Annotated in this window: 55 protein-coding genes, 2 tRNA genes, 2 pseudogenes and 1 riboswitch (2 of these 60 running past the window's edge); of the genes and pseudogenes, 37 read left to right on the plus strand and 22 right to left on the minus strand. The window is 68.8% G+C overall.

Going from position 1 to position 56064, the window contains the following annotated elements; genetic code table 11:
- On the plus strand, positions 1–851 hold the 3' portion of the coding sequence (locus RM423_RS03140) for a DegV family protein (protein WP_311421538.1). It extends 16 nt beyond the left edge of the window; only the last 851 of its 867 coding nucleotides appear in the window; the start codon falls outside the window, past its left edge; the stop codon is at positions 849–851.
- A 26-nt stretch (positions 852–877) separates the two neighbouring features.
- On the opposite strand, the gene RM423_RS03145 is transcribed toward RM423_RS03140, so the two are convergent.
- Positions 878–2524, minus strand: coding sequence for a hypothetical protein (locus RM423_RS03145; RefSeq protein ID WP_311421539.1), 1647 nt, complete (start codon positions 2522–2524; stop codon positions 878–880).
- Between the two features lie 382 nt (positions 2525–2906).
- On the opposite strand from RM423_RS03145, the gene RM423_RS03150 reads away from it, so the two are divergent.
- From RM423_RS03150 to holA, 3 genes are all read left to right on the plus strand, one after another.
- On the plus strand, positions 2907–3581 hold the full coding sequence (locus tag RM423_RS03150) for a ComEA family DNA-binding protein (RefSeq protein WP_311421540.1): 675 nt from the start codon (positions 2907–2909) through the stop codon (positions 3579–3581).
- Positions 3578–6016, plus strand: a complete 2439-nt coding sequence (locus RM423_RS03155) for a ComEC/Rec2 family competence protein (RefSeq protein WP_311421541.1) — start codon at positions 3578–3580, stop codon at positions 6014–6016. The genes RM423_RS03150 and RM423_RS03155 overlap by 4 nt, the downstream gene beginning before the upstream one ends.
- Before the next feature lie 204 nt (positions 6017–6220).
- Complete coding sequence (gene holA, locus RM423_RS03160; RefSeq protein ID WP_311421542.1) at positions 6221–7225, plus strand: DNA polymerase III subunit delta; 1005 nt, start codon at positions 6221–6223, stop codon at positions 7223–7225.
- A 266-nt stretch (positions 7226–7491) separates the two neighbouring features.
- Here holA and rpsT read toward each other — a convergent pair whose 3' ends face one another.
- Together rpsT and RM423_RS03170 are read right to left on the minus strand one after the other, a co-directional pair.
- Entirely contained in the window at positions 7492–7752 is a 261-nt protein-coding gene (rpsT, locus tag RM423_RS03165) for a 30S ribosomal protein S20 (RefSeq protein WP_311421543.1), read from the minus strand.
- 118 nt (positions 7753–7870) lie between these two features.
- A complete protein-coding gene (locus RM423_RS03170; protein WP_311421544.1) occupies positions 7871–8251 on the minus strand; it encodes a hypothetical protein in 381 nt (126 codons plus the stop codon).
- 194 nt (positions 8252–8445) lie between these two features.
- Between RM423_RS03170 and lepA the strand changes: the two genes are divergently transcribed.
- Both lepA and RM423_RS03180 read left to right on the plus strand, forming a co-directional pair.
- Positions 8446–10383 carry a translation elongation factor 4 gene (gene lepA / locus RM423_RS03175; RefSeq protein WP_396327574.1) on the plus strand — a complete coding sequence of 646 codons (1938 nt, stop codon included), beginning with the start codon at positions 8446–8448 and terminating at the stop codon, positions 10381–10383.
- A gap of 6 nt (positions 10384–10389) precedes the next feature.
- A complete protein-coding gene (locus RM423_RS03180) occupies positions 10390–10938 on the plus strand; it encodes a 2'-5' RNA ligase family protein (RefSeq protein WP_311421545.1) in 549 nt (182 codons plus the stop codon).
- A 109-nt stretch (positions 10939–11047) separates the two neighbouring features.
- On the opposite strand, the gene RM423_RS03185 is transcribed toward RM423_RS03180, so the two are convergent.
- From RM423_RS03185 to RM423_RS03200, 4 genes are all read right to left on the minus strand, one after another.
- On the minus strand, positions 11048–11875 hold the full coding sequence (locus tag RM423_RS03185) for a PIG-L family deacetylase (RefSeq protein WP_311421546.1): 828 nt from the start codon (positions 11873–11875) through the stop codon (positions 11048–11050).
- Positions 11876–11950: 75 nt separating this feature from the next.
- Positions 11951–13120 (minus strand): acyl-CoA dehydrogenase family protein, encoded by a 1170-nt coding sequence (locus RM423_RS03190; protein WP_311421547.1) that lies wholly within the window; start codon positions 13118–13120, stop codon positions 11951–11953.
- A 69-nt stretch (positions 13121–13189) separates the two neighbouring features.
- Positions 13190–14158, minus strand: coding sequence for a zinc-binding dehydrogenase (locus RM423_RS03195; protein ID WP_311421548.1), 969 nt, complete (start codon positions 14156–14158; stop codon positions 13190–13192).
- 315 nt (positions 14159–14473) lie between these two features.
- Positions 14474–15232: an enoyl-CoA hydratase-related protein gene (locus RM423_RS03200; RefSeq protein ID WP_311421549.1), complete on the minus strand. Its 759-nt coding sequence runs from the start codon at positions 15230–15232 to the stop codon at positions 14474–14476.
- 102 nt (positions 15233–15334) lie between these two features.
- Here RM423_RS03200 and hemW point away from each other — a divergent pair, with 102 nt between their 5' ends.
- Positions 15335–16564, plus strand: a complete 1230-nt coding sequence (hemW, locus tag RM423_RS03205) for a radical SAM family heme chaperone HemW (protein WP_311421550.1) — start codon at positions 15335–15337, stop codon at positions 16562–16564.
- Positions 16565–16577: 13 nt separating this feature from the next.
- On the opposite strand, the gene RM423_RS03210 is transcribed toward hemW, so the two are convergent.
- Positions 16578–16889, minus strand: coding sequence for a type II toxin-antitoxin system VapB family antitoxin (locus tag RM423_RS03210; RefSeq protein WP_311421726.1), 312 nt, complete (start codon positions 16887–16889; stop codon positions 16578–16580).
- 207 nt (positions 16890–17096) lie between these two features.
- Between RM423_RS03210 and hrcA the strand changes: the two genes are divergently transcribed.
- From hrcA to RM423_RS03250, 8 genes are all read left to right on the plus strand, one after another.
- The gene (gene hrcA, locus RM423_RS03215) at positions 17097–18119 is read left to right on the plus strand and encodes a heat-inducible transcriptional repressor HrcA (protein WP_311421551.1); all 1023 of its coding nucleotides are present in this window, start codon (positions 17097–17099) and stop codon (positions 18117–18119) included.
- Between the two features lie 75 nt (positions 18120–18194).
- Entirely contained in the window at positions 18195–19340 is a 1146-nt protein-coding gene (gene dnaJ, locus RM423_RS03220; protein WP_311421552.1) for a molecular chaperone DnaJ, read from the plus strand.
- Between the two features lie 15 nt (positions 19341–19355).
- Positions 19356–20087, plus strand: coding sequence for a 16S rRNA (uracil(1498)-N(3))-methyltransferase (locus RM423_RS03225; RefSeq protein WP_311421553.1), 732 nt, complete (start codon positions 19356–19358; stop codon positions 20085–20087).
- Between the two features lie 10 nt (positions 20088–20097).
- Entirely contained in the window at positions 20098–20436 is a 339-nt protein-coding gene (locus tag RM423_RS03230; protein ID WP_311421554.1) for an HIT domain-containing protein, read from the plus strand.
- 178 nt (positions 20437–20614) lie between these two features.
- Positions 20615–21547: a PhoH family protein gene (locus tag RM423_RS03235; protein ID WP_396327581.1), complete on the plus strand. Its 933-nt coding sequence runs from the start codon at positions 20615–20617 to the stop codon at positions 21545–21547.
- A 77-nt stretch (positions 21548–21624) separates the two neighbouring features.
- Positions 21625–22134 carry an rRNA maturation RNase YbeY gene (ybeY, locus tag RM423_RS03240; RefSeq protein ID WP_311421556.1) on the plus strand — a complete coding sequence of 170 codons (510 nt, stop codon included), beginning with the start codon at positions 21625–21627 and terminating at the stop codon, positions 22132–22134.
- Positions 22135–22144: 10 nt separating this feature from the next.
- Entirely contained in the window at positions 22145–23440 is a 1296-nt protein-coding gene (locus tag RM423_RS03245; protein ID WP_311421557.1) for a hemolysin family protein, read from the plus strand.
- Entirely contained in the window at positions 23433–23804 is a 372-nt protein-coding gene (locus RM423_RS03250; RefSeq protein ID WP_311421558.1) for a cytidine deaminase, read from the plus strand. The genes RM423_RS03245 and RM423_RS03250 overlap by 8 nt, the downstream gene beginning before the upstream one ends.
- A 64-nt stretch (positions 23805–23868) precedes the next feature.
- On the opposite strand, the gene RM423_RS03255 is transcribed toward RM423_RS03250, so the two are convergent.
- The 4 genes and pseudogenes from RM423_RS03255 to RM423_RS26240 all read right to left on the minus strand — a co-directional run.
- Positions 23869–24300, minus strand: coding sequence for a DinB family protein (locus tag RM423_RS03255; RefSeq protein WP_311421559.1), 432 nt, complete (start codon positions 24298–24300; stop codon positions 23869–23871).
- Positions 24272–24592 (minus strand): annotated as a pseudogene (locus tag RM423_RS25380) (maleylpyruvate isomerase family mycothiol-dependent enzyme); the annotation flags it as partial. The pseudogene RM423_RS25380 and the gene RM423_RS03255, both read right to left, overlap by 29 nt.
- 40 nt (positions 24593–24632) lie before the next feature.
- Positions 24633–26054 (minus strand): PQQ-binding-like beta-propeller repeat protein, encoded by a 1422-nt coding sequence (locus RM423_RS03260; RefSeq protein WP_311421560.1) that lies wholly within the window; start codon positions 26052–26054, stop codon positions 24633–24635.
- Positions 26055–26289: 235 nt separating this feature from the next.
- A pseudogene (locus RM423_RS26240) lies at positions 26290–26617 on the minus strand (MFS transporter); the annotation flags it as partial.
- Here RM423_RS26240 and RM423_RS03270 point away from each other — a divergent pair.
- The gene (locus RM423_RS03270) at positions 26615–26746 is read left to right on the plus strand and encodes a hypothetical protein (RefSeq protein ID WP_311421562.1); all 132 of its coding nucleotides are present in this window, start codon (positions 26615–26617) and stop codon (positions 26744–26746) included. The pseudogene RM423_RS26240 and the gene RM423_RS03270 sit on opposite strands and share 3 nt — an antisense overlap.
- Before the next feature lie 24 nt (positions 26747–26770).
- On the opposite strand, the gene RM423_RS03275 is transcribed toward RM423_RS03270, so the two are convergent.
- Complete coding sequence (locus tag RM423_RS03275; protein WP_311421563.1) at positions 26771–27052, minus strand: hypothetical protein; 282 nt, start codon at positions 27050–27052, stop codon at positions 26771–26773.
- Positions 27053–27831: 779 nt separating this feature from the next.
- On the opposite strand from RM423_RS03275, the gene RM423_RS03280 reads away from it, so the two are divergent.
- Complete coding sequence (locus tag RM423_RS03280; RefSeq protein WP_311421564.1) at positions 27832–27972, plus strand: hypothetical protein; 141 nt, start codon at positions 27832–27834, stop codon at positions 27970–27972.
- A 52-nt stretch (positions 27973–28024) separates the two neighbouring features.
- Here the strand turns inward: RM423_RS03280 and RM423_RS03285 are convergent, their stop codons facing one another.
- From RM423_RS03285 to RM423_RS03295, 3 genes are all read right to left on the minus strand, one after another.
- Positions 28025–28603 (minus strand): mismatch-specific DNA-glycosylase, encoded by a 579-nt coding sequence (locus RM423_RS03285; RefSeq protein WP_396327582.1) that lies wholly within the window; start codon positions 28601–28603, stop codon positions 28025–28027.
- Between the two features lie 64 nt (positions 28604–28667).
- Complete coding sequence (locus RM423_RS03290; RefSeq protein WP_311421566.1) at positions 28668–29636, minus strand: SRPBCC family protein; 969 nt, start codon at positions 29634–29636, stop codon at positions 28668–28670.
- A 26-nt stretch (positions 29637–29662) separates the two neighbouring features.
- Positions 29663–30001 carry an ArsR/SmtB family transcription factor gene (locus RM423_RS03295; protein WP_311421567.1) on the minus strand — a complete coding sequence of 113 codons (339 nt, stop codon included), beginning with the start codon at positions 29999–30001 and terminating at the stop codon, positions 29663–29665.
- Positions 30002–30180: 179 nt separating this feature from the next.
- Here RM423_RS03295 and RM423_RS03300 point away from each other — a divergent pair, with 179 nt between their 5' ends.
- Positions 30181–30354, plus strand: a complete 174-nt coding sequence (locus tag RM423_RS03300) for a hypothetical protein (protein WP_311421568.1) — start codon at positions 30181–30183, stop codon at positions 30352–30354.
- A gap of 385 nt (positions 30355–30739) precedes the next feature.
- On the opposite strand, the gene RM423_RS03305 is transcribed toward RM423_RS03300, so the two are convergent.
- A tRNA-Lys gene (locus tag RM423_RS03305) sits at positions 30740–30812 on the minus strand.
- Positions 30813–30950: 138 nt separating this feature from the next.
- A riboswitch (cobalamin riboswitch) is annotated at positions 30951–31087 on the plus strand.
- A gap of 110 nt (positions 31088–31197) precedes the next feature.
- Between RM423_RS03305 and RM423_RS03310 the strand changes: the two genes are divergently transcribed.
- From RM423_RS03310 to bluB, 7 genes are read left to right on the plus strand one after another with little or no spacing between them, the layout of a single operon-like run.
- On the plus strand, positions 31198–32142 hold the full coding sequence (locus RM423_RS03310; protein WP_311421569.1) for a cobalamin biosynthesis protein: 945 nt from the start codon (positions 31198–31200) through the stop codon (positions 32140–32142).
- Positions 32139–33689, plus strand: coding sequence for a cobyric acid synthase (locus RM423_RS03315; RefSeq protein WP_311421570.1), 1551 nt, complete (start codon positions 32139–32141; stop codon positions 33687–33689). The genes RM423_RS03310 and RM423_RS03315 overlap by 4 nt, the downstream gene beginning before the upstream one ends.
- Entirely contained in the window at positions 33686–35677 is a 1992-nt protein-coding gene (locus RM423_RS03320) for a putative cobaltochelatase (RefSeq protein ID WP_311421571.1), read from the plus strand. Before RM423_RS03315 ends, RM423_RS03320 begins: the two co-directional genes overlap by 4 nt.
- A complete protein-coding gene (gene cobO / locus RM423_RS03325) occupies positions 35677–36291 on the plus strand; it encodes a cob(I)yrinic acid a,c-diamide adenosyltransferase (protein ID WP_396327583.1) in 615 nt (204 codons plus the stop codon). Before RM423_RS03320 ends, cobO begins: the two co-directional genes overlap by 1 nt.
- Positions 36285–37643 carry a cobyrinate a,c-diamide synthase gene (locus RM423_RS03330; RefSeq protein ID WP_396327575.1) on the plus strand — a complete coding sequence of 453 codons (1359 nt, stop codon included), beginning with the start codon at positions 36285–36287 and terminating at the stop codon, positions 37641–37643. The genes cobO and RM423_RS03330 overlap by 7 nt, the downstream gene beginning before the upstream one ends.
- Positions 37640–39151, plus strand: a complete 1512-nt coding sequence (gene cobC, locus RM423_RS03335; protein ID WP_311421727.1) for an Rv2231c family pyridoxal phosphate-dependent protein CobC — start codon at positions 37640–37642, stop codon at positions 39149–39151. Before RM423_RS03330 ends, cobC begins: the two co-directional genes overlap by 4 nt.
- On the plus strand, positions 39148–40893 hold the full coding sequence (gene bluB, locus RM423_RS03340; protein WP_396327576.1) for a 5,6-dimethylbenzimidazole synthase: 1746 nt from the start codon (positions 39148–39150) through the stop codon (positions 40891–40893). Before cobC ends, bluB begins: the two co-directional genes overlap by 4 nt.
- A 68-nt stretch (positions 40894–40961) precedes the next feature.
- Here bluB and RM423_RS03345 read toward each other — a convergent pair.
- The 5 genes from RM423_RS03345 to RM423_RS03365 all read right to left on the minus strand — a co-directional run bounded on the left by RM423_RS03345 (position 40962) and on the right by RM423_RS03365 (position 45349).
- Positions 40962–41037, minus strand: a tRNA-His gene (locus RM423_RS03345).
- A 63-nt stretch (positions 41038–41100) separates the two neighbouring features.
- Positions 41101–41724: an oligoribonuclease gene (gene orn / locus RM423_RS03350; RefSeq protein WP_396327584.1), complete on the minus strand. Its 624-nt coding sequence runs from the start codon at positions 41722–41724 to the stop codon at positions 41101–41103.
- Between the two features lie 66 nt (positions 41725–41790).
- Positions 41791–43014, minus strand: coding sequence for a glycosyltransferase family 39 protein (locus tag RM423_RS03355; RefSeq protein ID WP_311421576.1), 1224 nt, complete (start codon positions 43012–43014; stop codon positions 41791–41793).
- A complete protein-coding gene (locus tag RM423_RS03360) occupies positions 43007–44506 on the minus strand; it encodes a methyltransferase domain-containing protein (RefSeq protein WP_311421577.1) in 1500 nt (499 codons plus the stop codon). The genes RM423_RS03355 and RM423_RS03360 overlap by 8 nt, the downstream gene beginning before the upstream one ends.
- Before the next feature lie 9 nt (positions 44507–44515).
- Positions 44516–45349 carry an enoyl-CoA hydratase/isomerase family protein gene (locus RM423_RS03365; RefSeq protein WP_311421578.1) on the minus strand — a complete coding sequence of 278 codons (834 nt, stop codon included), beginning with the start codon at positions 45347–45349 and terminating at the stop codon, positions 44516–44518.
- 194 nt (positions 45350–45543) lie between these two features.
- Between RM423_RS03365 and RM423_RS03370 the strand changes: the two genes are divergently transcribed.
- From RM423_RS03370 to gap, 12 genes are all read left to right on the plus strand, one after another.
- Positions 45544–46551, plus strand: coding sequence for a Fe(II)-2OG oxygenase family protein (locus RM423_RS03370; RefSeq protein WP_311421579.1), 1008 nt, complete (start codon positions 45544–45546; stop codon positions 46549–46551).
- 64 nt (positions 46552–46615) lie between these two features.
- Positions 46616–47059: a cupin domain-containing protein gene (locus tag RM423_RS03375; protein WP_311421580.1), complete on the plus strand. Its 444-nt coding sequence runs from the start codon at positions 46616–46618 to the stop codon at positions 47057–47059.
- Positions 47031–48308, plus strand: a complete 1278-nt coding sequence (locus RM423_RS03380) for an MFS transporter (RefSeq protein WP_311421581.1) — start codon at positions 47031–47033, stop codon at positions 48306–48308. The genes RM423_RS03375 and RM423_RS03380 overlap by 29 nt, the downstream gene beginning before the upstream one ends.
- Before the next feature lie 6 nt (positions 48309–48314).
- Entirely contained in the window at positions 48315–49499 is a 1185-nt protein-coding gene (locus RM423_RS03385; protein ID WP_311421582.1) for a LeuA family protein, read from the plus strand.
- 41 nt (positions 49500–49540) lie between these two features.
- Positions 49541–49855 carry a Dabb family protein gene (locus RM423_RS03390; protein WP_311421728.1) on the plus strand — a complete coding sequence of 105 codons (315 nt, stop codon included), beginning with the start codon at positions 49541–49543 and terminating at the stop codon, positions 49853–49855.
- 1 nt (position 49856) lies between these two features.
- Positions 49857–50276 carry a DUF2000 domain-containing protein gene (locus RM423_RS03395; protein WP_311421583.1) on the plus strand — a complete coding sequence of 140 codons (420 nt, stop codon included), beginning with the start codon at positions 49857–49859 and terminating at the stop codon, positions 50274–50276.
- Between the two features lie 59 nt (positions 50277–50335).
- Entirely contained in the window at positions 50336–51754 is a 1419-nt protein-coding gene (locus tag RM423_RS03400; protein ID WP_311421584.1) for a phenylacetate--CoA ligase family protein, read from the plus strand.
- Positions 51751–52743: a branched-chain amino acid transaminase gene (locus RM423_RS03405; RefSeq protein ID WP_311421585.1), complete on the plus strand. Its 993-nt coding sequence runs from the start codon at positions 51751–51753 to the stop codon at positions 52741–52743. The genes RM423_RS03400 and RM423_RS03405 overlap by 4 nt, the downstream gene beginning before the upstream one ends.
- Positions 52744–52955: 212 nt before the next feature.
- On the plus strand, positions 52956–53555 hold the full coding sequence (locus RM423_RS03410; protein ID WP_311421586.1) for a type 2 periplasmic-binding domain-containing protein: 600 nt from the start codon (positions 52956–52958) through the stop codon (positions 53553–53555).
- Between the two features lies 1 nt (position 53556).
- Entirely contained in the window at positions 53557–54960 is a 1404-nt protein-coding gene (gene leuC, locus RM423_RS03415; protein WP_311421587.1) for a 3-isopropylmalate dehydratase large subunit, read from the plus strand.
- A 34-nt stretch (positions 54961–54994) separates the two neighbouring features.
- The gene (gene leuD, locus RM423_RS03420) at positions 54995–55612 is read left to right on the plus strand and encodes a 3-isopropylmalate dehydratase small subunit (protein ID WP_396327585.1); all 618 of its coding nucleotides are present in this window, start codon (positions 54995–54997) and stop codon (positions 55610–55612) included.
- A gap of 22 nt (positions 55613–55634) precedes the next feature.
- On the plus strand, positions 55635–56064 hold the 5' portion of the coding sequence (gene gap / locus RM423_RS03425) for a type I glyceraldehyde-3-phosphate dehydrogenase (protein WP_311421589.1). 578 nt of this gene lie beyond the right edge of the window; the window shows 430 of its 1008 coding nt (coding positions 1–430); it begins with the start codon at positions 55635–55637; the stop codon falls past the right edge of the window.

Below are 56064 nucleotides of genomic sequence, written 5' to 3' on the forward strand. Positions count from 1 at the left end.
GCGCACCTCAGCGGGTCGCCGTCGTCACCGACTCGACGTCCTATCTACCGGTGGCGCTGTCGGACGCCCTCGGAGTGCGGCTGGTCGCGCTGCAGGTGCAGCTGGACGGCCGGACCGGCCAGGAGGGCCGCGACGTCAGCCCGGCCGATGTGACGGCCGCGCTGCGCAACCGGACGGCCGTTACCACCTCGCGCCCGACGCCGGCGGAGTTCCTCGAGGTGTACCGCTGCGCGCTGCGCGAGGGCGCCGAGGCTGTCGTCTCGGTGCACCTCTCCGCTGAGCTGTCGGGTACCTGCGACTCCGCCCGGCTGGCGGCGGCCGAGCTGGACGAGGGTGTGGTGCGGGTGCTGGACTCCCGCTCGACGGCGATGGCCCTGGGCTTCGCGGTGCTGGCCGCGGCACGGGCGGCAGCGGCCGGAGCGGGTGCCGAGGCCGTGGAGCAGGCCGCCCGGGCCGCCCGGGAGCGCACCTCGGCGCTGTTCTACGTGGACTCGCTGGAGTGGCTGCATCGCGGCGGTCGGATCGGCACCGCGGCGGCGATGCTCGGCACGGCGCTGGCCGTCAAGCCGCTGCTGCACCTGGCCGACGGCAAGATCGTGCCGCTGGAGAAGGTGCGAACCGCGTCCAAGGCGATCGCCCGGCTGGTGCAGCTCACGGTCAACCACGCGGGCAGCGGCGAGGTGGATATCGCGGTGCAGCACCTGGCGTCGCCGGAGCGGGCGGCAGACGTGGCGCGGCAGCTCCGCGAGGCGCTGCCGAACCTGCGGGAGTTGCACCAGTCCGAGGTCGGGGCGGTTGTCGGCGCCCATGTCGGGCCTGGTCTGTTGGGCGTCGTCGTGAACCGGCTGTAGCCGCTCAGTCCAATGGGGCAGTGCCCTCAATTCTTCGGGCAGTGCCCGGTCCCGATGGGGAATTTGGAGTTGAAGGTGTAATTCCCGCCGGCCCCGGTATTCAGCGTGACGTACAGGCCGTCCTGCTTGATGCAGGCGTCCTTGTCCCTGCTCTCCATGCCCAGCCACCGGTACCAGCGCAGCCGCACCCGCACCGAACTGTTCGCCGGCACCGAGACGACGATCGCGTCGGGATGCTGGCTGAGAACCCGTGACGGGGGGTTGACGAGCGGCTCGAAGCCCCGTACCTCATACATCGTCCAGTGCGCGTTTCGCCAGGTCGGATTGAGGTAATCCAGGTTGGTCCTGATCAGCGCCAGCTCGGCGCGCCCGTAGCCGGTGAGCTCGGCATCGGGCACCGCCACGTACTGCACGGCGTTGTCGGTGAGAAACGTCCGGTATGAGGCGGCGGTCGGCTTTTGCTGGTAGAACACGGCGTCGTTGAGCCGGATGTCGGTCTGGCGCAACCAGCCCCGCGCCAGCGGGACGCCGCGGGCCAGGTAGACCGAGTCCCAGTGCCCGGCCAGCTCGGGCACCTCGACCCGGCCGGTCAGCGGGCCGCGGGTACGGATCTCGTCGATGACCGGGGTGTAGTAGCCGCTGTAGCCGCTGACCCGGCCGGTGCTGGCGATCGTGCTGGGGCTGACCGGTAGCTGCACCACCAGGATCACCACCAGCGCCAGGATGGTGAGCGACCGGGTTCGCCAGTGGATGAACGAGGCGGCGATGGGCAGTGCGAACAGCAGGCTGAGCCGGGTGGCGTTCGAACCGACCGGCGTCGGAAGGACGAACGCGGCCAGTACCAGCACGATGCCGAGGCCCGCGCCGAGCCGGATCGGGTGGCAGCGCCGGGGGACCGTGGCCAGCACGATGGCCAGCGCCAGCAGGGATGCCCCACAATCGACGAAGGTGAACGGCTGGCGGCCGCCGTCGCCGAAGATTACCGACGTGATGGCCATCGAGATACCGGCCGGCACGATGAGGGCAGCGGCCGCGCCGGGACGCCGCAGCAGCACGGCGACGCCACCGGCGATCCACAGCAGCAGGCCGGCGACCGGGCTCGCCCCGCCGCACAGCAGACTGAACAGGATCGCCAGTGCGATCGCCAACCAGCGCGGCAGCCGGGTGGTGGTCAGCAGCGTCAGGGCGATCAGGCCGCAGGCCAGGCCGCAGGCGAAGGTGATCCGGCCCTCCACCACGTTGGCGACCTGGGTGACCGCCGCCGCGATCCCGCCGAGCACCGGGCGCGCCGGTCTGAGCCGGTGCAGCAGCCGGACGGTGTACCAGGTGCCGATCACCGCGGCGAGTGCTCCGGTCGGTTTCGTGCCGACGTGCGCCATCAGGGTCGAAGCCCACAGGGTGTAGCCGTACTCCACGGTGCCGCCGAACCACCGGAAGTCGATGATCGAGAACGGGTACCTGGACGCGAAGTCGGCGCGGGCCAACTGTGCGGCGAGGTCGGTGTTCATCGGGGGCAGCAGCAGAAAGCCCCACGCCAGCAGCATCGACACGCCGGTGGCGATCAGCGCGGGGCGGTAACCGGAGTTCCACAGTCGGCGGGCGAACGTGACCGGGTGCCACAGCGAGCCCGGCCCGGCGTCGGGCTGGGCAAGCGGCAGGGACGTCACGGGCACACTCGGCAGTCTTCCATCCGCAGCGAGGTGGTTTACCCGAACGCTCAGGCCGGGGCCAGCGGGAGCGGGTGCAGTGCTCCGCACGGCAACCGCGATGATGACCGGACGGACGTGACGCTCGTCGGCCCTGATGCGATTCCGTGATCCGGCCTTCTCCACAGTTGGAGCGGCTGTCCACAGTCGTGGCAAACCCCGTTCCGGCCGGCTGCTCCCACCTAGCGTCGTTGGGGTGCAGCAGCGTGGAGCAGAAGGACGAGGGGTCAGGGATCGGGTCTCCTCGCTGAGCGCCCGGTTCGTCGGCGATCGCTTCAACGCAGGCGGCTCCGGCGCTGCCGGGTTCAGGCACGCCCGGCTGAACCCGGGACGACGGGCGGTTGTCGCGATGGCGGTTGTCGCGATGGTGTCGCTGGTGGTCACGGGGGCATGGGTGCTCGCCTCTCGGCCGCACCGCTTGGCGGCCGCGACGACCGGGTTGACGAGTGCGCCGCCACCGATAAGTCCTGGCGGCTCGCTGATGTCACCGCTGGCGAGTCCGTCACCCGCCGGTTCTGGAGCGAGCGCCGCGCACAGCGAAGCCGCTGTAGTGGTCGACGTGGTGGGCAAGGTCCGCAAACCGGGGGTCTACCGGTTGGCTGCGGGCGCCAGGGTGGACGACGCGGTAGCCGCCGCCGGTGGCGCGCTGACCGGAGTCGACCTGGTGGCGGTCAACCTTGCCCGCAAGCTCAGCGACGGCGAGCAGGTCGCCATCGGGATCACTGTCCCTGCGGCTCCGGGAACTGGTGGCGGTGCCGATGCCGGTGGAAGTGCTGGCGGTGGTGGCGGGGATGCCGCCGGGGCGCCGTCCTCGGCAGCTTCTAGCTCGGCATTGGTGGATCTGAACTCGGCGACAGCAAGCCAGCTGGACGCCCTTCCCGGGGTGGGGCCGGTGCTCGCCCAGCGGATCGTGGATTGGCGCACTCAGCACTCGAAGTTCGACAGTGTGGACCAGTTGCAGTCAGTTTCGGGCATTGGCGACGCGAAGTTCGCCGATCTCAAGCCGCTGGTGACTGTCGGATGAGCCACCACCAGCTGGACGTTCGGAAGCTGACCAACCGTCGGGTGAAGGAACCGGACGGTGAGCGGGAGCCGGTGGATCTGCGGCTGGCGGTGGGAGCGATGGCGGCGTGGGCGGCGGTGATCTGGGGGCTGGGCCGAAGCGCGAGTACGGCTGCGATCGGCGCGGCCGTGGCGGTGGTGCTGACGGTTCTGCTGCTGGGTACCGGCCGACGGTGTCCGAGGTTGCTTCCGGTCGCCTTCGCGGCGTGCTGCGTGGTGCTGGTGCTGCCGCCGCTGTCGGCACGGCTACATCGGGCGCGGGACGGCGAGCTGGCGCGAATGGCGCGAAGCCGGGTGCAGGTCACCGCGGAGCTGCGGGTGACCGGTGATCCTCGTCCGCTGGCCGCGCACGGGACGTCGGGGTCACCGCGCAGCGCCATCGACGCGAAGCTGCTGGCGGTGGTGGTCGCAGGTCACCGGACGACGGTGGCGGGGTCGGTGCTGGTGCTCGGCCCGTCGGATGCGTGGCGTGGGATCTTGCCGGGGCAGCGGGTGCGCCTGGATGCGACGCTGCAACCCCCGCTCAAGGACAATCTCTTGACCGCGACGTTGTCGGCTCGCACCGATCCGGAGCTACTCGGGCGTCCGCCGTGGTGGCAGCGGGCTGCGGGTGAGGTCCGCAGCGGTCTGCAGCGGGCCTCGGCTGGTTTGCCGGTGCTGGCGCGCGGGTTGCTTCCGGGGCTGGTGGACGGCGATACCAGTCAGCTCGATCCGGTGCTCGCGAACCGGTTCCGGGTGGCGGGACTGACACACCTGACTGCCGTCAGTGGCACGAACTGCTCGATCTTGATCGGTGCCGTCGCGCTGGTGTTGCGGCGGATGAAGGCGTCGCCGCGGACGATCGCGGTGCTGGGCGGGGTGGTGCTGGTCGGGTTTGTGGTGATCGCCCGACCGTCACCGAGCGTGCTGCGGGCCGCGCTGATGGCTGCGATCGCGCTGACGGCGTTGGCTTCCGGACGGCAGCGCGGGGCGGTGCCGGTCCTAGCGGCATCCGTGTTGGGACTGCTGCTGTGGCAGCCTTCCTTGGCGGTGGACCTGGGTTTCACGCTGTCGGTGGCGGCGACGGCGGCGCTGATGCTGATTGCCCCCGGATGGGCGGATGCCCTGGCCCGGCGGGGTGTGCCGACGGGTCTGGCGGAGCCGCTGGCGGTTGCCGCGGCAGCCCACCTCACCACCGTTCCGATCATCGCGGGGATCAGCGGCCGGATCAGTCTGGTCGCGATCCCGGCGAACCTGCTCGCCGAACCGGTGGTGGCCGCGGCGACTGTGCTCGGGGTGCTGGCTGCGGTGACGTCGGTGCTCTGCCTACCGCTTGGTGCGCTCTTGGCGCAACTGGCCGGCTGGCCGTGCCGCTGGCTGGTGTGGGTAGCGGAGTATTTCGGCTCGTTGCCGGGCGCGTCGCTGCCCTGGCCGTCCGGGGTGCCGGGTGGGCTGCTGCTGATGGCGTTGTCGGTGGGGACCGCGCTCGCCTGTCGGCACAGCGGGGTCCGGGTGCTGTTCGCCGTGGGCGTGGCGGTCGGCGTGCTGGTGCAGATACCGGGACGCGCTGTCGTGGTGGCGTGGCCGCCGCACGGCTGGGTCATCGTGGCGTGCGATATCGGCCAGGGCGACGCACTGGTGCTCAATGCCGGTGGCGGAAGTGCGGTGGTGGTGGACGCCGGCCCGGACCCGGTCGCGGTGGACCGGTGCCTGCACGAGCTGGGCGTGACCCGGGTGCCGTTGCTGGTGCTGAGCCATTCCCACCTCGACCACGTCGGCGGCCTGTCCGGGGTGTTGCACGAGCGCGAGGTCGGACGGGTGCTGACCTCGCCGCTGAGCGAGCCGGTGACCGGTCATCGGCTGGTGCTGAATGTGCTGGCGACCCGCGGTTTGCGGCTGGAGCAGGTCAGCGCCGGCGCCACGCTGGATGCCGGGGGAGTGCACCTTGACGTCCTCGGGCCGAGGCAGTTGTTTCACGGCACCCGGTCGGATCCGAACAACTCATCCGTGGTCATGCGAGCGGCCATCGGTGGTACCCGCGTCCTGCTGCCCGGTGACGCCGAGCTGGAGGCCCAGGACGACTTGCTGGCATCGGGTGTGGATCTGCGGGCGGACATCCTCAAGGTGCCGCACCACGGCAGCGCGTACTCCGATCCGGCATTCCTGCAGGCGGTGCACGCCCGGCTGGCGCTGGTGTCGGTCGGATTGGGCAACGACTACGGTCACCCGTCACCGTTGCTGATCGCCGAGCTCGCGCGGTTGGGTGTGCCGACTCGCCGAACTGACCAGGACGGTGACATCGCGGTCGTCCGTGACGGCAGCCGGCTTGTGCCGGTGGTGCACTCGACACGGACGGGTAACGCCAGGGGGCCACCGTCCTCCGGCCGTGCGCATTGCCTTTGGCCGCACCAGGCGTAGACGGAATGCAGCCCAGCCGCGATCTGCCGTCGGCTCAGTTCGATGGCGTAGCGGGCCGCGGTGGTCTCGAACGCCGCTTATCTCCGGCGATCAGCAACCCGGCTGGACACCTCGGGCCGGGACCGCGCCACTCGTCCACGGCTCGGCACCCGCCGCCGTGCCGGGCTCCGCCGCGTTGTCGGTCGCGCATGAAATCATTTTCAGGTGCCGACCCCCGCCGCTAGCCGCCAACCCGCTGACCGGTCGGCTGCCGAGCCGATCGCACCGCTGACGCTCGTGGTCGGCGATGAGGAGTTCCTCGTCAGCCGCGCCCTTGATGATCTGCGGCATGCCGCACTGGAAGAGGACCCGGACACCGAGGTGCATGAGGTCGAAGCATCCACGGTGGACTCGGTCGAGCTGATCCAGCTGCTCAGCCCGTCCCTTTTCGGTGGCCGGCGGGTCGTGATGCTGCGCTCGGCACAGGACCTTCCGGCGGCCGTCGCCACGACGGTCGTACCGATGCTGCTCGATCCAGGCCCGGATGCTGCCGTGGTCGTCCAGCACGTCGGCGGAGCCAAGGGCAAGGCGACACTGGACAAGGTCCGCAAGGCCAAGGCGACCGAGATCGTCTGCGCCAAGCTGACCCGGCCGGAGGACCGGCAGGCGTTCTTGCGCAGCGAGGTCCGCCGGTTCAAGGGCAAGATCACCGCCGACGCCGCCAGTGCAGTGCTGGACGCCGTCGGCAGCGACCTGCGTGAGATCTCAGCCGTCATCGCACAGCTTGTTGGCGACACCGGCGGCTCCATCGACGCGGCCGCGGTTGCGGCCTACCACCGTGGTCGTGCCGAGGTCACCGGATTCGCGGTGGCCGACCAAGCTGTGATCGGCAACGTTGCCGCCGCCCTGACCAACCTGCGATGGGCCCTGAACGTGGGGGTCGCCCCGGTTCTCGTCGCGGATGCGCTGGCCGACGGCATCCGATCAGTCGCTCGGGTAGTCGGAGCCGGCCCGGGGGACCCGTTCAGGCTCGCTCAGTCACTCGGCATGCCGCCGTGGAAGGTCAAGCGCGCCCGGACGCAGTCCAACGGTTGGACCGAGCCCGGCCTGCGCAGGGCGCTCGGCGTGGTCGCGGCACTGAACGCCGATGTCAAGGGAGCAGCTGCCGATCCGGAGTACGCCCTGGAGTCGGCCGTCCGCAAAATCGCCGCCGCCCGAAGCGCCCGCTGAACCAGATCGCCCGCTGCCCACAAATGTTCGCTAACGGTCGGCGTTTGACCTGGCCTGTGGTCGCTCTGGCGACCCGGTGGTAGGTCGATCGGGCAGCAGCCGCTGAGGCGCCAGCAGCCAACCACCGGCGGACAACGATTGGCAGGCAGCGACCCGCGGACAGCAACCGGCTGGCAAGCGCTGCGCCCTCGCAGCGCCATGCGGGCAGCACAAAACCCGCGTACCGGCCAGGTGGCCAGCGCGCGGGCTGGAAAGTATGCGGCTGCTTAGAGAGCGCTGACGCGGTGCGCCATCGCGGACTTCTTGTTCGCTGCCTGGTTGGCGTGGATGACGCCCTTGCTGACGGCCTTGTCCAGCTGACGGGAGGCACTCACCAGAGCGGTGCTCGCCTTGTCCTTGTCGCCCGACTCGGCGGCCTCACGGAAGGAACGGATAGACGTCTTCAGCGCGCTCTTGACGCTCTTGTTGCGCTGCCGAGCCGCCTCGTTCGTGCGGATCCGCTTGATCTGGGACTTGATGTTCGCCACGAAGTTGCCTCAAATGCCGATCGTTGATGTGAAACCTTGGTCGCCGCGCTGTCGCGGACAACCTCGCCAGATTACCAGTGCGCAACACGCCGCCCCAAATCCCTGGGGGACGGCAGCGTCAGGCGCGGACGGTGACCAGCTCGAACCGGGTGTACAGGAACGTCCGTACCGAGTTCGGGTCCGACAGTACGTCGGTGACCGGCCCGTCCTCGGCGCCGTCCAGGCCGAAGGCCAGCGCGGTGCCGTTCTCGAAGTACACCGGGCTGTCCACCGGGGCGACATCGGTCAACCGGACCATCACGTAGCGGTCGCCGATCTCGGCGATCAGGCTGGTCGCCTCGGCGTCCTCGCCCGGTGCCTCGGCGGTGTGGACGGACAGCACCTGCTGCCAGTCGTCCTCGCCGCCGGGGGAGGTGTTCACCAGGTCGCCGGCCAGCAGGGCGGTGGCGGGAATGCGGTATTCGGTGACGGCGCGTGGGTCCGGAGCAGGCTGGGTCATGGCCCCATCCTCGCATCCGGCACTGGCCGTGGCAGCACGTCGGCCGCTTGGCTACCCTTCCGCCGCGGCTCGAGTTGGTATGCCGTCGAGCCGCCATAGCGGCCGCTCGCTATACCAACCTGATACCAACCTGGTCACGCCAAGCGACCGCGGCCGAGCGGAATCCCCGCCCGTGCCGCTACCCGACCCCGGGCATGGGAGAATTGCGGGCAACGCCCCGCGCGAGCTGGGGTCGGTGCCGGGCAACCGGACTCGTCCAATCTTTCAGAGAGCAGCCTGTGCCCGCTATTCCGAGCCCCGCCGGCGCCACTCCGTCGGACCGCATCCGCAACTTCTCGATCATCGCTCACATCGACCACGGCAAGTCGACGCTGGCTGATCAGATGCTGCGGCTGACCGGCGTGGTCGATTCGCGCCAGGCCCGGGCCCAGTACCTGGACCGGATGGACATCGAGCGCGAGCGCGGCATCACCATCAAGGCGCAGAACGTCCGGATGCCGTGGCAGTCGCGCTTAAATGGCACCGATTACACGCTGCACATGATCGACACCCCCGGCCACGTCGACTTCACCTACGAGGTCTCGCGCAGCCTCGCCGCCTGCGAGGGCGCGGTGCTGCTCGTCGACGCCGCCCAGGGCATCGAGGCGCAGACCCTGGCGAACCTGTATCTGGCGCTGGAGAACGACCTGCAGGTCATCCCGGTGCTGAACAAGATCGACCTGCCGGCCGCCCAGCCGGACCTGTACGCCGCCGAGCTCGCCCACATCATCGGCTGCGATCCCGACGACGTGCTGCGGGTGTCGGCCAAGACCGGCCAGGGCATCGAGGACCTGCTGGACGTCATCTGCCGCGACGTCCCCCCGCCGGTGGGGGACGCCGACGCGCCGGCCCGCGCCATGATCTTCGACTCGGTCTATGACATCTACCGCGGCGTGATCACCTACGTCCGGGTCATCGACGGCAACATCGTGCCCCGGCAGAAGATCAAGATGATGTCCACCGGCGCCACCCACGAACTGCTGGAGGTCGGCGTCATCTCGCCCGAGCCCGTCCCGTCCAAGGGCCTGGGCGTCGGCGAGGTCGGTTACCTGATCACGGGGGTGAAGGACGTCCGGCAGTCCAAGGTCGGCGACACCGTCACCGACTCGGGCAAGCCGGCCACCGAGGCCCTCGGTGGCTACCGCGATCCCAACCCGATGGTCTATTCGGGCCTGTTCCCGATCGACGGCTCCGACTTTCCACTGCTGCGCGACGCCCTCGACCGGCTACGGCTCAACGACGCCGCGCTGGTGTACGAGCCTGAATCGTCCGGCGCGCTGGGCTTCGGCTTCCGCTGCGGCTTCCTCGGACTGCTGCACCTCGAGATCACCAGAGACCGCCTCGAAAGAGAGTTCGGCCTCGACCTGATCTCGACCGCGCCCAACGTGGTGAACCGGGTGGTGCTCGAGGACGGCCGCGAGTTCGTGGTCACCAATCCGTCCGACTGGCCGTCCGGGCAGAAGATCGCGGACGTCTTCGAGCCGATCGTCAAGTCGATGATCATCGCGCCCAGCGAGTACGTCGGCGCGATCATGGAGCTGTGCCAGAGCCGGCGCGGCACCCTGCTCGGCATGGACTACCTGTCCGAGACCCGCGTCGAACTGCGCTACACGCTGCCGCTCGGCGAGATCATCTTCGACTTCTTCGACGCCCTCAAGTCGCGCACCCGCGGCTACGCCAGCCTGGACTACGAGCAGGCCGGCGAGCAGAACGCCGACCTGGTGAAGGTCGACATCCTGCTGCAGGGCGAGCCGGTGGACGCGTTCTCGGCGATCGTGCACAAGGACAAGGCCTATGCCTACGGCGTGATGATGACGACGAAGCTGCGCGAGCTGATCCCGCGCCAGCAGTTCGAGGTGCCGATCCAGGCCGCCATCGGCGCTCGGGTCATCGCCCGCGAGAGCATCCGCGCCATCCGCAAGGACGTGCTTGCCAAGTGCTACGGCGGTGACATCACCCGTAAGCGCAAGCTGCTCGAGAAGCAGAAAGAGGGCAAGAAGCGGATGAAGATGGTGGGACGGGTCGAGGTGCCGCAGGAGGCGTTCATCGCGGCGCTGTCCACCACCGAGTCACCCGACTCCGGCAAGCGGTAAGAAGTGATGCACGATTTCGCGTTGCGCGATCACAGTGGCCTGGTCATCGCGCTGCCGGAGCTGGAGTCGTTGATCGGGCACTGGCGGTCTCGCTACGACGCGGCGGTGAGTGGCGTGCCGGCGCACGTGACCCTGCTGGTGCCCTGGGTACCGCCGGCCGAGATCACCGAGGCCGACCTGGATGCGGTCGCGCAGCTGGCCAGGAGCTGGCCGCCGTTCAACGTGAGCTTCCGCGACTTCGGGGTCTTCGAGAACCGGCACGGTCCGGACGTGTACTGGCTCTCGCCCGAGCCGACGGATGAGTTCCTGGCGCTGATCGACGATGTGCTGAGCTGCTGGCCTGACTACCCGCCGTACGAGGGTGTGCACGGCGACGACGTGACGCCGCACCTGACGGTGTCCAGCAGCGTCGCGGCGGCCGAGCTGGAAGAGATGCTGTCGACCGTGCGTGGGCAACTGCCGATCACCGCCCGGGCCGATCGGATCAGCGTGCTGGAGGTCAGCGACGGCCGCTGCGTCACCCGGACGTCATTCCGGCTCACCGGCAAGCGCTGAACCACGCCCAGCAGTCCGACAGGTCCAGCAGCCCGGCAGGCTCAGCAGCCCGGCAGGCTCAGCAGCCCGGCAGGCTCAGCAGTCCGACAGGCTCAGCAGTCCGACAGGCTCAGCGGAGGCCGGCGAACAGATCTATCTCGGGCACCGGCGAACCGGTCGGGTCCTGGATGCGGACGAACGTCTCGACACCCATCAGCTCGGTGAACCGCTCTTTGCCCATCCGCAGAAAGAAGATGTTCTCGCCCTGGCTGGCATGCGCGGCGAGCGCGTCGAACTTCTGGCCGCCGAACTCGGTGGTGTCCACCCAGGTCGTGATCTGCTCGTCCGGCAGCCCGATCTCGGGTAGCTGCTCGCCCTCGGCGGCCTCGTCCCAGTCGGCTCCGAGCTCGCGCATGAGGGCGCCGAACTCCGCCATCTTGGACCGCGGCGCCGTGGTCCAGTAGACCTTCGCCGGCAGGTCGGTCGCGGCGAGTGCGGCCATCGTGACCCGGTGCGCCTGGATGTGGTCCGGATGGCCGTAGAACCCGTTCTCGTCATAGGTGACGACCACATCGGGCCGGTAGTGGCGCAGCAGCTTCGCCAGCCGGCCGGCCGCCTCGTCCACCGGGGTGCTCCAGAACGATCCGGGTGAGTGATTGGTCGGCCAACCCATCATTCCGGAGTCGGCGTAGTCGAGTAGTTCCAGGTCGCTGATGTTGAGCGCAGCGCAGCTCTGGGCCAGCTCTCGCCGGCGTAGCTGGATGACCGCCTCCGGATCGTGGCCCGGGTCGCCGGGCTTCACGCCAGCCGGCCCGTCCCCACACCGGCCGTCCGTGCAGGTGACCAGCACCGTCCGGATGCCCTCAGCCGCCGCCCGTGCGAGCACCCCGCCGGTTCCGGTGGCCTCGTCGTCCGGGTGCGCGTGTACCGCCATCAGGGTGAGCGGGTGATCGGTCATGTCAGCAGCTTAGAGCCGAAGCTCCGGCTGACGCGCTCCGGACGATGCCGAGAGTCGATCCAGCTGGGCGCCAGGTCAGCCGAGCGCGCCCCGCACCGACACGTGGCCCTTGAGCAGGTTGCGGGCGATCGTCCGGCGCTGGATCTCGTCCGTGCCCTCATAAATCCGCAGCAGCCGCAGCTCGCGGTACCAGCGCTCCACCGGCAGCTCTCGCGTGTAACCCATGCCGCCGTGGATCTGCAGCACCCGGTCGACGATCTCGTTCGCCTTGACGCCGCCGTACAGCTTCGCCACCGACTGGGCATGCCGGGAATCGATGCCGGAGTCCACCTGGAACGCCGCCGACAGCACCAGCCAGCGCAGCGCCTCGATCTCGACCGCGGAGTCGGCGATCATCCACTGGATGGCCTGCCGCTCGGCGATGGGCTGGCCGAAGGTGACGCGGTTCTTGGCATGCTCGATCGCCATCTCCACCAGCCGCTCGCAGGCGCCGATCGCGCGAGCCGGCAGCAGGTAGCGACCGCGGCCGATCCACTGCAGCGCCAAGGCGAAGCCCTGCCCGACCTCGCCGAGGATGTTGCGGGACGGCACCCGCACCTCGTCGAAGATCAGGGCGGCCGGACCCCACTCGCCCATGGTGTCGATAGGCTCGGACTTCCAGCCCATGTCCCGGTCCACCAGAAAGCACGTGACGCCGCCGTTCACGCCCTTGTCGGGGTCGGTCACCGCGAACACCATGGTGAAGTCGGCGTCCGTGCCGCGGGTGATGAACGTCTTCTCGCCGTTGAGAATCCAGTCGTCACCGTCCTGGCGCGCCGACGTCCGGATGGCCGAGGCGTCCGATCCCGCGCCCGGCTCGGTGATCGCGAAGCACGAGATGCGCTCGCCCGCGATGGTCGGCAGCAGGTACTCCCGCTGCTGGTCCTCGCTGGCGGAAAACAGGATGTTGTCCGCCGCGCCACCGAAGTAGAAGGGGACGAAGGAGCGCCCGAGTTCGGCCTCGATCAGCGCGGTCATCGTCGCGCTCAGCCCCATGCCGCCGTACTCGGTCGGCGTCTGGATGCCCCAGAAGCCGAACTGCCGGGCCTTGGCCTGCAACTCGTGCAGCTCGTCCTTGCTGATGCCTGGTTCGCCGGCGCGCTCTCGGCGCAGCACGGTCTGCTCCAGCGGCTGGATCTCGCGCTGGACGAAATTGCGTACCCAGTCGCGGGTCTGGCGCTCTTCTTCGGACAGCGAGAAATCCATGACGGCGATCCCTTCTTCCAAACCAAACACAGTGTTAGCGATCGTGGCAACGAATGTAACCGGTCTAGTTCAGGGCTCGATCACGATCTTGCCGATCAGGCTTCCGGATTCCATCGCGGTCAGCCCCTCGGCGATCCGGTCCAGCGGCAGCGTCCGGTCGATTCTCGGACGCAGGCCGGTCGCTCGCAGGAACGACATCAGGTCCGCCAGTTCTGCCTTGGTGCCCATGGTGGAACCGATCACCTGCAGTTGCAGAAAGAAGATCCGGTTCAGCTCGGCCGGTGGCACGGCGCCCGACGTCGCGCCTGAGATAACGACCTGACCGCCGGGACGCAATGACTTCAACGAGTGCGACCAAGTCGCGGCCCCCACCGTCTCCATCACCGCGTCCACCCGTTCGGGCAGCCTGGCGCCGGAAGCGAAGGACTCGTGCGCGCCCAGTTCCAGCGCAGCGGCCTGCTTCACCTCGGTGCGCGCGGTCGCCCACACCCGCAGGCCCGCCGCCCGCGCCAGCCCGATGCAGGCCGAGGCCACCCCACCGGACGCCCCCTGCACCAGCACCGTGTTGCCGGGCCGCAGGTGGGAGTTGACGAACAGCATCCGGTACGCGGTGAGCCACGCGGTCGGCAGGCACGCTGCCTCGGCGAACGAGAGCTCAGCGGGCTTAAGGAGGACGTTGCGGCTGGGGACGGTGACCAGTTCGGCCATGGTTCCCTGGTGCTTCTCGCTCAGCAGCGAGCGGCCGGGGTCCAGCGTCTCGTCACCGGACCAGCCGTCGGCGCTGATCACCGAGTGCACCACCACCTCGTCGCCGGTGGCGGTGTCCACCCCGGCCGCGTCGCAGCCCAGGATCATCGGCAGCCGGTCGCCGCTGATGCCCACGCCGCGCAGCGTCCAGAGGTCGTGGTGGTTGAGGCTGGCCGCCTTGACCCGCACCGTCGTCCAGCCCTGCCGCTCCTCAGGTTCTGGGCGTTCGCCGAGCACCAGGCCGTCCAGCGGCGACTCCGGATTCAGGGCACTGGCGTAAGCGGCTCGCATAGCCAGACCCTAAACGAGAGGGTCGTCCCCGCCCGCTCCAGTGATCCGGATGGTTCCCGCGGTCATTCCGTCATCCATGCCTGCTCCTCGCTCGTCTTCGCTGGTCCGAGGTCCCGGCTCGTCCACCGGTTTCGATGAGGCGGCACCTAGGCTGGAGCTCGTGGCCCTACCTCGGACGTCCTGGCGACGGCGCCCGCTGCTCGCCCTTCTCATCCTCATCTTGCTACTGGTGATCGGATACGCGGCGAGGGGTCTGCGCGGTGACCATCACCGATCGAGCCTCGGGCCGGCTTTGAGCTACTCGGCCGCCCTTAGCTACTCGGCCCAGGACGGCGCCCGCTTGGCGGCGAAGGCGGCAATGCCTTCCTGCCCCTGCGGGCTGGCGAAGTAGCGCGCCGACAGGGCGCTCATCGCGGCGAAGTCCGCGGCCATCGATATCCCAGCGCGGTCGCGGCGCAGCATCGCCTTGGTCCCGGCCAGCGCGTTCGGCTCGCAGAGCCGCAACAGGCCCGTGTAGCGAGCGACCTCGGCGTCCACGTCGGACACGACCGAGTTCAGCAGGCCGATTTCCCGCGCCCGCGCCGCGCCGAAGGTCTCAGCGGTGAGGCACAGCTCCAGGGCGGCGCGGGGGAGCAGCCGGGGCAGCAGCGGCACCGAGATCACCGCCGGCACCAGGCCGAGCCGGACCTCGGTGAACGCGAAGTCCGCGTGCTCGGCCGCCACCGCCAGGTCACAGGCGGCGATCAGCCCGATGCCGCCCGCCCGGGCCTTGCCGTCCACCCGCGCGATCACCGGCTTGGCGAATTCCCACACCCGCTGCAGCAGCGCGGGAAACGCGACGATCGGCTGGTCCTCGGCCGGCACGTCCGTCACCATCGTGAGATCCATCCCGGACGAGAAAATCGGGCCGGTGTGGCTGAGCACCACGGTGCGCACCGCCGGATCGGACTCCGCCGTGTCGAGGTGCCGCCGGAACGCCGCGAGCAAGTCCGCCGAGAAGGCGTTGCGCCGCGCGGGGGCGTCCAGGGTGAGGGTCGCGACCGGTCCGGTGACGTCGTAGCGAACGGTGCTCATGGAACGGCAGGCTCCTCAGGACGGGCTGGTCGGTGAGCAGATTTTGTCACTAACCGGCGGGTCGGTTGCGGACCGGCCCCGCGCGCGCTCGACACTGGGTACATGCCCTCCGCTCTGCCCCTCGGTGACCCTGCGCCCTCGCACGGCCGGTTGCCGGAATCCTCGCTGCTCAGCCTGCCCCGGCAGCAGCTCGGCTTCTACGTGCACGTGCCGTTCTGCGCCAGCCGCTGCGGGTACTGCGACTTCAACACCTACACCGCCGAGGAGTTGGGCAACGGGGTCAGCCGCGGCACCTACGCCGACACCCTGATGTCGGAGATCCGGCTCGCCCGCTCGATCCTGCCGGCCAGCGCCCCGCCCGTGTCCACGGTGTTCTTCGGCGGCGGCACCCCGTCTCTGCTGCCCGCCGAGCACCTGGGCCTGGTCCTGAACGAGATCGGGACGGAGTTCGGCCTGGCCCCCGATGCCGAGGTGACCACCGAGGCCAACCCGGAATCCGTCACGCCCGCGTACCTAACCACCCTGCGCAGGGCCGGTTTCACCCGCATCTCGCTGGGCATGCAGTCCGCCGTCGGGCACGTGCTCGCCGTGCTCGACCGCAAGCACCAGCCCAACCGTGCCGTTGAGGCGGTGGCCGAGGCGCGGGCGGCCGGCTTCGAGCACGTGAACCTGGACCTGATCTACGGAACGCCCGGCGAGACCGACGCCGACTGGCAGGCCTCCCTCGACGCCGCTCTCGGCTCGGGTGCGGACCACCTCAGCGCGTACGCCCTGATCGTCGAGGACGGCACGGCGCTGGCTCGCAAGGTGGCGTCCGGTGCGATCCCGGCCCCGGACGACGACGTGCTCGCCGACCGCTACCTGCAGGCCGACGACACCCTGTCGGCGAACGGCTTCAGCTGGTACGAGGTGTCGAACTGGGCCCGAACGGAGTCGGCCCGGTCGGCGCACAACCGGCTGTACTGGTCCGGGGCGAACTGGTGGGGCGCAGGGCCGGGGGCGCACAGCCACATCGGCGGAACCCGGTGGTGGAACGTCAAGCACCCGTCCCGCTACGCCGCGGCGTTGGACTCCGGCCGCAGCCCGGCGGCCGGCCGGGAACGCCTGGACGACCGTGCCCAGCTCACCGAGCGGCTGATGCTCGAGGTGCGGATGTCCGACGGGCTCGACCTGAGCACGCTGCCTGAGGCGGCGAGCCAGCACGCCCGCCAGTGCGCCACCTGGGGCCTGGCCGATCGGGATGCGGTGGGCAGCGGCCGGTTGGTGCTGACCCAGCGCGGCCGGCTGCTCGCCGACGCCGTGGTGCGCGACCTACTCCACGCGGTCAGCTAGAAGACACAGTCAGCTAGCGCTTCGGCCGGAGCTCGTCGAGATCCAGCACCCGCACGTGCAGCGTGTGCCGCTGCTGCAGTGCCGCCCGGACCGCGCGGTGCAGGCCGTCCTCGAGATACAGCTCGCCGTCCCACTGCACCGCGTGCGGGAACAGGTCGCCGTAGAAGGTGGAATCCTCGTCCAGCAGCTTGTCCAGGGCAAGCTCTCGCTTGGTGGTGATGAGCTCGTCCAGGCGCACCGATCGAGGCGGCACATTGGCCCAGTCCCGGGTGGAGAACGCGTGGTCGGGATAGGGCTTCGCCCCCTGTACCGCCTTGAAGATCATCGACACCCCCCGAACCATCTCGACCTGACAGGCCGGCGCCGAAAATCAAGCGCCGCGGAATTGTCTTGCCGTGAAACCTTAACCGTTCAGTCCACCGCAATAGTCAGGATCGTGCTCGGTGGCGGGCGCCTGAGCGCAGTTTCGGCGGGTCCGGCCATGACTCGCCGACTAAGCTGGGTGCCACGGCAGGTGAAGGGAGGCGATCGGATGAATGTGGAGGACCGCAAGCTCGCGGTGTTGCGCGCGATCGTCGAGGACTTCATCGCCACCAACGAGCCGGTGGGCAGCAAGGCCATCGTCGACCGGCACAACCTCGGTGTCTCGCCGGCGACTATCCGCAACGACATGGCGGCCCTGGAGGACGAGGGCCTGATCCACCAGCCGCACACCTCGGCGGGTCGGGTGCCGACCGACGCCGGTTACCGGCTGTTCGTGGACCGGTTGACCTCGCTTAAACCACTGTCCCAGGCCGAACGCCGTGCCATCGAGAAGTTCCTCGACAACGCCGTCGACCTCGACGGGGTACTGCGGAACGCCGTACGGGCGCTGGCGCAGCTGACCCGCAACGTCGCCGTGGTGCAGTACCCGTCACTGTCCCGTTCGCGGGTCCGCCACCTGGAGACGGTGCTGCTCAGCCCGTCTCGGCTGATGGTGGTACTGATCACCGACACCGGCCGGGTGGAGCAGCGCGTCGTGGAACTGCCCGGTGCGGTCGAGCCGGACGACGTCGCGGACCTGCGTACCACGCTCAACGGAAAGCTCAAGGACCAGCGGCTCGCCGACGCCCCCGAGATCATCGCCGACCTGCCCAGCACGGTGCCCGGACACCTGAGCTCGCTGGTAAGCATCCTCACCACGGTGCTGCTGGAGGCGCTGGTCGAGCACCCGTCCGAGCGGGTCGTGCTGGCGGGCTCGGCCAACCTCACCGAGCACTCCCTCGACTTTCCCGCGATCCGGCCGGTCCTGGAGGCGTTGGAAGAGCAGGTCGTGCTGCTGCGGCTGCTGGAGCAGCAATCGACCGCCTCGGGCCAGCTGCTGGTGCGGATCGGCAACGAGAACAGTTACGAGGGCCTGCACACCGCCTCGGTGGTGTCGGTCGGCTATGGCGCCAGCGGGATCTCACTCGGCGGCGTCGGCGTGCTCGGACCACGCCGGATGGACTACGCCCACACGATGGCGAGGGTCGCCGCGGTGGCCCGGTATGTCGGCGATCTGCTCGCCGAGGGCTGAGCCGGGTCCGCGCCTTACGTACACTCATCAGCAGAGTTGGCACTCGGGTCTGCTGAGTGCCAGTAGAGACTTGGGGTGAGTGCACCGGTGGCAGGTACGGTCCGGGATTACTACGGCGTTCTCGAGGTCAGAAGCGACGCGACGGCAGAAGAGATCAAGCGGGCGTACCGCAAGCTCGCGCGAGAACTGCACCCGGACGTGAACCAAGATCCGCAAGCGCAGAACCGGTTCAAGGACGTCACAGCGGCCTACGAGGTGCTGTCGGACCCCGAGAAGCGCCGGATCGTCGACCTCGGCGGTGACCCGCTCGCGTCCGGCGGCGGCGGCGGTGGTGGCACGCAGTTCAACGGCTTCGGCGGGTTCAGCGACATCTTCGAGACCTTCTTCGGCGGCAACGGGGCGCGTGGCCCCCGCAGCCGGGTGCGCCAGGGAGCGGACGCGCTGCTGCGGCTGGAACTTACGTTGGACGAGATGGCGTTCGGCGTCCAGAAGGACATCGCGGTCGAGACGGCCGTGCTGTGCCAAACCTGCCACGGCGACGGCTGCGCCCCCGGTACGAAGCCGCGGATCTGTGACACCTGCGCCGGCCGTGGCGAGGTCCAGTCGATGCAGCGCTCCCTGCTCGGCCCGGTCATGTCCAGCCGTCCCTGCCCGGCCTGTGGTGGCACCGGCCAGCAGATCCCGTCGCCCTGCCCGAACTGCTCGGGCGAGGGCCGGGTGCGCGCCCGCCGCACCATCTCGATCGAGGTGCCCGGCGGCATCGAGGACGGCATGCGGATCAGGATGTCGGGCCAAGGCGAGGTCGGCTCCGGCGGCGGCCCGGCCGGTGATCTCTACATCGAGGTCACCGAGCAGCCGCACCACACCTTCACCCGCGAGGGCTCGGACCTGCACTGCACGCTGACCGTGCCGATGACGGCGGCCGCGCTCGGCGCGGAGCTGGAGCTGGACACCCTGGACTCGCGCGAGAAGGTCGAGATCCGCCCCGGCACCCAGTCCGGCTCGGTGCTCACCCTGCGTGGAAAGGGCGTGCCCCGCCTGCGCAGCGCCGCCCGCGGGGACCTGCACGTGCACGTCGAGGTGCAGACGCCCACCAAGCTGGACGACTCGCAGACCAAGCTGCTGCGGCAGCTGGCCGAGCTCCGCAACGAAGAGGTCAGCGTCACGGGTAACCACCGCGGCCTGTTCTCCAAGGTCCGCGACGCGTTCGGTCCCCGGTAACAGCGCCGACCAGCGTTGACGCCGCCGCTGTTCCTGGTGCCCGACCTGGGCACCGGCAGTACCATCGTGCTCACCGGCACGGAGGCTCACCATGCTGCGACCGTCAAGCGACTGGCGGTGGGTGAGCAGGTGCTGCTCGCGGACGGCCGGGGTGGCCTGGCCGAGGTCGTCATCGCCTCGGTGGCCCGCGACCGGGTGGTGTGCGAAGTGAGATCGCGCACCGAGACCGCTCCTGCCGAGCCGAGGTTCGTGGTGGTGCAGGCGCTACCCAAAGGCGAGCGGGCCGAGCTGGCGGTCGAGATCCTCACCGAGCTGGGCGTGGACGAGATCGTGCCGTGGTCGGCGTCGCGCTCGGTCAGCCTGTGGAAGGGCGAGAAGGCCGGACGGGGCGTGGCCAAGTGGCAGCGGACCGCGTGGGAGGCCGCCAAGCAGAGCCGCCGTCCCCGGGTGCCGATGGTCGCCGAGCTGGCCGGCAGTCCACAGATCGAACGCAGGATAGCTGCCGCGGACCTGGCCGTCGTGCTGCACGAGGATGCCACCGAATCGCTGGCCGGTGTCCAGGCGCCGGCCTCCGGCGAGGTGCTGCTGGTGGTGGGTCCTGAGGGCGGCGTGTCAGCCGAGGAACTCGGCCGCTTCGTCGCGGCGGGGGCTCGTCCGGTGCGGCTGGGCTCTGAGGTGCTGCGGACGTCGACGGCGGGTGCGGCGGCGCTGGCGGTGCTCTCGGTGGCTGTCGGACGGTGGCGCTAACGTGGGCGCCATGGCTGAGAACTGCTTGTTCTGCGGGATCGTCTCGGGAGACGTCCCGGCGACGGTGGTGCATGACAGCGACGGGGCACTCGCCTTCGCCGATGTCACGCCGAAGGCACCCACGCATGTGCTCGTGATCCCCAAGAAGCACCTGACCGACATCGGCGACCTGGCCTCTGACCCCGAGGCCGCGGCGGCGGTCGTGGCAGGAATCTCGGCCGTGGCCCGGGAATTGAAACTGGAGTCCTACCGCACGGTGTTCAACACCGGTCCGGGTGCGGGTCAGACGGTCTTTCATGTGCACGCCCACGTGCTGGCCGGCCGCGACCTGGGGTGGCCACCCGGCTGAGCATGGCCGCCGCGCCGGGCCGCAAAACGGACTACGGCATTGCCGGCGGCGCGGGTAAACTAGTGAACATCAGACTGAGTATCGGACTAGGCACCTCATCCAAGGAAGCAGCGCACCGCACTTGTCGGAACCGACAGCAGCACGGCAACAACATCAGCGCCTCAAGACGTCGTTCGTCGTGCCGGGTGACCTGGCGATGGTCGGCCTGCTCGGACCGCGTGACGAGCTGTTGCGGCTCATGGAAGCCCGGCTCAATTCAGAGATCCACGTCCGCGGCAACGAGATCACCATCACCGGCGGAGCCGGTGACAATGCCCTCGCCGTACGGCTTTTCGAGGAGTTGGTCCAGCTCATGCAATCCGGCCACAACCTCAACGCCGACTCGGTCGGACGCAGCCTCGGCATCCTGCAGGCCGACACCGAGCAGCGGCCCGCCGAGGTGCTCAGCCTCAACATCCTGTCCCGCCGCGGTAAGAACATCCGGCCGAAGACCGTCAACCAGAAGCGCTATGTCGACGCCATCGACGAGCACACGATCGTTTTCGGGATCGGGCCGGCGGGTACCGGCAAGACCTACCTCGCCGTCGCCAAGGCCGTGCAGGCGCTGCAGGCCAAGCAGGTGAACCGCATCATCCTGACCCGCCCGGCCGTCGAGGCCGGTGAGCGGCTCGGGTTCCTGCCCGGCACGCTCAACGACAAGATCGACCCGTACCTGCGGCCGTTGATGGACGCGCTGCACGACATGCTGGACCCCGAGTCGGTGCCCCGGCTGCTGCAGGCAGGCACCATCGAGGTCGCGCCACTGGCCTACATGCGCGGCCGGACGCTCAACGACGCCTTCGTGATCCTGGACGAGGCGCAGAACACGACGCCCGAGCAGATGAAGATGTTCCTGACCCGGCTGGGTTTCGGCTCCAGGATCGTGGTCACCGGTGACATCACCCAGGTGGACCTGCCCAACGGCTCCAAGTCGGGTCTCCGGGTCGTCCGCGACATCCTCGGATCGGTCGAGGACATCAGCTTCGCCTACCTGGACGCCCAGGATGTGGTCCGGCACCGGTTGGTCGGCGACATCGTCGAGGCGTACTCCAAGTACGACGACGCGAGCTAGCCCCGGATGCCGAGTTCAGAGATGCCCGCTCGCGCGAAGAGCCGGCATCGTGGCGAGCGCCATCATCGGTTTGCCGCATGAGCATCGAAGTCAATAACGAGTCCGGCGTAGCGGTCGACGAGCGGGCGATCAGTTCGGTGGCGCGGCACGTCCTCGATGCGCTCGGCATCAACCCCCTCGCCGAGCTGTCGATCCTGGTGGTCGACGTGGCGGCCATGACCACGCTGCACAAGCAGTGGATGGACCTCGACGGCCCCACCGACGTGATGTCCTTTCCGATGGACACCCTGGATGACAAGCCCGGCATCGAGGTCGACCCGGGGCCGGCCCTGCTGGGCGACGTGATCCTGTGTCCGGAGGTCGCGGCGCAGCAGGCCGAGGCGGCCGGGCACCCGACCGACGCCGAGCTATTCCTGCTGACCACCCATGGCGTCCTGCACCTGCTGGGCTACGACCACGGCGACCCGGACGAGGAGCGCGAGATGTTCGAACTGCAGTCCCGGCTCGTGTCCGAGTGGGCCGAGCAGCACGGACGCGGCCCCATCCGCACGCCGTTGCCCGGCACCGCCGGCGAGAAGCGGTCGTAGGCCGCCGCCGATGAGTTCCACCGATGTGATCTTGCTGGTTGCGGCCATCCTGCTGGTCCCCACGGCCGGCGCGCTGGCCGCCGTCGACGCCGCACTGGCACGGGTGTCGGTCGCCCGCGTCGAGGAGTTCGTGCGCGAGGGCAGGCGCGGTGCCGAGTCGCTGTCCAAGGTGCTGGCCGATCGGGCGAGGCACACCAACCTGCTGCTGCTCCTGCGGGTCGCCGCCGAGCTCACCGCGACGGTGTTCGTCACGATCGTCGCGACCTCGCGGTGGAGCAACGACTGGCCCGTCGTGCTGGCAACCGTGCTGGTCATGGTCGTGGTGTCCTACGTCCTGATCGGCGTGGGGCCCCGGACCATCGGCCGGCAGCAGCCCTACCCGGTCGCGTTGGCAGGGGCCGCTCCGGTCCTGCTGCTCAGCCGGATCTTCGGGCCGCTGGCCTCGCTGCTGATCCTGATCGGCAACTCCATCACGCCGGGCAGGGGCTTCCGCGAGGGCCCGTTCTCCTCCGAAGTCGAGATCCGCGAGCTGGTCGATCTCGCCGAGTCGCGCGGAGTCGTGGAGCATGGCGAGCGCCAGATGATCCAGTCGGTGTTCGACCTCGGCGACACCATCGCCCGCGAGGTGATGGTGCCGCGTACCGACGTGGTCTGGATCGAGAGCACCAAGACGGTGCCGCAGGCCCTCGCGCTGGCGCTCCGTTCCGGCTTCAGCCGCATTCCGGTGGTCGCCGACAACGTCGATGACATCGTCGGGCTGGTGTATCTCAAGGACCTCGTGCGACGCGGGCAGGACGCTGAGCGTGCCCGGCAGACCAAGTTGGACGAGGTGATGCGCCCGGCGACCTTCGTTCCCGAGTCCAAGCCGGTGGACGAGCTGCTGCGCGAGATGCAGGTGCATCGCTCGCACCTGGCCGTGGTCATCGACGAGTACGGCGGCACCGCCGGGTTGATCACCATCGAGGACATCCTCGAAGAGATCGTCGGCGAGATCCACGACGAGTACGACGTCGAGCGGCCACTGATCGAGAACCTCGAGGACGGTTCCGTCCGGCTCACCGCCCGGCTGCCCGTCGAGGACCTCGGTGAGCTGTTCGATGTCGAGCTGCCCCGCGGCGACGATGTCGAGACCGTCGGTGGCCTGATGGCACAGCTGCTCGGCAGGGTGCCCATCGCTGGTTCGTCGGTGAACGCGTACGGCCTGGAGCTGACAGCCGAGAGCATCAGCGGTCGGCGGAACCAGATCGACACCGTGCTTGCCAGAAAACTGCCCGATCCCGATCCGGACGAGGATGCCCATGCCTGACACCGCACCGAACGCCCGGTCCGCTGCCGCTGCCGCTGCCCAGCCTGCCTTCGACGCCGAGGACGCCAAGCTCGTCACGCTCGCGCGCGCCACCCGAGCCCGGACCGGGGCGGCGCAGGGCGCGGCGGTGCGCGACACCGACGGCCGGACGTACGCGGCGGCCACCGTCAGCCTGGCCTCGCTGCGGTTGAGCGCCCTGCAGGTGGCTGTCGCGATGGCGGTCTCGTCCGGAGCCCCTGGACTCGAGGCTGCCGTGGTGCTCGCGGCGGAGCCAGCAGACCCGGACGGGGAGGCGGCGGTGGCCGATGTGGCACCGGCAGCCCCGGTGTACTTCGTCGACCTCGCAGGCAGCCCGCACGCCTGACCCGACTCAGCCGCCGGGGCCGTCTCAGCCAGCGCGCCCATCCTCAGCCGCGAGTGGCTCCGCGCTACCGCCAGGGCGGCAGCACCGGCAGGGCACCGTCGCTCGTGGACAGCGCGGTGCCCGGGCCACGTCCGGTCAGCCAGCGCAGTGCCGCCGGGAGGGTGCCGTACACCGTCGTCCTGGCTGTGGCTGTGTCCGGGCCGAACCGCAGCTGACGGTCCATGTCGGTGAGAACCAGGGCGAAGGCCTGCTCCTCGCCGACCGGCAGCCGGTCGTGCGTGCGTTGCAGGCCGAGTTCCAGAACCGCCGCGGGCATGTCCGCGAAGTCGTGGCCCAGACCGAGATCGACGTGGTGGAACTCCACCTCGAACAGGCGTCCGGCGATCAGGTGGAAGGCCTGCTCCGGCTCGATCCCCGGCCGGCGCTGGACGGAGGGCCTGCCACGCCGGATCGGGCAGCTCGTGCGCGGCCTCGGCCCACCGCCGCGCTGAGGCACGGACGTCCTCGGCCAGCTCGCCGGCAGGGCGGCCGGCGCCGGCCTCGATGTCGGCATCGCGCCCGTCCGGCTCGCGGTACATCGACCTCGGCACGCCGGTGCGGGCCCACCCGAACAGGTTGCGCATCCCATCGCCGCTTCGAGCCACGTGCGAGATGACGTGTCCCCGACTCCACCCCGGTAGGGCCGACGGCTGCCGGGCGGCCTCGTCGGTCAGCCCGTCGAGGGTGATCAGCAGTCGGCCGGTTGCGGCAGTGACCAGGCACAGGTATTCGTCCACGATGCTCGGCATGCCCAGGAGTTTGGCAGACCCATGCGACAGTGCTGGAACGTCACCAGTTGAAGGCGTTCACCCCGCTCAGGGTCCCGACGAACACCGCGTCGCCGTAGAGCAGCGGGGTGGCGAACCGGTTCACCGCGCCCACCGTCATCGTGTATCTGGTGGCGCCGGTCCTGGGGTCCATCACATGCAGCACGCCCGCCGAGGTGTCCAGCGCCCACACCAGCCCGCCGCCGACGACCGGGGATCCGGCGATGTTCGAGGGTGCGTGCCAGAGCACGGTCATCACACCGGTACTGCTGATCTGAACCGCCCGCAGGCCGTCGCTGCACGGCACGTAGACCACGCTGCCGACCACCGCCGCGCCGCCGAACGACCTGCACAGCGCGCGCTGGGACACCTGGCCGCCGATGCCGCCGAGGTGATCGCGCCTGAGTACGTAGGCGTTGCCGGACTTGCCGGCGATGAACACGAAGTCGCCGACGATCGCGGGGCCCTGCGAGCCCAGGTCGAGGTCGTCGCGGTTGTCGGTGCGCCAGGTGCTGGGCGAGAATGAGTCCTGGATCTGCTGGGCTGCGATCTTGAGGACCGAGTCGCTGTAATCATAGGTTCCGGACCCCGCCGTTGCCCCGTTGCCCACCGCGACCAGCAGGCCGCCGCCGGGGTTCTCGACCGCGCCGGGCGTGCTCCAGATGCCGCCCTCGCGCGAGGTCGGGACGGTGAAGTTCCACAGCGCCGCGGTGGTGGGCTTGTCCAGATCCAGCCCGACGACACTGCCGCGGTAGCTGCTGCAGTCGCCTGCCAGCCCGCCGTACGGGACGTATACCCGGCGGCCGCTGACCAGCAGTGCTCCTCGCTGTTGCATCGCCTGTGGCGTGATGCCCGGTACGGACGAGGGCACGTCCACGGTGCGTGACCACTTCACCGCGCCGGTTCCGGGGTTCATTCCGACCGCCACATGCCGGATCGGGTTGTTCAGGATGGTGACCGCGACGAGGGTGTCGGTGGCGCGGTCGAAGGTGGGGGTGCCGGTGATGCCGGTCGGATCGATGTTGCCGCACGGCAGGCTGGAGCCGCTGACCGGGGCGCCGAGGTTGCGCTGCCACACGACCTTGTTGCCCGCCAGTCGGTACACCGAGTTGTGCTCGGTGACGACGATCTTCATGCCGCGGTCGACGGTGATGGGCTGGCCGTACACCGCGCCGTCCAGCGGGATCGACCACACCTGCTTCGGGGCGGTCGTAACCCGCTTGGCGCTGATCGCGTAACCGGAGCGCTTGCCGTCCCCGTGGTACGTCGGCCAGTCGTAGTAGCTGGTGGTGGTGGCTTGAACGGCAGCCGGAGCCTTTCCGAGCACCGGCGCAGCGGCGGCACCTGCGGCTGTCGGCGCCGCGGTGGCGGATGCCACCAGGGTCGACGGAACGGCGGCGGCAAGGACAAGTGAGGCGCACGCAAGGTAGCGATTCAATTGCATAACGTGATATTAACCGGAGGACGCCGAGTCTGCACACCGACAAACATGGGCCTCGAACCCTGGGTCGCGCGCGGGTGGAGTCCTGCCTACTGCGGGCTGGCGTGTTCGAGGCTGCATAGCCTGCGGCGTGATGCCAGGTACGGACGAGGATGGCCCGGTGGTGATCGACCGGACCTGCTTCCGGGCCGCAGTGGCGGATGCCGCCCGAGCCGGCCGGTAGCAGCGGAAGGTGGAATCAGGCGCTCGGCTCAGTCCCGTCTGCCTGCGGCCGGAGGAAGATCGCGACCAGCACGCCGGTTGCCACGCACAATCCCGCGTTGACCCAGATCGCGGTCGTCACGCCGGACAGGACGGTGCGCCCGCTCACCACCGAGGGAATGGATCCGCGCGGTGGCGATCGCGCTCATGATGGGAATGCCCATCGTGATGCCCACTTGCTGACTCATCGTGGCCCATCCGGTGGCCAAACCCTGCTTGTCGTCGGGTAGGCCGGACGTCGCGGTCACCATTAATCCGACGATCGCCATCAGGTTGGCGATTCCGCCGACGAAGGTGGCGATGTGGACGAGATCATGGTAAACACGCCGTTGGCCGGCCTGCAGGACCGGGTGGAGTCCTACCTGCTGCTCGCCGCGGCCTTCGAGAACTCCCGGACGTCCGACCGTCCTCAGTCTGAGGGTGTGTCAGTCTGAAGTGCGTGTCAGCTCGACTGGGCCTCAGGTGAAGCGACGGGTGCCTGAGTGCTCTGGACCAGTGTCGCCCGAGACCGCCTGCTCGGCGTCCTCGTCGTCCAAGGTGACGCCCTCGAGCGGATTGCCGGCGGCGGTTCCAGTCAATTCGGGTGCCGTGCCGGCTTCCGGCGCGTCGGTGGGTGGGGGTCCGCCGTCCGACGCCCGGCTCAGGCCGCTCGACTGGTTGCTCTCGGTGCGTTCGGACTCGGGGTTGTTGTAGGGATCAATGCCGTCATGCGGCTCAACGTTCTCAGTGGACTGGGTCACGGGCTCACGCTACCGCTCGGAGCTTGTGGTGGCGCTCGGCCGCGCGGAGGCAGAAGGGCCTCCGGTCGTGGCAATACGACGAGCTGCATGCCGGGTATTTGCGATTGCCGGACTATTTCGCGGCGGCAGCGATCGTGATCGTCGACGACGATTCCCTCGGGCCCGGCATAGTCGACACGTTCGAGACCATCGCCCAAAGGCCGTCTTGATGGCCTGTCACGGGGTCCTCACCATCAGAACCGACGCGGTCGATGCTCTTCTTGGTGTAGTTGCCCAACGACGACGCTCTACGGTCCAGCGTCGATGCTCGCCGCTATCGAGGACGCGACCGGGCAGGGATGAGTGTGTCACTCGCCGGCGTACCGACGATGGATCGGGACGCGCTGGTCGCTGCGGTGGAACGACATCTGGACCAGGGCATCGTGGTGATTGCGCCGGTTGCCTCGGCCCAGCAGGCAGTCGCCGGCATTCCACCGAGCGTGCTATTTGTCATGATCGATGGTGATCCGGAGCTTGCGGGGCTACTGGGGCGCCGGCCTCGCCGGCCGCCTCAGTGGCTCGGGATTCGCCCGTCCGACTCAAGCCCAGCCGCGACGAAGCCACCGCTCAACCACGCCGGCCTACCCCTTCCCGCGCGCGTATTGCCAGGTGCTGGCCGCCGACCCGAGGTTCGCGGACGAGGTGGCGATCGACGCCACCGAATCGGAACCGGATCTGTGCAAGCCACGTAACGCCTCGGGTCCCGGCACCGCCCCGCGTTACCGGCCCGACGTACCGCCATGCGCACCGGCCGGTCCACGCTTCTCTGGCAGTACGGCGAGTCGGTTGACCGCGACAACTACGCCGACATCGACCAGATCAATCCCCGGACCGCCGGGTTGCTCGCACCCGACGGCGGCGTCACCGTGGGGCCGCGCTAGCTGTGACGTCAAATCGTCCGAATCGGCAGGTACCTTCGCTGAGAAGCGTCGTCTAGTGCTCGGGCGGCGGAATCAGACCTGCGGCTACAGCCGCTTCCCGGTAGGCGCGGGCGAGATCATCCAATGATGAATGGGCATTCAGTCCACTGGGGTTGGGCACGACCCAGAGCTGGGCGCCGGCCAGACGGTCGGGCTGCTGGCCGACGGTGGCCCGCGGCCGACTGAACGCGATCCGGTACGCGGTGATACCGAGCACCGCCACCACTGCCGGCGCGACGCGATCTACCAACTCCACCAGGCGACGAGCGCCGGCTTCGAGCTCCGTAGCGGTCAGCTCGTCGGCCCGGGCGGTCGCCCGGGGCGCGAGGTTGGTGATTCCGACGCCCGCCGCCAGGAGCAACGCTCGGTCCTCGGCCGAATAACCGGCGGCAGCGTCGATAACCCTGTCAACGATGCCTGCGCGATACAGCGCGGGATAGAACCGATTACCCCGGCGTGCGAAATGCGCCTGAACGGCTGCGGTCCACAAACCAGGGTTGATACCGACGAACAACAGCTGCGTTCGTTCGCCGAGCAGATCAGGCACCGTGGCGTCGCGATAGGAATCCAGCTGCGTCCGGGTGAAGCTCACCGCCGCAGCATAGAAGAGATCGCGCACGGCATCACCGGCGTCCGCAGCAGGACGGCTGACGGTGTCAGCCGATCAGTGACTCGAGCCGCGCGTAGGAGCTCTCCATGCCGTCGGTCATGCCGGTGGCAAGAGCGGTGTCTCGGACTGTGGCATCGGGATAGGTGATGAGCACGGACACCAGCGTGCCGCCCTCGACCGGGGTGAGGGTGAGTTCGTTGGTGGTCGACGGGCCATCGGTGCCAATCATGGTCTCAGTGGTCACGCTTCGGTGTGGCGGCAGGGACTCCAGCAGCGTTCCAGTGAAACTGAACCTTCCTTCGCCGTCGAGCTTTTCCCATTCATAGCGATAGGTCTGCCCCACCTCGGTAGCGACCTCGCACACCGGCATCGTCCAGCCGTCGGGCCCGAGCAGCCACTGCCGCAGCAGTGCCGGCTCCTGGTGTGCCTGCCACACCGCGTCCGGGTCGCCGCGGACGACCCGGCTGATGCGCACCTGGGTGTCGCTGAGAACCTGGGTCGTCGTCCCGTCGCCGGCTGCGAACGCGGCGAGATCGGCGAGGACGGCGTCCATCTGACCCATTGCCTCGGTCATGCCTTGTTCCATGCCCATGCTGAGCAACTTCTCCAACTCGTCGACCGAGTTGAAGCGGGTCGTGGTGGACACCCGGGAGCCATTCGGCGTTGCATCAAAGGCAAAGATCATCCGCATCGAGGGCATCTGGGGGTTCGCCGTGCCGTCCGGGTTCGCGAACCCGTTTCGCACTTCGAAGCTCTTGAGCTCGTCGACGGCGACCCATTCCCAGTAGCCGCGCGAGACGTCGCCATCCGGGCCGGTCATCGCGTACTCGCTGCGACCGCCGACGTAGCCGTCGTGGCGGGTGAACACGGCAGGGTAGGTGGGCGGCCCCCAGAAGCGCTCGAGCATCCGCGGGTCGAGGTAGGCGTCCCAGAGTCGGCGCGGCGTGACGGTGAAGTCGGCGACCACGGTCATGGTGAGCGACTCGGCATCCTTGGTGACGGAGGTGATGGGCATCGTTGGCTCCTGTCTTGTTGTGGCTGTTACTGCGGCTCGGCGAGCAGCGCGTCCAGTCGCTCGACGCGGGCGCGCCAAATTTGTTCATAGGAATCCAGCAGCGCCTGGGCCCGCCGGATCACGTCGGGGTTGCCGCGGACGATCCGCTCACGGCCATGCGGCTGCTTTTTCACCAGCCCGGCTCCCTCCAACACCGCGACATGCTTCTGCACGGCGGCGAAGGACATGTCGTAGGACGCGGCCAGTTCGGAGACCGTCGCCTCACCGGCCAACGTCCGCCGCACGATGTCGCGCCGCGTCGCATCTGCCAAGGCCCGAAAGATCCGGTCGACCTCGGCTTCGCTCAGTGCATCTTGTACAACCATTTGGTTGTATGGTGGCACTCGGCGGAACGCTCGTCAACCCCCTTCCACTCAACTTCCAGTGAGAAGCGACAGGAGCTCCATCGTGGTGCAGGCGTTCTATCACCCTTGACGGCGTCGTCCAGGCGCGCGGCGGCCCGGACGAGGATCGCGAAGGCGGCTTCGAGCACGGCGGCTGGGCGATGGACTACGACGCGGCCGCGGCGGACCAGCCCGACGGGGACGGCGTCGACCACATCGTTGAGGAGTGGGAGAGCAGAACCGAGGCGCTGCTGCTCGGTCGCAGAACGTACGAGATCTTCGCCGGCTCGTGGGGCGTGTGGGACGAGAACGCACCGGGTTGGCAGGGGAGCTGACCAGAAGGTACAACCGCATCCCCAAGTACGTTGCCTCGCGCACGCTGACTGAGGTCGGCTGGCAGAACTCGCAGCTCCTCGGGCCTGACGTTCCCGCTGCGGTCACGAAGCTGCGTGCGGCGCCGCGCGGCGAGATCCGGGTGTGGGGCAGTACCAAACTGATCCGGACAGAGCGCAGCTGGCGTCCCAGCTGTGCTTCGACTTCACCAACTACCGGCTGGGAATAGTCTTCGTCGCAGAGGCCACACGCCCCGACCAGCGAAGAGGGAACGACGCTCAAAATGGAAGGAACCGGCAGCCCGCGAGCGCTAGCGCCGCCCGGCGACGCCTCACCTGGACGGAACATGACTCTGGTCCCCGGGTTCCCGGGGGGGCCCGAGGTCTGTGCGCCGCCAGGGACTCGAACCCCGAACCCGCTGATTAAGAGTCAGCTGCTCTGCCAGTTGAGCTAGCGGCGCCTGTTCAGTTGCTGCGCCCGGTCTTGCTGAGCACGAGTCGAAACCTTACCAGACCGGCGACCCTAGCCCAGACAACCGGGTGTCGGCGTTGACCCCCCTTCCGGCACTGTGGTTGGGTTGGGCGTTACGACGGCAGTGAAGGAAGTCCGGTGCGAATCCGGCGCGGTCCCGCCACTGTTACCGAGGAGCAAGCCCCGACACACCACGGCCGCAAGGCTGGAAGGTGGGGTGAGCGACGCGCCGCCCAGCGGCCAGAATCGGGAGCCAGGATACTTCGGCCGTCGGCAGTGGCCCCAGGGCGTGGATACCCGACGGAGGTAGTGGAATGACCGTGCATGAACCCGGCAGTCGAACGTCGCACGCGCGATCGCTGACCCGCCACTAGATGTCGCGGTTACCTGTCGCGGCCGGCCTGCTGCTCGGCGTCCTCGCCGATGAGCTGTTCGCCGATCCCGCCCGCGCCCATCCGGTGGCTGCCTTCGGCTCGTTCGCCTCCGCGCTCGAGCGGAACCTGTATGCCGACAGCCGCCTCAACGGCACCGTCTTCACCGCGCTCTGCGTGCTGCCGCTCACCGCCGCCGCGGCCGCGGCCGAACGCCGACTGCGCCACCATCCTGCCGTCCGTACGCTCGCCATCGCCACGGCCACCTGGGCAGTCGTCGGCGGCGCTAGCCTGCGGCGCATCGGCTCCAGCCTCGCGCGTCACCTGGACGATGGGAACACCGAGGCGGCGCGGGCGCTCGTGCCCAGCCTGTGCGGCCGAGACCCCCACCAGCTCGACGAGGCCGGAATGGCGCGGGCCACGGTCGAGTCGATCGCCGAGAACACCTCCGACTCCGTCGTGGCGCCGCTGTTCTGGGGAGCGGTCGCCGGCTTGCCCGGCCTGCTCGGTTACCGCGCGGTCAACACCCTGGACGCCATGGTCGGCCACCGCTCGCCCCGCTACGCCCGCTTCGGTACCGCCGCTGCGCGCCTGGACGACCTGCTCAACCTCGCCCCGGCCCGGCTTTCAGCACTGCTCACCCTGGCCGGCGCGCGCACAGTCCATGGCTCGGCACGTGGCGGCTGGAGTGCGTGGCGAGCCGACGCCAGCCGGCACCCCAGCCCGAACGCCGGTCACTGCGAGGCCGCGATGGCGGGCGTGCTCGGCGTTCGGCTGGGTGGCCGCACCGCCTACCGCAGCCATGTCGAGGAGCGCCCGACGCTCGGTTTCGGCCGCGAGCCGGACCCGCAAGACATCGGCAACGCCGTCCGGCTCAGCCATGTCGTGCAGAGCGCGGCGGTGGCCGTGCTGGCCGCGGCGCTCGTGCTGACACGGGCACGTCGGTGAAGGGCTCGCTGCTGGTTGCCGGTGCCAGCTCGGACGCCGGCAAGAGCCTGCTCACCGCCGGTATCTGCCGCTGGCTGGCGCGCGAGGGAGTGTCCGTCGCACCGTTCAAGGCCCAGAACATGTCGAACAACTCCGCGGTCACGGCCGACGGTGGCGAGATCGGCCGGGCGCAGGCCCTGCAGGCGCGGGCGTGCGGCATTGAGGCGTCGGTGCTGATGAATCCGGTGCTGCTCAAGCCGGGCAGCGACCGGCAATCCCACGTCCTGCTGCACGGCAAGCCCTACACCCAGGCCAGCGCTCTGGGCTACCGCGAGCTCAAAACGGCGCTGCGCGAGCAGGTGCTGGCGAGCTACGACACGCTCCGCGGGCAGTACGACGTGGTGGTGTGTGAGGGCGCCGGCAGCCCGGCCGAGATCAACCTGCGCGCGGGCGACCTCGCCAACATGTGGTTGGCGGATCAGCGGAACCTGCCCACCCTGGTGGTCGGTGACGTCGACCGCGGCGGCCTGTTCGCCGCGCTCTACGGCACCCTCGCGCTGCTCGACGACCGGGACCAGTCGCTGGTGGCCGGCTTCGTCGTCAACAAGTTCCGGGGGGACGACCGGCTGCTCGCGCCGGGGCTGGACATGCTGTGCGAGCTGACCGGGCGCCCCGTGCTGGGTGTGCTGCCGTGGCTGCCGGACCTGGATCTGGACGCCGAGGACTCGCTGTCGCTGCCCTGGGCCATCGATGGTGGCAAGCCGGTAGGCGCCGACGTCCTGCGGGTGGCCGCGATCAGGCTGCCCCGGACGTCCAACTCCACCGACGTCGACGCCCTCGGGCGCGAGCCGGGTGTGCTGGTGCACTGGACGACCTCGCCGGCCGACGTGGCCGAGGCCGACCTCGCGGTGCTGCCGGGCAGCCGCGCGACGGTGAGCGACCTGGCGTGGCTGCGTGAGCAGGGGCTGGACCAGGCGCTGTTGCGACGTGGGGTGCTCGGCCGTCCGGTGCTCGGCATCTGCGGCGGCTACCAGATGCTCGCCGGGACGATCACCGACGAGGTGGAATCCGGGGCGGGTACCGTGCCCGGTCTGGGGATGCTGCCGGTGGCGGTGCGGTTCCAGGCGGACAAGGTGCTCGGTCGCCCGACCGGAAACGCCTTCGGTGAGCCGGTCAGCACCGCGTACGAGATCCACCACGGCATCGCAACGCTCACCGCAACCGGGCAGGCCGAACCCTTCCTGGACGGCTACCACAGCGGTGCCGTTTGGGGCACCACCTGGCACGGCGCCTTCGACAGCGACGGTTTCCGCAGGGCGTTCCTGACCCAGGCGGCCTCCGCGGCGGGACGCGACTTCACCGTCGCGCCCGACACCGAGGTCGCCGCCGTCACGGAACAGCAGCTCGACCGGCTCGGCGACGCGGTCTGCCAGCACCTGGACACCGAGGCTCTGACGCGCCTGATCACGTCCGGCGCCCCGCCGGGACTGCCGCGGATTGCCACCCCACTGACCATGCCGAAGCCGATACAGACCACAACACAGCAGCCAGGAGAGCGCACCTCATGACCATCCCCCAGGACCTCAAGGGGTACCCGTTCTCGGCCGTCCTCGGCGCGGACGACATGCGGCTCGCCCTGCTGTTGAACGCGGTGTCCCCGGCGATCGGCGGCGTGCTGGTGCGGGGCGAGAAGGGGACCGCCAAGTCGACAGCAGTCCGCGGGCTGGCCGCGCTGCTCCCTGACCTCGCGGTGGTCGAGGGCTGCCGGTTCGGCTGTGATCCGGCCGCGCCGCAGTCGAACTGCCCGGACGGGCCGCACCTCGACCCGAAGGCCGTCGTCGTACCCGCCCGGCTGGTGGAACTGCCGGTCGGCGCGTCCGAGGACCGGGTGGTCGGCTCGCTGGACCTGGAAAAGGCGCTGTCCCACGGCACCCGCGCGTTCGAGCCCGGCCTGCTCGCCGGTGCGCATCGCGGAATCCTCTATGTCGACGAGGTGAACCTGCTGGCCGACCACCTGGTGGACGTCCTGCTGGATGCCTCGGCGATGGGCCGCAACCACGTCGAGCGGGATGCCGTGTCGGTCAGCCACCCGGCGCGGTTCGTCCTTATCGGCTCGATGAATCCCGAGGAGGGCGAGCTCCGCCCGCAGCTGCTGGACCGCTTCGGGCTGACCGTGGACGTGGCCGCCAGCCGGGACCCGGAGGTGCGCGTCGAGGTGGTCCGGCGACGACTGGACGCTGACGCCGACCCGGCCGACTTCGCCGAGCGCTGGGCCGCCGCCGAAGCCGACCTTGCCCAGCAGATCGTCCGTGCCCGGGAACTGCTGGGACAGGTCGTGCTGACGGACGCGGCGCTGCGCCAGATCGCCGAGGTGTGTGCGGCGTTCGACGTGGACGGCATGCGTGCCGACATCGTCACCGCCCGCACCGCCGCGGCTCATGCGGCGTGGCACGGGCGTACCCAGGTGACCGAGGAGGACGTCCGGGCCGCTGCTCTGCTGGCGCTGCCGCACCGCCGCCGGCGCAATCCCTTTGACGAGCCCGGCTTGGACACCGAGGCGCTGGATGATGCGCTGGAGCGCTCGCGGCCGGAGGATGAGCCCGAACCCGATCCGGACGGCGGCGGTGAACCACCGTCGGATGATTCCGGGACAGCGGAGTCTGAAACCACGGAACCCGGCACGGGCGACCCAAGCAGCTCGTCAGACACCGGTAAGCCGGACCAGCAGCCGGACGGCCAACCCCGCGCGAGCGGATCCCAGACGGTGGCGACCGGCCGGGCTGGAAAGGCGAAGGTGCTCCGGGGCACCGGCCGGTCCGCGGGAGCCCCGGGCCGCCGGGCCGCCGCGCGTACCGGTAGGGGCCGGGTCGTGCGCGCGCTGCCCACCGGCGCGACGAGCGGCCCGATCCACCTGAGCGCCACCGTGACCGCGGCCGCGCCCCAGCAACTGTCACGCGGCCGCGACACCGGCCGGTTACGGTTGGCGCGCCAGGATCTGCGCCGCGCCGAGCAGCACGGCAAAGAGGGGAATCTAGTGCTGTTCGTGGTGGATGCCAGCGGATCGATGGCGGCTCGGACCAGGATGAGTGAGGTCAAGGGCGCGATCCTGTCCCTGTTGCTGGACGCCTACCAGCGCCGCGACAAGGTCGGCCTGATCACGTTCCGCGGGGCCGCGGCTGAACTGGTGCTGCCACCGACCGGTTCGGTGTCCTCGGCGGCCCGCCGGCTCGATGCCCTCGCGACCGGTGGCCGCACCCCGCTGGCGGCTGGTTTGGTCAAAGCCGCACAGGTGATTCGCACCGAGTCGCTGCGGGATTCGGTGCGCCGGCCGCTGATCATCGTCATCACCGATGGTCGCGCCGACACCAAGGCCGCCGCCCGGGCCGGGTTGGGCCTGCGCGGGCAGGACGTGATCATCGTTGACTGCGAGCGCGGCCCGGTGCGGCTGCGGCTGGCCGAGCGGCTGGCCTATGACCTGCACGCGCAGTACCTATCGCTGGGTGACGTCACCAGCGAACCACTCACCGCCATCGTCAGCGATTGGAGGGCAGCCTGATGCCACAGGGCAAACCAGAGACGGTCCCGCAGGACGGCCTCACCACCCGGCAGCGCCGCAACCGGCCGCTGACCATGGTGCACACCGGCCCGATGAAGGGAAAGTCGACTGCCGCGTTCGGCATGGCGTTGCGCGCGTGGAACGCCGGCATGAGCGTCGGGGTGTTCCAGTTCGTGAAGAGTGCCAAGTGGCGGGTCGGCGAGGAGTCGGCGTTCGCCGCGCTGAACACGGTGTACGAGACGACGGGCCAGGGCGCCCCGGTGCGCTGGCACAAGATGGGTGAGGGCTGGTCGTGGATTCAGCGACCTGGTCACGAGGCCGACCACGCCGCGGATGCCCAGGAGGGCTGGCGCCAGATCCAGCGCGATCTCGCCGCCGAAACCTACCGGTTCTACGTCCTGGACGAGTTCACCTATCCGATGAAGTGGGGTTGGGTCGACGTCAACGAGGTCGTGCACACGTTGGAGAACCGGCCGGGCGCGCAGCACGTCGTCATCACGGGACGGGACGCCGCACCGGCGCTGCTCGAACACGCCGACCTGGTGACGGAGATGACGAAGGTCAAACATCCTATGGACGCTGGCCAAAAAGGCCAGCGGGGCATCGAGTGGTGAGCCGCGGGCGGCTACCCCGGGTGGTCATCGCCGCGCCGGCCAGCGGGACCGGCAAGACCATGGTGGCGACCGGCTTGCTGGCTGCCCTGCGCAGGCAGGGGCTGGAGGTGAGCTGCCACAAGATCGGCCCTGACTACATCGACCCCGGCTATCACGCGCTCGCCGCCGGCCGGGTCGGGCGCAACCTCGACGCCTGGCTGGTCGGTGAACAGCGGATCGCTCCGCTGCTGCTGCACGGCGCCCGCACGCCGCGGCAGGCCGACATCGCGGTGATCGAAGGAGTGATGGGCCTGCACGACGGTGCCGTCGGACGGGGTAACTTCGCCTCGACCGCGCACATCGCCAAGCTCACCGGCTCGCCGGTGCTGCTGGTGCTCGACACCACCGCCCAGGGTCGGTCGGCCGCCGCGCTCGTGCTGGGAATGCAGTTGTTCGACAAGGACATTCGCATTGCCGGGGTCATCCTCAACCGGGTTGGCAGCGATCGGCACGAGCGGCTGCTGCGGGACGCGCTGGCCGAGGTGGGCACCCCGGTGGTGGGTGCGATCGGCCGGTCGGACGCCGTGGTCACGCCGTCCAGGCATCTCGGTCTGATTCCGGCGGCCGAGCGGCACGGCGAGGCCGAACGGACCGTCACCGCGCTCGCCGATCTCATCGAGAGCAGTGTCGATCTCGCGGCCGTGCGCGCGGTCGCCGAGTCCGCCCCGGACCTCGACGTCGCACCGTGGAATCCGGTTGACGAGGTCGAATGTGCTGGCAGTGACGTCCCTATCGCGGTTGCGTCCGGCCCGGCATTCACCTTCAGCTACGCCGAGACCAGTGAGCTGCTGACCGCGGCGGGCGCCCTGGTCACACCGTTCGATCCGACCCGGGACGCGGCGCTGCCAGTGGGCACGGCGGGGGTCGTCATCGGCGGCGGCTTTCCCGAGCTGCACGCCGAGGCGCTGTCGGACAATGCATTGTTGCGAGCGGACCTGGCGGAATTCGACGGCCCGATCGCCGCGGAGTGCGCCGGTTTGCTTTACCTGGCAGCCGAACTCGACGGCAAGCCGATGGTCGGCAAGCTCGACGCGCACGCCCGCATGACCCGGCGGCTGACCCTCGGATACCGCGAGGCGATCGCCGAATCGGACTCACCGGTTGCCCGCGCCGGCGAGCGGGTGCATGGGCACGAGTTCCACCGGACAGTCACCGATCCCGGCCACGGCGACGTCGCAGCCTGGCTGTATGCCGGTGAGCATCGCGGCGCCAGGCAGGGTTTCAGCACAGGCCGAATCCACGCCTCGTACCTGCACACGCACTGGGCCGGCCAGCCGTCCGCGGCGCAGCGTTTCGTGCAAGCGTGCCGATGACAACGCGCACGCCCGCGGCAGCCCTGCCGGCGATAGCGGACGGCCCGCTGCTCGTGGCCGGAATCGGTGCGAGCTTCGGGGTGTCCGTCGACGAGCTGCGGTCCCTGCTCGAAGTAGCTCTCGCCGGCGTGGGGCTCACCCCGGCGGCGATCGATGCCTTCGCCACCGTCGAGGCCAAGGCGAACGAAGAGGCCCTGCTGGTACTGGCTCGGGAGTACGACGTGCCGCTGCTGCTCCACCCGGCCGCCAAGCTCAGTCGGGTCGCCGTCCCACATCCCAGCGATCGGGTCGCCGAGGCGGTCGGCACAGCCAGCGTCGCCGAGGCCGCGGCGCTGCTCGGGTCCCCGGACTGGAAGGGGAGGCTCGCCGAACAGTCGGCGGAGCTGCTCGTCGACAAGACCGCGAGCCCGCGGGCGACGGTGGCCATTGCGCGGCACTGGCTGGCCGATCTGCGCCACCACGGTGACGCCGAGCTCGGCCCCGACCTGCTCGACCTCGCCGTCAACGTTGCCCCTGACCCGCTTCCTGACTGGCTTGCCGGCGTGCTCCGCGACGCCTGCGCGAACATGCGGAACTATCCCGATGCCCGATCCGCGACCGCCGCGGTGGCTCGGCGGCACGGCCGGACCGAGGACGAGGTCTTGCTGACGGCCGGCGCCGCAGAGGCGTTCACCCTTATCGCACAGGGAGTTTCTCGTGGCAAGGCCGTCATCGTTCACCCGCAGTTCACCGAGCCCGAGGTCGCCCTGCGGGCAGCCGGCTGGCAGGTGGAGCGGGTCGTGCTGCAGGCGAAGGGCTGGTTCCAGCTGGACCCGGCCACGGTTGCTGACGATGCCACGCTGGTGGTGATCGGTAACCCCACCAACCCGACCGGGGTGCTGCACCCTCGCGAGACGCTGCGCCAGCTGCGCAGGCCCGGCCGCGTTCTCCTGGTGGACGAGGCGTTCATGGATCTGGTTCCGGACGAGCCGCAGAGCTTGGCTGACGACCCGGACCTCGACGGCATCGTCGTGGTGCGGTCGCTGACCAAGACCTGGGGGCTGGCAGGACTGCGGATCGGGTACCTGCTGGGTGACCCGAGCGTGATCACAGCCGCCGCCGCCGTGCAGCCGCACTGGTCGGTGTCCACTCCGGCGCTGGCCGCCGCTGCCGGCTGCATGAGCGTCGAGGGCGTCCGGGAGGGGCACCGGCGTGCGGTGGCGCTGACCGAGCAACGGGGTTGGCTGTCCATCGCGCTGGCCGAGCGTGGCTTCGAGGTAGCGCCCGATCCGGCTGGTCCCTTCGTCCTCACCCGTCATCCCAAGCGGCAGCGGTTGCACGCGGAACTGCGTTCGGCCGGCATTGCGGTGCGCCGCGCGGATACCTTTCCCGGCCTCGGCCCGGGATGGGTACGGATCTCGGTACGGGACGACGCCGCCATGCGGCAACTGCTGACGGCCTTGGACGCTGCCAGTTCAGACGGTGCCAGTTCAGACGGTGCCAGTTCAGACGGTGGTGATCCGGAGTGACCTGGCCGAGGCCCGTGCCTATCATCGGGGATCAATCGGCCGCCTCGGAACGGGCCGGTGACCCGTCCGGCTGGGCGCTGGGCGAGCAGGTGGCGGCTGCGCTGGCGACTGTGCTGGGCGCCCGCCGCGATGTCCGCCGCTACCGTCCCGACCCGGTTCCGGCCGAGCTGCTCGACGCGGTCCTGGGCGCCGGCCATCAGGCGCCGTCGGTGGGGCATTCTCAGCCCTGGCGTTTCATCGTCGTGCGCGAGGCCGCGACTCGGGACCGCGCCGTGCTGCTGTCGGACCGGGAACGACTGCGCCAGGCCGAACAGTTGGAGCCGGACCGGCGGGCGCGGTTACTCGACCTGCAACTCGAGGGCATTCGGGAGGCACCGCTGGGCATCGTGGTGGCCTGCGATCGGCGAGCACCGGCCGCTGGCGTGCTCGGCCGGGCCAGCTTCGGCGATGCCGACCTGTGGAGCTGCGCCTGCGCCATCGAGAACATGTGGCTGACGGCACGCGCGGCCGGCCTCGGCATGGGCTGGGTGACGCTGTTCCAGCCGGCTGACCTGGTTGAGCTGCTGCACCTGCCGCCGGGCGTGGAGACGTTGGGATGGCTCTGCCTGGGCTGGCCGGACGAGCGACCGCCGGAGCCGGGCCTGCAGCGCGCCGGCTGGTCCCAGCGGCTGACGCTCGATGAGGTCGTCATGTCCGAACGCTGGCCGGACGACGACCAGGCCCCACCACCGTCCTATCTGGCCACCGCAGCCCAGGCTGTACCGCCCGCATCCCAGCAAGCACAGCTCGCGGCCCCGACCGCCGGCGCGGTGGTCAGCGCCCGCGACTCCGGCGATCGGCTGCTCACCGCGCCCGGTTCCCTCGGCGTGCTCGACACGATGGTGAACCGGGTGCTGGCCCTCGGCCATGCCGAGCTCACCGGCGGCACGCTGGCCCTGGTGTTCGCCCAGCACCCGGTCACAGCGCTCGGCGTCTCGGCCTATCCCGCCGGCGTGACCACAGATGTGTTGGCGGCGACGCTAGCCGGCGAGGCCCTCGGCGCGGTCACCGCGGCGGCGACGGGGCTGGCCATCCGGTCGGTGTGGGCAAGTGCCCGGTCGGTACAGGGAGATCTTGTTAGGACGGACGCGCTGACGCCGGCCGACACGGCTCGATTGCTGGCCGAGGGGAGTGAACTCGGGCGTTCGCTCGCGGCCGATGGCCTGGTGTGCCTGGGCGAGGTGGCGGTCGGAAACACCACCGTCGCCGCGGCGCTCGCGGGTGTGCTGCTGGGTGTGCCGGCCACGGACGTCGTCGGCTTGGGCGTCGGAGCGGACGCGGCCATGCTGGAGCGCAAGCGCGAGGTGGTTGACACTGCGACCGAGCGGGCCCGGGTCGAGTACGGCCAGGACCTGCGCGAGCCGACTGTGCTGCTGTCCGCGCTCGGCGGTCCCGAATTCGCGATGCTCACCGGCGTCGTGCTCGGCGCGGCGTCGGCGGGTGCGGCGGTCGTTCTCGACGGCCTGGCCACCAGTGTCGCCGCGCTTCTCGCGGTACGGATGCAGCCGGTCGCACAGGCGCACCTGATCGCGGGCCAGCGCAGCCGGGAGCGGGCGCACGGACTGGTGCTCACCGAACTGGGCCTGGAGCCGCTGCTCGACCTGCGGCTGCGCTCCGGCGAGGGCGTCGGGGCGTGTCTTGGGGCGCAGCTGCTACTTGCCGGCCTGCGGATCCGCCGGACCGTCGGCCGGGTTTCCTTCTGAGCCGGCGCCGTCCGTAGCAAACCGCGCCACCGATAAAAAGCAGCCCCCGGGGAAACCGGAGGCTGCAGTGGGGTGAGTGACGGGACTTGAACCCGCGACATCCGCGACCACAACGCGGCGCTCTACCAGCTGAGCTACACCCACCATCGCCCTGCCGATATGCCGTGGCAGATCCGCAGAGCCAGATCAGTTTAGCTGCTCGTCCGGCTAGCTCTCTACCGGGTTGGCAGTCGATTGCGCCTCGGCAACAACGGGCACCCCGCTGCCACCACCGAGCACCGCCTTGGCTGCCGCAGCGGCCTGGTCGCTGTTCGGGCCGGGCGGTGGCACGAAGACGGTGGCCCGGTAGTAGCGCAGCTCGTCGACGCTCTCGTGGATGTCGGCCAGCGCCCGGTGGGCCAGTCCCTTGGGCGGCTGGCCGTAGTACACCCGGCGGTACCAGCGGCGAGTCAGTTCCTTGATCGAGGACACGTCGATCATCCGGTAGTGCAGGTGAGCATCGAGATCGGGCATGTCGCGGATGATGAAACCGCGGTCGGTGGCGATCGAGTTGCCACACAGCGGGGCGGTTCTCGGTTCGGGAACGAAGCGTTTGATGTAGTCGAGAACCTGGCGCTCCGCCTCGCCCAGGGTGACCGTGGATTTGCGGACCAGCTCCGTCAGACCGGACGTCTCGTGCATTTGGCGCACGAACGGAACCATGGTGTCAAGCACGTCGTCGGCGCAGCCGATCACGATGTCCAGGCCCTCGTCCAGCACGTTGAGTTCGCTGTCGGTCACCAGCACGGCGATCTCGATCAGGGCGTCCCGGCTCAGTTCCAGCCCGGTCATCTCGCAGTCGATCCAGACCAGCTTGTCGTCTTTTTCTTCTCTCTCGCTCACGTGGCGAAGCCTAGATCAGATCGGTCCTGGCTGTTGGAGGATGCGGCGGATGCCGAGCCCGCTGATGGTCCCGAGGCACGCCCAGACCAGCAGGGCGCCGATCAACTCCCCGTGGTCCAGGCCCCAGTAGTTGGCGTGATCCCACGGGAAGCCGTGACTCCACCGGGTGTAGACCTTGAACAGCACGAGCCCGGCGCCCAGGTTGTAGACGGTTGCCCAGCCGAAGTTCAGCAGGTACGCCCCCGCCATCGCCCAGACCAGGTACTGCGTTCCGAACGCGGGGCTGAGAAACAGGAACGCGACGAGTGAGAGCCCGACGGCCTCGGTCGCCATGCCGGGTCGGCGCCACACCAGCAGCGCGGGCACCACAGCGCACAGCAGCACGACGGGGAAGCGGCCGGTGCCGATCAGGAAGTTCGCCCAGTCGGGGTTCCCGAACCAGTGCCCGATCTGGATGAGGCCCCACTGGCTGATGCCGCTTCCGGCGTAACCCAGGACGTCCTTGCGGACGGCCGGCCCCTGGCCGATCAGCGCCGGCAGCCAGGTGACTGCGAATGCCGCCAGGAAGCCGGCCGAGAACCGGATCAACGGTCGGCGACCCTTGGTCAGCGCCAGCACCAGCAATGCGGGCACCGCGACAACCGGGACGATCTTGATGCCGATGGCCAGCCCCATCGCGATGCCACCGGCCACCGGCTTGTCCCGGTCACCGAGCAGGTACAGGGCCAGCAGGGTCAGCATCACGAAGATCGGGTCGGTGTTGCCGTGAAAGCCCGAGATGACGAAGAGCACGGGGCTGAATGCGACGAGGCCGCCGGCCCAGGTCGCCTCGCGCAGGGTCCGCCGGCGGCGCAGCAGTTCGAACACCAGGGCCGCGGAGGCGACATCGGCCAGACTCGCCACGGAGCGGATGGAGAACTGGATGCTGAACCCGTGATGGCGTCCGAAATTCACGAGCTCCAGCAGGTAGCCGATCAGCGGTGGGTGGTTGTAGAAGGAGCGCTCGAAGTGGATGCCGTACACACCGACAGGTCCACGGCTGGCAACTCCGTTGACGAAGTCCGTCCAGTGCCGGATGTCGTTGGTGCCGTACGTGGTCGCTGCGATGATCAATTTCAGCCCGAACGCGATGAGGGCCAGCAGCAGCACCAGTCGGCGCGCCCGCGCAACCTCCAGACCGGACCCGCTTGCGGTGCCGACGTCCCGCGAGACAGCCGTCGCGGTGGTTGCCTCAGGCATGGTGCGTGACGGAGCCGGCGTTGTGGGGGCGTAGCCGGGCGACGAACTGGTAGCCGAACACGGTGGGGCGAAGTTCGACGAGCTTGCGATCGACGCGTCGGGCGGAGCGCGACTTCCAGCTGTCATCCCGGGTCAGCACCTCGAACGGCAGGCCGGTGTATTCCAATTGCACGATGTCCAGTCCGCTGGCGCTGATCGTCCGGCGCAGTCCCTTGCGCGAGAAGAACCTCAGGTGCGTCTCGTCCAGAATGCCCCGGCGATCGTAGTCGAACGCGCCGGCGGCGACCCGGCCGCGGGAGTACCAGTGGCCGAAGTTCGGGGTCGAGATGATGATCTGCCCGGTCGGTGACAGGACTTCGGCCATCTGGCGCAGCAGCCGCTCGGGATCGCGGACGTGTTCGATGACGTCCGCGGCCACGACGACGTCGTAGTCGCCGCCCACCTCTTCGGCGATGCCGTCCTCGAGGTCGCCGAGAAAGAAGTCGTCGATGCGGGACCGGACGCCGGGAATCTCGATGCTGTCCACGCCGACGACCTTGTGGCCGAGCGCGCGGATCCGCTCGGACAGCCTGCCACCGGAGCAGCCGAGATCGAGGACACGGCCGGACGGCAGGTCGGCCAGCATGCCGGTGATGACGGTGTGCGAGGTGCCCTCGGCCTCCTTACCGCCGTACTCGGGGTCACTCGGTACCCATTTGTGGGTGCCGATGCCGACCTTCGCGAGCCGGTACTGCGCCACGTCGCGGACCACGTCACGGGCGTACTTCACGCCGTCGACGTAGCAGATCTCGTCGCCGTAATAGGTGGGAATCGGAACCTCGACGATGCGCTTTCCGGCGTCGAGCAGCTGGATGATGATCTGGGTGTCGAAGTCGAAGTCGTCGGTGTTGAACTCGATCGGCAGCTCCGCGAGCGCGGACAGCCGGTAGGCGCGGTAGCCGGAGTGGAATTCCGAGAGGGACGAGCTGAGCAGGCGGTTCTCGAAGGCGGTGAGCACCTTGTTGCCGAGGTACTTGTACAGCGGCATGCCGCCGGCGCGTGCGGAGCCGGGTTCCAGCATCCGGGAGCCGAACACCGCGTCGGCCTCGCCGCGCTCCAGCGGGCCGAGCAGGTCGCCCATCGCCTCGGGGGCGTACTGGCCGTCGGCGTGCAGCAGCACCACGATGTCGAGGCCGCGCTCGATCGCCAGCCGGTAGCCGGCCTTCTGGTTGCCGCCGTAGCCGAGGTTGCTGACATGCCTGATCACGGTGGTCGGGATGGCGCCGTTGGCCTCGCGCCAGGCCAGGCCCGCGTCGACGGTGTTGTCCTGGCTGGCGTCGTCACAGATCAGAATCTCGTCGATCCGGGGCCGCAGGTCGTACGGGATGCGGTCGAGGGTGGCCTGCAGGGTCGACTCGGCGTTGTACGCGACGACCAGCACACCTACCTTGGGCCGGGCGCCGCGTGCGTCATCGGGGGGCGTCGAGGCGGCTCCGGAGAGGTCCTGCAGCATGAAGCCACGCTACCAAGCCTCGGAGTTCGGGGGTTGTTGCCGTGCGGAGGAGCCAGCCGCCCCGCGCGACCGGAGGAAGGCGCCGATGAGCTGAGTGACGTGCTCGTCGGCGCTCGAGGCGGACACCGTCGCGGCCTCGTCGCCGAGCTGCTGGCCGAGATCGCGCTCCCAGCCCGCCCGCAGCAGTCGCGCGGTCTCACCCGCTGACCTGCCGGGCTGCTGAGCCAGTTGTGAGGCCAGTTCAGTCACCCGCGCATCCAGCGCGTCATCGGCGCAGACTTCGCTGACCAGACCCCACTCCGCGGCCCGCGCGGCGTCCAGCGTCATGTCGGTGAGCATCAGCATGGCCGCTCGCCGCATGCCCACGGCGCGCGGCAACAGCGCGGTGACTCCACAGTCCGGTGACAGCCCGATCCGGGAGTAGGCGGCGCAGAAGGTCGCTGATTCCGCGGCGATGGCGATGTCGGCCGCCAGCACCAGACCGAGGCCGCCGCCGGCCACCGGTCCGTGCACCGCCGCGATGATTGGGACGGGCGCCGCACGCAGGTGCAGCAGTCCCTCGTGCAGCGTGTCGGCCAACTGGCCGATGAACGCCGGTCGGTCAGGGGCCGCGGCCATCGCTCTGACGTCACCGCCGGCGCAGAACAACCCGCCAGTACCGGCGAGAACCACCGCTGCCACGTCCTTCAAGGTAACGATCAAGCGCGCTGCATCCCGAAATGCCGTGGCCAGTGGCAGATCGATCGCGTTGCCCTGGGCGGGCCGGTTCAGCTGGAGGGTGACGACGGCGTCCGAACGCGTGAACTGAAGCGGCGAGAGATCGTCTTCGCGGGTTAGGTGCACCTGAGGGCCTTTCGTCGTGTTAGCACACGCTAGCGCGCAGACCACCTTTGGTGGAGAACCAGTCGCTATGCGCGCGCATTTTTGGCCAGAGGTGGAGGCATGCGCGGCCACGCTTCAACCGTTGGCTGATGTGGCCCGGAGTCAAGTTGGCAAAGATGAACTGACCGGATAATTGAGCGATATTGGTGGTGGGTATGAAGCCGCTCCTGGTGCTGTCGGAGTCTGACCGAACGGATCTGAAGAACACGCTGGCGAACGTAGAGGTGAGCCCGTACAAGGACTACCCGACCTTTCGACGGCACGTGGCGGAAGCAGCGCGGGCGGCCGGCATCCCGAAGTCGGTTCGGCACGCCTGCGATCAGATTCGCAGCGAACGAGCCCAGGGCATCGCCGAGGCGCACGTGCTGCGCAACTGCCCGATCGATGACGAGATCCCGATCCTCGACAACGAGGATCCCTCCGGTGACAAGCGGGCACTCAAGCACACCTTCGTGGCCGAGGCCTGGCTGGAGCTGTTCGGTCGGCTGTCCGCCACACCGCTGCTGGCCTACGCCACTCGGTTCGGTGGCGACTTCTTCACCGACGTGGTCGCGATCAATCGTTACAAGGGCCAGCAGACCGGCTACAGCGACGGCGAGGTGGTGTTCCACAACGACCGCACCGCCCATCCGGTCCGCGCCGATTACATCACGCTGCTGGGCATGCGGTGCCCGCCGGACGAGCTGATCTACACCGGCTTCGTCTCGGGTCGGCTGCTGCTCGCGCTGCTGGAGCGAGACGTACAAGACACCCTGCGGCAGTCCTACTTCATGACGCCGTTCGATGTGGTGTCACGCGATGCCGGCATCGCGATGGAGGCATCACCCTCTCACGCGATCCTCAGCGGTGGTTACTCCATCCGTTACCTGGACACCCACACCACGGTGGCCGCCGATGCACCGTCCGAAGCCAAGGACGCGCTGCTGTCGCTGAAGAATGCACTGTCTCGGGCAGAGAAAACCCGGCATCGGTTGCTGGTCGGCGACATGCTCACGTTCGCCAATCAAGATGGCTTGCACAATCGGGAGCACATCGAGATTACCGATCCCGACAGTGCCTTGCAGCGCTGGCTGCTCAAGACTTACGCCTTTCGCGACCAGGCCGCCGCTGACGTCCACGACGGTCGCTGGGTAGACGGGATCCCCGGCAAGGTTGGTGACTAGGACCGGTCCCGGCTCTCGCTGCCACGTCACGTGAAAACCGCTCACCACAACCAAGGGAACAATCATGTCTGACCTCAGTGCCTTGCCCTCTCTGCCGACGCTGTACACCGGGATCCCCGGCGAGTCCTTCGGCCCGCGCGAGATGGTGTTCCAGCCCGTGGTGCGCGACGGCCGGGTCGGCGCTGAGATGCACTCGCTCTACTCGACCGCCGAGACCGGGGTGGACGGACCCGCCGCGGCGATCATGCGCTATCTGCCGGGCGCCGACGCGCCGGCTCATCTTCATCCCGGCTACGAGATCATTTGGATCATTGAAGGTGAACTCGAGACCGACGACGGCGTGTACCCGGCCAACAGCTTGCTGGTGATGCCACCCAACAGCGTGCACGCCCCTCGTAGTCCGAAGGGCGCGGTAGGCCTGGTGATCTGGGAGCAGCCGGTCGCTCGCAACGCACCGTCGAGCGATCTGGAGGTCCCAGGTGTCCTCGCCGCGACTGAACTCGCCTGACATGCTCGGTGCGCTCGCTCCGGTGAAGCCGCGATTCGGCCCGCGCCACCGCTGGGTTGTGCTCGGCGTCGGTGTCGCTGCCCAGGCCAGCTTCTCCGCCGCCATCACCGGTCTGCCGGTCACCGGGCCCACCATGCGTGCCGCCTACCATCTGTCCACCGCGGGTGTCGGCTTCGTGCTCGGCTCGATCTATCTCGGCATCGCGGTGTCAGAAATAGTGTGGGGTCTGTGGACCGACCGCTTCGGTGAGCGCAAGATCCTGCTGATCGGGCTGCTGTCCACGGCATTGGCACTGGCACTGATGGCCGCGCTGGTAGTTCCACACGGGTCGAGCACTCCCTCGATCGGCCTGCTGGCCGTCGCCATGCTGCTCGTCGGCGTGCTGGGCGGAAGTGTGAACGGCTCGTCGGGCCGGGCGGTGATGTCCTGGTTCCGTGATGGCCAGCGAGGGTTGGCCATGAGCATTCGGCAGACCGCCATGCCGGCCGGCGGCTCGATCGGAACGCTGCTGCTGCCCTGGCTGGCCCGAAACCATGGTTTCCGCCCAGTCTACCTGGTGCTGTCCGCGTTCTGCGTCGCAGCGGCGGCCGCGGCGTGGCGGTGGCTGCATCAACCCGAGTCCATGGCCGGAGCGGCGCCCAAGGCCGCCCGTTCCGAGTCGGCCGTGTCGCCCCTTCGCCGCAAGGATGTCTGGCGGCTGGCCACAGCCAGTGCGATGTTGACCTTTCCGCAGCTGGGTGTTCTCACCTTCGCCGCGATCTACCTCACCGACGTCAAGCACGCAAGTCTTGCGGTTGTCGTCGCAACCCTGCTGGTAACGCAGGTAGGTGGTGCGGCAGCGCGTATCGGCAGCGGTCGCTACACCGATCTGCACGGCAACCGCCGGGGCATGGTGCGTGCGATCGGCGTCGCCTCCGGCATCGTGCTCATCATCGCCGCCCTGCTCAATGGTGCTCCGACCCTGGTCGTGGCCACGGCTCTGGCGATCGGCGGCCTGCTGGCGAACGCATGGCACGGTGTCGCCTATACCGAGATCGCCTATATGGCGGGGGCCGAACGAGCGGGTACGGCGCTCGGGCTAGAGAACACCACCGTGTTCGGTGCCGCCTTCCTGACTCCACTGCTTATCCCCTTCCTGTTGGACCGCTCGTCCTGGCCGGTCGTCTGGGTGGTCATCGGCGCAATCGCTCTGCTTGCGCTGCCGACCACCCCGCGCAACCCCGCCGCGGTCACCTCCACCCAGAACTGAGGAACGATGAACGCTGTGCCTGCGGTGCGCCGCATCTCCATCTTCGATACGACCCTGCGGGACGGCGAGCAAGCGCCGGGCAATGCGATGTCCACCGCGGACAAGCTCGAGCTCGCTCTGCGGCTCGAGGCGCTCGGCGTCGACTGCGTCGAAGCCGGCTTTCCGGCCTCTTCTCCCAATGACTTCGAGGCAACCCGCGCGATTTCCCAGGCGTTGACCCGGATTCCCTTCGCCACGCTGTGCCGGGCGGTCCGCTCCGATGTCGCCACAGCGGTCGAGGCCGGTGGCGCGGCCAACCACGTCATCCAGATCATGGGCACCGGCAGCGACGTGCACCTGGAACACAAGCGCGGCATCACCCGGAAGGAGGCGATCGCGGAGCTGGTCGACACCGCCATCTTCGCCAAGTCCCTCGGGGTCGAGGTGCTCGGACTCGGTATCGAGGACGCCACCCGCGGTGACCCGCAATTCCTGCAAGCCCTGACCGAAAGCGCGGTTGAGGCGGGCGCGGACTACATCCCCGTCGCCGACACATCAGGCTGCATGACTCCGAATGAGTTCGGTGATCTGATCGGGCAGATCAGAACCTGGGCTCCTGCGCCGGTACGAATCGGGTTGCACTGCCACAACGACTTCGGCCTCGCTCTGGCGAACTCGGTGGCCGGCCTGGAGGCCGGCGCCGATGACGTCCAGGTGACCCTCGGCGGCATCGGCGAGCGTGCCGGAAATACCGCTCTCGAAGAGCTGTGTGCGCTGATCGCATACAAGGGCCACAAGCTCGGGTTGTCGACTGGGGTGGATCTCACCGGCATGTACAGCGTCTACAACCGATTGCGGGAGGTGATCCGGCTCGAAGAGCCGCGCACCAAGGCGATCTTCGGCCGCTACGCCTTCGGCACCGCAGCGGGAATCCATCAGCACGGGATGCTGCGCAACCCCGAGACGTATGAGTACGTGGAGCCGGCACAGTTCGGCCGTGACCGTTCCCTGCTCATCAGCCGGCACTCCGGCCGGGCAGTGCTGCGGTACCTGCTCGAACAGATCGATGTCCATCCCGATGAGGAGCAGTTGGCGGAGCTTTACCGCATCCACATCGCCGAGCGGGTGGACGGTGACTGCGAGGACATGTCCGTGGTTCAGGCGCGCCTTGCCGCCGAGCTGTCGCCGGCTTACTCCGGCGCCTCGGCCTGAGGGCAGACGCGGGATCGGGCGACGCCGTGCTTACCCACATCGTGTCCTTCAGCCTTCTACCCGGACGCTCCTGGTCAGATCCTGAGGTGCTGCGGGCCGAGCGCATCACCGAGGAGCACTGGCGCCACATTCCAGAGATCCTGTCCTGGAAAGTGGGCCGCAATTCCACACCCCGCGCGGCCGCCCGCGACTTCGCGTTGATCGGCGAATTCGCCGATCGCGTGGCACTGGAGCGCTACCTGATCCACCCCGATCACCAGCGCGGCGCGGAGGCTTGGGCCGCGTTGAGCACCTGGGTGACTGTGGATCTGGACGGTGCCGCCGATCTCGTTCTGGACAATCGAAAGGACGCCTGACATGGACCTACATCTCGAGCACATCAAATGTGTTGTCGTCGTGGCGGACTCGCTTGCCTCCGGACTTCAGGCCAACGCGGCCAGCGTCATCACCATGACGCTGGGCCAGCGCTGCGTGGAGCTGGTCGGGCCGGACGTCAAGGACAGCGACGGCGTGATCCATCCCGGCGTGGTCCGCGTCCCGGTGCCAATCCTGACGGCGCCGGCAGAGCAGATCGACGCCATCTGGAAACGCTCGGACAGTGACGGCCTGGTGCGCGTGGGCTTCACCGCGCTGGCCCAGTCCTGCCGCACGTACGAGGAATACGTCGATCGCCTCGGTGCGACGCCGACCGCTGACCTGCGTTTCGTCGGGGTCGGCCTGTACGGGAACAAGAAGGACGTCAACCGGATGGTTGGCAGCCTGCCCCTGCTGCGCTGAACCTCGGCGAGTGCGCCGACGACACATCCCACCATCCCCGAATCCCGAAGCGGGCCATCTTGTTCACTCTCTTCCGACCAGAACTCGGCGAGTATGCCCAGCAAGTCATAGCCGAGCACCGCCGCTATTACGCAGGGGGCATCCCGGCCCCCGAGTTGCAGAGCTTGCAAACCGAAAGAATCCGGGCGACCCTGCGGTACGTCAGGCAGAATTCACCTTTTTACCGTCGGCTGCTGCGCGATCACAGCGCCGAGGCACTCGCCGGGGTGACAACGGAGTCACTGCAGGAGCTGCCGTTCACGACAAAGGACGATCTCCGGGCGGAGCTGTTCGATGTGCCGTCGCAGCCCCTGGACAAGGCATGGACGTTCTACGAGACAACCGGCACGACCGGTCGTGCCACCCCGTGCCCCCGCGACGAGCGAGATTCCATCGTCAACAACACGGCGTTGACGCTGTCCTACGAGGACATCTTTCGCCAGCATGGCGATCGGCACGTGGTAGCTGTGCTCGGGCCGACCGAGCTGCACTCAACGGGGGATACGTTCGGTGACGTACTCCGCAACCTAGGGCACACCGTGGTGAAGATGTGGCCCCACTCACCGGTGGTCGGCATCCCGCGGGCGTTGACGCTGCTCGCCGAACTCGGGGTCACCGCAGTGGTCTGCACGCCGGGAATGGCAATCACCCTGGCCAAGGAACTGCGCAGGTCCGGGGCCGATCCCAAGAGCGCCTTCCAGATCAGGCTGATGCTGGCCCTGGGCGAGCTCGCCGCACCGGCCATGCTGCAGCAGTTGGGGGAGTTGTGGGGGTGCGCCGTCTACAACTGCATGTACGCCTCCCAGGAATCTTCGATCCTGGCGTCCTGCCGTGCCGACGGCCTGCTGCACACCGTGCCACTGAACAACTTCTACGAGGTGGTGGACGATCTCGGGCGCCGGGTTGCCCCGGGTCCCGGCGCCGTCCGCGAGGGTGAACTGGTCATCAGCCATCTTTACCAGGGCGCCAAGCCGCTGATCCGTTACCGCACCGGCGACATGGTGCGGCTCGCCCCGTCCGCCGACTCAACCACGAGCCAGGTGCTGCGACCGATCGGACGGGTCCGCGACGCGCTGCACCTGGCCGGCCGGCCGGTGTGCGCATTCGACATCGAAGAGACGCTCTTCCTGCACATCCGGGGGGTGATCGACTACCGGCTGGTGATCGAGCAACGCGAGGGGGCCGACGTCGTCGTCGTGCACCTGGAACCTGTCGACGAGGCAGCCGGCGAGCAGATCGACAGAGTCGCGATCGCAGCAGCCGTGCGCGCGGAATTCGGAGTCGACTGTGAAATCGAGCTGGGCCGGATGGACGCGATCACCGGCACCGGTGCGATGGTGAGTTGGAAGGCCGCGCGAATCCACGATCGCCGTGATGGGGAGATCGAACCGGAGCGCCTCGCGGCCCTGGCCATTGCCTCGGCCCGGAGCAGCGCATGATGATCGTCGCGCATGGTTCAGCGGTGCAGACTCCCGGTGTGGCCGAGGGCGGTGCTCCCCGTCCTCGAACGGTCTACCACGGCGGCGCCTTCATGACTGCCGAGGACGTTCGACTGCCGGCCAGCACGCAGGCCCTGCACTACGGCACCGGCGTATTCGAGGGCATTCGTGGGTACTGGGATCCCACGGCGCACACCCTGCTGGTGTTCCGCTTGAACGAGCACCTGGAACGGCTCCAACGCTCGGCCGCCGTCCTGAGGCTCGACCTGGGCCACCCGATTGCGGAGCTGGCCGAGTTGGTGCTGGAGTTGCTGCGCCGCAACGACTGCCGGCACGACACCTACGTCAGGCCGATGGGTTACAAGCTCGCTTTGGAGCCCGGCACATCGTTCGGTGTACGGCTCAGCGGGGTGTCCTCGGCCCTGACGATGAGCGCGCTGCCCATGGGGAGCTACGTGGACCAGCGTGGTGTGCGATGCAAGGTGAGCCGGTTCCGTCGGGTGCCCACGAATTGCGTTCCCAGCTCGGCGAAAATTTCCGGGCTCTACGTCAATAACGCCCTCGCCATGGAAGACGCTGTCGCTGACGGTTGTGACGACGCGATCCTGCTCGATCTCGCCGGCAACGTGTCCGAAGCCACCACCTCCAACGTCTTCGTCGTCGGACGGGACGGCACCGTAATCACCCCGCCCGCCACGGCCGACCTGCTACCGGGAATCACTCGCGCCAGCGTGATCGAGCTGCTCGCGGCAGAGGCGGGTATCACCGTGGTTCAGCGCCTGGTGACGGTGGCGGAGTTGAAGGACGCGGCCGAGGTGTTTCTCACCGGCACGGGCGTCGAGATCGCCCCTGTGCTGTCGGTGGATGACGTCGGCTACGGCGGAGCTGCTGGACCGGTCACCCGGAAGGTGAAGGATCTCTACTCCCGGGTCGTCCACGGCGAGCTCGAGGCTTATCGACACTGGCTCACCCTGCTGACTCTTGGCTGACCTGAGCAGCACACCGCCCGCGTTCTCACCAATGGCGCAGGCGTCCCCGCATCGACTGCATCCATGAAGTGAGAGGTGAAGACATGCAGAGCACAACGATTGACCTGTTCTTGGATCTGTGCCTGCCCGAAGGTTCGGCACAATCGACCGTAGCGACGCTCGGACCTGCCGGAACGAGCAGTGAGACGGCTGCAAGGCGCCTCACTTCGCACATGGCAGCCGGCGCATCGTTGCGTGCGGACGAGTCGTCGTCCACCACCGTGTTGCACGACAGCTATGAAGACGCGGCGAACGCGGTGCGGAACGGATCGGCGCGGTTTCTCGTCGCCGCGAATGCCTATTCCAACATCGCCGAGTTCTACATGGATCCCGACCTGCGGCTGGTCGGGGCGTTCGTCCACGAAACCCCGCAGTACGGTATTGCCGTTGTCGATGTCGAGGCCGTGCCGGCGGAGCTGCGGGTAGCCACCCATCCGGCACCGACGCCGCTGATCCTGCAGCTGCTTCCGGTGGGAATGCGCGCTCGCGAGGTCGTTGCTGCCTCGTCCACCAGCATGGCTGCCCACGCTGCACGGTCCGGGGCCGTTGACGCTGCCCTGACCACCGGACCGGCTGCTGAGCTGTACGGACTGACCTTCATTTCCAAGACTCGCACCATCAAGATGCTGTGGTCGGTTTTCTGCTCAGCCGCTGATATCGAGCTGCCCGGCCCGGGCGTCCTGCTAGGCGAGTCCGACCTGTTCGGTGACACCTCGCGGGGCAAGCAGCCACGGCCGGACCTCCTTTCACCAGCCGCTCCGGTGGGCGCCTGACATGGGCTCGACCCTTGCCCAGAAGATCTGGGACCAGCATGTCGTACGGCGCGGCGAGGGCGGCGAGGACCTGCTCTACATCGATCTGCACGTGCTGCACGAGGTCAACACCCCGCAAGCCTTCGACGACCTTCGTGCGGCCGGGCGAAGCGTCCGGCGCCCGGACTTGACGGTCGCTACCGAGGACCACAACACGCCGACCGGAAAACTTGACGGTGCTGTCTGGGAGCTGGCGGGACGGCGGCAGTCCAATCTCATCCGGGCCAACTGCGCCGAATTCGGAATTCCGCTGCACCGCCTCGGTGACAGCTCCCAGGGAATCGTGCACGTGATCGTTCCCGAACTCGGTCTGGTCCGTCCCGGGATGTCGGTGGTCTGCTGTGATTCGCACACGACCACACTCGGCGCCTTCGGTGCGTTGGCGTTCGGAATCGGCACCGGTCAGGTCGAGCACGTCCTGGCGACTCAGACGTTGCCGGTTCGGCGACTGAAAGACCTCGCGGTCGATGTCACCGGCGCGCTGCCCGGGGGCGTCACGGCCAAGGACCTGGCGCTGGCGTTGATCGCCCAGATCGGCACCGGCGGCGGTCAGGGGCACATCATCGAGTACCGCGGTGACGTCGTTCGGCAGCTCTCCATGGAAGCTCGGATGACCCTGTGCAACCTTAGCGTGGAAGCGGGATCACGCGCGGGTCTGGTCGGCGTGGACGACACCACGCTGACCTACCTGGCCGGGTGCCCCGACATGCCCGTCGGCACCGAGCTGGCCCATCAGCAGCAGCTGTGGCGCAGCTTCGTCTCCGACGCGGACGCTGTCTTCGACAAGCGGGTCGTGCTCGACGCCTCGGCCGTGACGCCCTACGTCACCTGGGGCACCAACCCGGCCCAGGCGGTGTCGCTGGCCGATCGGATCCCGGCCCCTGGTGATCTCGCGGACGAGGCCCAGCGCGGCGCGGCCGGACGCGCACTGGAGTACATGGGGCTGCGGCCGGGCCAGGCAATGCGCGACATCGATATCGATACGGTGTTCGTCGGATCATGTACCAATGGCCGGATAGAGGATCTGCGCCAGGTGGCCGAGGTGCTCGACGGGCGCCGGGTGGCCGACGGCGTCGACTTGATGATCGTCGCCGGTTCGGCGGCGGTGCGTCGCAAGGCTGTGTCGGAAGGCTTGGATCGGGTCTTCACCGAGGCGGGAGCCGACTTCCGTCCCGGTTCGGGTTGCTCGATGTGCTGCGGCCTGAACGAAGATCGCTTGCGACCGGGGCAGCGGGCGGCCTCTACCAGCAACCGCAACTTCGAGGGGCGCCAGGGAAAGGGAGCACGTACGCACATCGTGTCACCACCGGTCGCCGCCGCGACCGCGATTGCCGGCCGGCTGAGCGCACCGGCCGACCTGACATGAGGCAATGCCGAAAGCACTGGATGAGGGGACAGCCATGAAGGGCGTTTCGCTGCACGTCGGAACGGGTATGCCGTTGCGTCGTGACGATGTCGACACCGACCAGATTGCCCCTGCGCGCTTCGTGCCTTACTTCCGGCCGACCGGGTACACCAACATACTGTTCGCGGATTGGCGTGACTCGGCCGACTTCGTGCTGAACCTTCCTCAGTATCAGGGCGCAACGGTGCTGGTCGCGGGAAAGGACTTCGGTACCGGATCGTCGAGGGAGTCAGCGGTCTGGGCGATCCAGCATGCTGGCTTCAAGGCCGTCATCGTAGAGCGCTTCGGCGATATCTTCGCGGGCAATGCGCTTACCAAGGGGCTTCTCACAGTCACGGCGTCCGAAGAGGTCGTACACGATCTGTGGGAAGCTATCGAGGCGGATCCGTGGTTGCCTATCAGCGTCGACGTCGAGCATCGCGAGCTTCGGTATTCTCGGTCTATTGTCGCCTACGACATCGATGACGCGGCTCGGCACCGGTTGATGAACGGATCCGACTCGATCGCTGACACGCTGGCGTACGAGCAGGACATCCTGAGTTTCGAGCGCAACCGGCGCAGCCGGTGCGAGCCGGCCGTCCCGAGTGGCGGCGCAGACGGCACGTTCGCATAACCGACGTGAAAGGATCCTCGCAGTGACGATCAAAGTGGGAATCAATGGTTTCGGCCGGATCGGCCGCAGCTATCTTCGGGCGCTCTACGCCTCTGGGGCCGACATCGAGGTAGTGGCGGTGAACGACCTCACCGACGCGACCACCCTCGCCCACCTGCTTAAGTACGACAGCGTGCTCGGTCCGTTGGGCGGTGAGGTCAGCGCCGGCGACGGCGTGATCGTGGCCAAGTCCAAGCAGATCAAGGTCCTGTCCGAGCGTGATCCCGCGGCTCTGCCCTGGGGAGATCTCGGCGTCGACGTGGTCATCGAGTCAACCGGTGTTTTCACCGACGCCGTCAAGGCCAAGGCGCACCTGTCCGCCGGCGCGAAGAAGGTCATCATTTCCGCTCCGGCGAAGAACGAGGACCTGACGCTGGTGATGGGCATCAACGACCATCTCTACGACGGTGCTT

The organism is Jatrophihabitans lederbergiae (assembly GCF_031845305.1).
GTDB classification, from domain to species: Bacteria; Actinomycetota; Actinomycetes; order Mycobacteriales; family Jatrophihabitantaceae; genus Jatrophihabitans_A; species Jatrophihabitans_A lederbergiae.

Bases quoted from the DNA above. Each gene is read 5' to 3' on its own strand.
- RM423_RS03150 (WP_311421540.1), top strand. From the start codon at position 2,907: ATGGCGGTTGTCGCGATGGTGTCGCTGGTGGTCACGGGGGCATGGGTG.
- RM423_RS03155 (WP_311421541.1), top strand. From the start codon at position 3,578: ATGAGCCACCACCAGCTGGACGTTCGGAAGCTGACCAACCGTCGGGTG.
- RM423_RS03170 (WP_311421544.1), bottom strand. From the start codon at position 8,251: ATGACCCAGCCTGCTCCGGACCCACGCGCCGTCACCGAATACCGCATT.
- lepA (WP_396327574.1), top strand. From the start codon at position 8,446: ATGGGAGAATTGCGGGCAACGCCCCGCGCGAGCTGGGGTCGGTGCCGG.
- RM423_RS03180 (WP_311421545.1), top strand. From the start codon at position 10,390: ATGCACGATTTCGCGTTGCGCGATCACAGTGGCCTGGTCATCGCGCTG.
- RM423_RS03185 (WP_311421546.1), bottom strand. From the start codon at position 11,875: ATGACCGATCACCCGCTCACCCTGATGGCGGTACACGCGCACCCGGAC.
- RM423_RS03190 (WP_311421547.1), bottom strand. From the start codon at position 13,120: ATGGATTTCTCGCTGTCCGAAGAAGAGCGCCAGACCCGCGACTGGGTA.
- RM423_RS03195 (WP_311421548.1), bottom strand. From the start codon at position 14,158: ATGCGAGCCGCTTACGCCAGTGCCCTGAATCCGGAGTCGCCGCTGGAC.
- RM423_RS03200 (WP_311421549.1), bottom strand. From the start codon at position 15,232: ATGAGCACCGTTCGCTACGACGTCACCGGACCGGTCGCGACCCTCACC.
- hemW (WP_311421550.1), top strand. From the start codon at position 15,335: ATGCCCTCCGCTCTGCCCCTCGGTGACCCTGCGCCCTCGCACGGCCGG.
- RM423_RS03210 (WP_311421726.1), bottom strand. From the start codon at position 16,889: ATGATCTTCAAGGCGGTACAGGGGGCGAAGCCCTATCCCGACCACGCG.
- hrcA (WP_311421551.1), top strand. From the start codon at position 17,097: ATGAATGTGGAGGACCGCAAGCTCGCGGTGTTGCGCGCGATCGTCGAG.
- RM423_RS03230 (WP_311421554.1), top strand. From the start codon at position 20,098: ATGGCTGAGAACTGCTTGTTCTGCGGGATCGTCTCGGGAGACGTCCCG.
- ybeY (WP_311421556.1), top strand. From the start codon at position 21,625: ATGAGCATCGAAGTCAATAACGAGTCCGGCGTAGCGGTCGACGAGCGG.
- RM423_RS03245 (WP_311421557.1), top strand. From the start codon at position 22,145: ATGAGTTCCACCGATGTGATCTTGCTGGTTGCGGCCATCCTGCTGGTC.
- RM423_RS03250 (WP_311421558.1), top strand. From the start codon at position 23,433: ATGCCTGACACCGCACCGAACGCCCGGTCCGCTGCCGCTGCCGCTGCC.
- RM423_RS03260 (WP_311421560.1), bottom strand. From the start codon at position 26,054: ATGCAATTGAATCGCTACCTTGCGTGCGCCTCACTTGTCCTTGCCGCC.
- RM423_RS03280 (WP_311421564.1), top strand. From the start codon at position 27,832: ATGCGCACCGGCCGGTCCACGCTTCTCTGGCAGTACGGCGAGTCGGTT.
- RM423_RS03290 (WP_311421566.1), bottom strand. From the start codon at position 29,636: ATGCCCATCACCTCCGTCACCAAGGATGCCGAGTCGCTCACCATGACC.
- RM423_RS03295 (WP_311421567.1), bottom strand. From the start codon at position 30,001: ATGGTTGTACAAGATGCACTGAGCGAAGCCGAGGTCGACCGGATCTTT.
- RM423_RS03300 (WP_311421568.1), top strand. From the start codon at position 30,181: ATGGACTACGACGCGGCCGCGGCGGACCAGCCCGACGGGGACGGCGTC.
- RM423_RS03310 (WP_311421569.1), top strand. From the start codon at position 31,198: ATGTCGCGGTTACCTGTCGCGGCCGGCCTGCTGCTCGGCGTCCTCGCC.
- RM423_RS03320 (WP_311421571.1), top strand. From the start codon at position 33,686: ATGACCATCCCCCAGGACCTCAAGGGGTACCCGTTCTCGGCCGTCCTC.
- cobO (WP_396327583.1), top strand. From the start codon at position 35,677: ATGCCACAGGGCAAACCAGAGACGGTCCCGCAGGACGGCCTCACCACC.
- cobC (WP_311421727.1), top strand. From the start codon at position 37,640: ATGACAACGCGCACGCCCGCGGCAGCCCTGCCGGCGATAGCGGACGGC.
- orn (WP_396327584.1), bottom strand. From the start codon at position 41,724: ATGACCGGGCTGGAACTGAGCCGGGACGCCCTGATCGAGATCGCCGTG.
- RM423_RS03355 (WP_311421576.1), bottom strand. From the start codon at position 43,014: ATGCCTGAGGCAACCACCGCGACGGCTGTCTCGCGGGACGTCGGCACC.
- RM423_RS03360 (WP_311421577.1), bottom strand. From the start codon at position 44,506: ATGCTGCAGGACCTCTCCGGAGCCGCCTCGACGCCCCCCGATGACGCA.
- RM423_RS03370 (WP_311421579.1), top strand. From the start codon at position 45,544: ATGAAGCCGCTCCTGGTGCTGTCGGAGTCTGACCGAACGGATCTGAAG.
- RM423_RS03375 (WP_311421580.1), top strand. From the start codon at position 46,616: ATGTCTGACCTCAGTGCCTTGCCCTCTCTGCCGACGCTGTACACCGGG.
- RM423_RS03385 (WP_311421582.1), top strand. From the start codon at position 48,315: ATGAACGCTGTGCCTGCGGTGCGCCGCATCTCCATCTTCGATACGACC.
- RM423_RS03395 (WP_311421583.1), top strand. From the start codon at position 49,857: ATGGACCTACATCTCGAGCACATCAAATGTGTTGTCGTCGTGGCGGAC.
- RM423_RS03405 (WP_311421585.1), top strand. From the start codon at position 51,751: ATGATGATCGTCGCGCATGGTTCAGCGGTGCAGACTCCCGGTGTGGCC.
- RM423_RS03410 (WP_311421586.1), top strand. From the start codon at position 52,956: ATGGCAGCCGGCGCATCGTTGCGTGCGGACGAGTCGTCGTCCACCACC.
- leuC (WP_311421587.1), top strand. From the start codon at position 53,557: ATGGGCTCGACCCTTGCCCAGAAGATCTGGGACCAGCATGTCGTACGG.
- leuD (WP_396327585.1), top strand. From the start codon at position 54,995: ATGAAGGGCGTTTCGCTGCACGTCGGAACGGGTATGCCGTTGCGTCGT.